Source organism: Paenibacillus shenyangensis (assembly GCF_000346635.1).
GTDB classification, from domain to species: domain Bacteria; phylum Bacillota; class Bacilli; order Paenibacillales; family Paenibacillaceae; genus Saccharibacillus; species Saccharibacillus dauci.
In genome coordinates this window covers 57,672-115,342 of the sequence record NZ_AOIG01000018.1, presented here as the reverse complement: position 1 = coordinate 115,342, position 57,671 = coordinate 57,672, and the positions used below count along the sequence as shown (strand labels likewise).

At 47.7% G+C, this 57,671-nt stretch carries 49 protein-coding genes (2 of these 49 cut by a window edge); 12 read left to right on the top strand and 37 right to left on the bottom strand.

Annotated elements, in window-relative coordinates:
• From H065_RS0115570 to H065_RS0115560, 3 genes are all read right to left on the bottom strand, one after another.
• Positions 1-66, bottom strand: partial view of a hypothetical protein gene (locus H065_RS0115570; RefSeq protein WP_017814011.1) — the 5' end (the start) only. 2,328 nt of this gene lie to the left of the window's left edge; 66 of the gene's 2,394 nt are visible here — the first part of the coding sequence; the start codon lies at positions 64-66; its stop codon lies beyond the left edge, outside the window.
• A 1-nt stretch (position 67) separates the two neighbouring features.
• On the bottom strand, positions 68-3,457 hold the full coding sequence (locus H065_RS0115565) for a tubulin-like doman-containing protein (RefSeq protein ID WP_017814010.1): 3,390 nt from the start codon (positions 3,455-3,457) through the stop codon (positions 68-70).
• 199 nt (positions 3,458-3,656) lie between these two features.
• Entirely contained in the window at positions 3,657-5,435 is a 1,779-nt protein-coding gene (locus tag H065_RS0115560; RefSeq protein ID WP_017814009.1) for a vWA domain-containing protein, read from the bottom strand.
• Between the two features lie 396 nt (positions 5,436-5,831).
• Here H065_RS0115560 and H065_RS27940 point away from each other — a divergent pair, with 396 nt between their 5' ends.
• Genes H065_RS27940 through H065_RS0115545 form a run of 3 tightly spaced genes read left to right on the top strand, consistent with a single transcriptional unit; the run spans position 5,832 to position 8,893 of the window.
• Positions 5,832-5,978, top strand: a complete 147-nt coding sequence (locus tag H065_RS27940; protein WP_017814008.1) for a hypothetical protein — start codon at positions 5,832-5,834, stop codon at positions 5,976-5,978.
• Positions 5,979-6,011: 33 nt separating this feature from the next.
• The gene (locus H065_RS0115550; RefSeq protein ID WP_017814007.1) at positions 6,012-6,971 is read left to right on the top strand and encodes a hypothetical protein; all 960 of its coding nucleotides are present in this window, start codon (positions 6,012-6,014) and stop codon (positions 6,969-6,971) included.
• Positions 6,968-8,893, top strand: coding sequence for a hypothetical protein (locus H065_RS0115545; protein WP_017814006.1), 1,926 nt, complete (start codon positions 6,968-6,970; stop codon positions 8,891-8,893). Before H065_RS0115550 ends, H065_RS0115545 begins: the two co-directional genes overlap by 4 nt.
• 173 nt (positions 8,894-9,066) lie before the next feature.
• On the opposite strand, the gene H065_RS0115540 is transcribed toward H065_RS0115545, so the two are convergent.
• The 9 genes from H065_RS0115540 to H065_RS0115500 all read right to left on the bottom strand — a co-directional run bounded on the left by H065_RS0115540 (position 9,067) and on the right by H065_RS0115500 (position 19,915).
• Positions 9,067-10,470 carry a M20 family metallopeptidase gene (locus tag H065_RS0115540; RefSeq protein WP_017814005.1) on the bottom strand — a complete coding sequence of 468 codons (1,404 nt, stop codon included), beginning with the start codon at positions 10,468-10,470 and terminating at the stop codon, positions 9,067-9,069.
• Positions 10,471-10,821, bottom strand: coding sequence for a hypothetical protein (locus H065_RS0115535; RefSeq protein WP_017814004.1), 351 nt, complete (start codon positions 10,819-10,821; stop codon positions 10,471-10,473).
• A 32-nt stretch (positions 10,822-10,853) separates the two neighbouring features.
• A complete protein-coding gene (locus tag H065_RS0115530) occupies positions 10,854-12,167 on the bottom strand; it encodes a GTP cyclohydrolase IIa (RefSeq protein ID WP_017814003.1) in 1,314 nt (437 codons plus the stop codon).
• A 195-nt stretch (positions 12,168-12,362) separates the two neighbouring features.
• Positions 12,363-13,634: an amidohydrolase gene (locus tag H065_RS0115525; RefSeq protein WP_017814002.1), complete on the bottom strand. Its 1,272-nt coding sequence runs from the start codon at positions 13,632-13,634 to the stop codon at positions 12,363-12,365.
• 85 nt (positions 13,635-13,719) lie between these two features.
• Entirely contained in the window at positions 13,720-15,261 is a 1,542-nt protein-coding gene (abgT, locus tag H065_RS0115520; RefSeq protein WP_017814001.1) for a p-aminobenzoyl-glutamate transporter, read from the bottom strand.
• A 383-nt stretch (positions 15,262-15,644) separates the two neighbouring features.
• Positions 15,645-16,391 carry a YcnI family copper-binding membrane protein gene (locus tag H065_RS0115515; RefSeq protein ID WP_017814000.1) on the bottom strand — a complete coding sequence of 249 codons (747 nt, stop codon included), beginning with the start codon at positions 16,389-16,391 and terminating at the stop codon, positions 15,645-15,647.
• Positions 16,392-16,464: 73 nt separating this feature from the next.
• The gene (locus tag H065_RS0115510) at positions 16,465-18,291 is read right to left on the bottom strand and encodes a copper resistance CopC/CopD family protein (protein ID WP_193746784.1); all 1,827 of its coding nucleotides are present in this window, start codon (positions 18,289-18,291) and stop codon (positions 16,465-16,467) included.
• Between the two features lie 135 nt (positions 18,292-18,426).
• Positions 18,427-19,089, bottom strand: a complete 663-nt coding sequence (locus tag H065_RS0115505; RefSeq protein WP_017813998.1) for a response regulator — start codon at positions 19,087-19,089, stop codon at positions 18,427-18,429.
• Positions 19,082-19,915 (bottom strand): sensor histidine kinase, encoded by an 834-nt coding sequence (locus H065_RS0115500; RefSeq protein WP_017813997.1) that lies wholly within the window; start codon positions 19,913-19,915, stop codon positions 19,082-19,084. The genes H065_RS0115505 and H065_RS0115500 overlap by 8 nt, the downstream gene beginning before the upstream one ends.
• Positions 19,916-20,261: 346 nt before the next feature.
• On the opposite strand from H065_RS0115500, the gene H065_RS27935 reads away from it, so the two are divergent.
• Complete coding sequence (locus tag H065_RS27935; RefSeq protein WP_017813996.1) at positions 20,262-20,417, top strand: hypothetical protein; 156 nt, start codon at positions 20,262-20,264, stop codon at positions 20,415-20,417.
• Between the two features lie 185 nt (positions 20,418-20,602).
• Here the strand turns inward: H065_RS27935 and H065_RS0115490 are convergent, their stop codons facing one another.
• Positions 20,603-21,469, bottom strand: coding sequence for a helix-turn-helix transcriptional regulator (locus H065_RS0115490; RefSeq protein ID WP_017813995.1), 867 nt, complete (start codon positions 21,467-21,469; stop codon positions 20,603-20,605).
• A gap of 132 nt (positions 21,470-21,601) precedes the next feature.
• Here H065_RS0115490 and yiaY point away from each other — a divergent pair, with 132 nt between their 5' ends.
• A complete protein-coding gene (gene yiaY / locus H065_RS0115485; protein WP_017813994.1) occupies positions 21,602-22,756 on the top strand; it encodes an L-threonine dehydrogenase in 1,155 nt (384 codons plus the stop codon).
• 174 nt (positions 22,757-22,930) lie between these two features.
• Here yiaY and H065_RS0115480 read toward each other — a convergent pair whose 3' ends face one another.
• Positions 22,931-23,476: a glutathione peroxidase gene (locus tag H065_RS0115480; protein WP_017813993.1), complete on the bottom strand. Its 546-nt coding sequence runs from the start codon at positions 23,474-23,476 to the stop codon at positions 22,931-22,933.
• A gap of 222 nt (positions 23,477-23,698) precedes the next feature.
• On the bottom strand, positions 23,699-24,511 hold the full coding sequence (locus H065_RS0115475) for a formate/nitrite transporter family protein (protein WP_017813992.1): 813 nt from the start codon (positions 24,509-24,511) through the stop codon (positions 23,699-23,701).
• Between the two features lie 512 nt (positions 24,512-25,023).
• Here H065_RS0115475 and H065_RS0115470 point away from each other — a divergent pair.
• Positions 25,024-25,326 (top strand): hypothetical protein, encoded by a 303-nt coding sequence (locus tag H065_RS0115470; protein WP_017813991.1) that lies wholly within the window; start codon positions 25,024-25,026, stop codon positions 25,324-25,326.
• A gap of 143 nt (positions 25,327-25,469) precedes the next feature.
• Here H065_RS0115470 and H065_RS0115465 read toward each other — a convergent pair whose 3' ends face one another.
• Positions 25,470-26,039 (bottom strand): DUF420 domain-containing protein, encoded by a 570-nt coding sequence (locus H065_RS0115465; protein ID WP_017813990.1) that lies wholly within the window; start codon positions 26,037-26,039, stop codon positions 25,470-25,472.
• 131 nt (positions 26,040-26,170) lie between these two features.
• Positions 26,171-26,452, bottom strand: a complete 282-nt coding sequence (locus tag H065_RS0115460) for a GNAT family N-acetyltransferase (RefSeq protein WP_017813989.1) — start codon at positions 26,450-26,452, stop codon at positions 26,171-26,173.
• Positions 26,453-26,705: 253 nt separating this feature from the next.
• Here H065_RS0115460 and H065_RS0115455 point away from each other — a divergent pair, with 253 nt between their 5' ends.
• Positions 26,706-28,301, top strand: a complete 1,596-nt coding sequence (locus H065_RS0115455) for a methyl-accepting chemotaxis protein (protein ID WP_017813988.1) — start codon at positions 26,706-26,708, stop codon at positions 28,299-28,301.
• Positions 28,302-28,452: 151 nt separating this feature from the next.
• Here the strand turns inward: H065_RS0115455 and H065_RS0115450 are convergent, their stop codons facing one another.
• From H065_RS0115450 to H065_RS27055, 7 genes are all read right to left on the bottom strand, one after another.
• Positions 28,453-29,223, bottom strand: a complete 771-nt coding sequence (locus H065_RS0115450; protein ID WP_017813987.1) for an NAD-dependent epimerase/dehydratase family protein — start codon at positions 29,221-29,223, stop codon at positions 28,453-28,455.
• Positions 29,220-32,696, bottom strand: coding sequence for a PAS domain S-box protein (locus tag H065_RS0115445; RefSeq protein ID WP_017813986.1), 3,477 nt, complete (start codon positions 32,694-32,696; stop codon positions 29,220-29,222). The genes H065_RS0115450 and H065_RS0115445 overlap by 4 nt, the downstream gene beginning before the upstream one ends.
• Before the next feature lie 352 nt (positions 32,697-33,048).
• Positions 33,049-33,210 (bottom strand): hypothetical protein, encoded by a 162-nt coding sequence (locus H065_RS27930; protein WP_017813985.1) that lies wholly within the window; start codon positions 33,208-33,210, stop codon positions 33,049-33,051.
• Between the two features lie 154 nt (positions 33,211-33,364).
• The gene (locus H065_RS27065) at positions 33,365-33,826 is read right to left on the bottom strand and encodes an SRPBCC family protein (RefSeq protein ID WP_017813984.1); all 462 of its coding nucleotides are present in this window, start codon (positions 33,824-33,826) and stop codon (positions 33,365-33,367) included.
• Between the two features lie 31 nt (positions 33,827-33,857).
• Positions 33,858-34,358, bottom strand: coding sequence for an SRPBCC family protein (locus tag H065_RS27060; protein WP_017813983.1), 501 nt, complete (start codon positions 34,356-34,358; stop codon positions 33,858-33,860).
• Between the two features lies 1 nt (position 34,359).
• Positions 34,360-35,217 (bottom strand): aldo/keto reductase, encoded by an 858-nt coding sequence (locus H065_RS0115425; protein WP_017813982.1) that lies wholly within the window; start codon positions 35,215-35,217, stop codon positions 34,360-34,362.
• A gap of 287 nt (positions 35,218-35,504) precedes the next feature.
• Positions 35,505-36,839 carry a DUF2207 family protein gene (locus H065_RS27055; RefSeq protein ID WP_017813981.1) on the bottom strand — a complete coding sequence of 445 codons (1,335 nt, stop codon included), beginning with the start codon at positions 36,837-36,839 and terminating at the stop codon, positions 35,505-35,507.
• A gap of 239 nt (positions 36,840-37,078) precedes the next feature.
• Between H065_RS27055 and H065_RS0115415 the strand changes: the two genes are divergently transcribed.
• Genes H065_RS0115415 through H065_RS26060 form a run of 3 tightly spaced genes read left to right on the top strand, consistent with a single transcriptional unit; the run spans position 37,079 to position 39,571 of the window.
• Complete coding sequence (locus tag H065_RS0115415) at positions 37,079-37,306, top strand: FeoA family protein (protein WP_026136270.1); 228 nt, start codon at positions 37,079-37,081, stop codon at positions 37,304-37,306.
• Entirely contained in the window at positions 37,303-39,336 is a 2,034-nt protein-coding gene (gene feoB, locus H065_RS0115410; RefSeq protein WP_017813979.1) for a ferrous iron transport protein B, read from the top strand. The genes H065_RS0115415 and feoB overlap by 4 nt, the downstream gene beginning before the upstream one ends.
• A 55-nt stretch (positions 39,337-39,391) precedes the next feature.
• On the top strand, positions 39,392-39,571 hold the full coding sequence (locus tag H065_RS26060) for a FeoB-associated Cys-rich membrane protein (protein ID WP_017813978.1): 180 nt from the start codon (positions 39,392-39,394) through the stop codon (positions 39,569-39,571).
• A gap of 260 nt (positions 39,572-39,831) precedes the next feature.
• Here the strand turns inward: H065_RS26060 and aguB are convergent, their stop codons facing one another.
• The 5 genes from aguB to H065_RS0115380 all read right to left on the bottom strand — a co-directional run bounded on the left by aguB (position 39,832) and on the right by H065_RS0115380 (position 43,855).
• Complete coding sequence (aguB, locus tag H065_RS0115400; protein WP_017813977.1) at positions 39,832-40,710, bottom strand: N-carbamoylputrescine amidase; 879 nt, start codon at positions 40,708-40,710, stop codon at positions 39,832-39,834.
• A gap of 147 nt (positions 40,711-40,857) precedes the next feature.
• On the bottom strand, positions 40,858-41,886 hold the full coding sequence (locus H065_RS0115395; protein ID WP_017813976.1) for an agmatine deiminase family protein: 1,029 nt from the start codon (positions 41,884-41,886) through the stop codon (positions 40,858-40,860).
• A gap of 246 nt (positions 41,887-42,132) precedes the next feature.
• On the bottom strand, positions 42,133-42,357 hold the full coding sequence (locus H065_RS0115390; protein ID WP_017813975.1) for a cold-shock protein: 225 nt from the start codon (positions 42,355-42,357) through the stop codon (positions 42,133-42,135).
• A 190-nt stretch (positions 42,358-42,547) separates the two neighbouring features.
• The gene (locus H065_RS0115385) at positions 42,548-42,748 is read right to left on the bottom strand and encodes a cold-shock protein (RefSeq protein WP_017813974.1); all 201 of its coding nucleotides are present in this window, start codon (positions 42,746-42,748) and stop codon (positions 42,548-42,550) included.
• Between the two features lie 225 nt (positions 42,749-42,973).
• Positions 42,974-43,855: an alpha/beta fold hydrolase gene (locus tag H065_RS0115380; protein ID WP_017813973.1), complete on the bottom strand. Its 882-nt coding sequence runs from the start codon at positions 43,853-43,855 to the stop codon at positions 42,974-42,976.
• Positions 43,856-44,464: 609 nt separating this feature from the next.
• On the opposite strand from H065_RS0115380, the gene H065_RS0115375 reads away from it, so the two are divergent.
• Positions 44,465-45,316 carry a GGDEF domain-containing protein gene (locus H065_RS0115375; RefSeq protein ID WP_338010878.1) on the top strand — a complete coding sequence of 284 codons (852 nt, stop codon included), beginning with the start codon at positions 44,465-44,467 and terminating at the stop codon, positions 45,314-45,316.
• Positions 45,317-45,500: 184 nt separating this feature from the next.
• Here H065_RS0115375 and H065_RS0115370 read toward each other — a convergent pair whose 3' ends face one another.
• The 3 genes from H065_RS0115370 to H065_RS27050 form a co-directional block, all read right to left on the bottom strand.
• Entirely contained in the window at positions 45,501-46,481 is a 981-nt protein-coding gene (locus tag H065_RS0115370; protein ID WP_026136267.1) for an aldo/keto reductase, read from the bottom strand.
• Between the two features lie 312 nt (positions 46,482-46,793).
• Positions 46,794-49,514, bottom strand: a complete 2,721-nt coding sequence (locus H065_RS26055; protein ID WP_017813969.1) for a copper amine oxidase N-terminal domain-containing protein — start codon at positions 49,512-49,514, stop codon at positions 46,794-46,796.
• 424 nt (positions 49,515-49,938) lie between these two features.
• The gene (locus tag H065_RS27050; protein WP_017813968.1) at positions 49,939-50,892 is read right to left on the bottom strand and encodes a CorA family divalent cation transporter; all 954 of its coding nucleotides are present in this window, start codon (positions 50,890-50,892) and stop codon (positions 49,939-49,941) included.
• 241 nt (positions 50,893-51,133) lie between these two features.
• On the opposite strand from H065_RS27050, the gene H065_RS0115350 reads away from it, so the two are divergent.
• A complete protein-coding gene (locus tag H065_RS0115350) occupies positions 51,134-52,870 on the top strand; it encodes a glycoside hydrolase family 13 protein (protein WP_017813967.1) in 1,737 nt (578 codons plus the stop codon).
• Between the two features lie 275 nt (positions 52,871-53,145).
• On the opposite strand, the gene H065_RS0115345 is transcribed toward H065_RS0115350, so the two are convergent.
• The 5 genes from H065_RS0115345 to H065_RS0115325 form a co-directional block, all read right to left on the bottom strand.
• On the bottom strand, positions 53,146-54,393 hold the full coding sequence (locus H065_RS0115345) for a DUF445 domain-containing protein (RefSeq protein ID WP_017813966.1): 1,248 nt from the start codon (positions 54,391-54,393) through the stop codon (positions 53,146-53,148).
• Positions 54,394-54,535: 142 nt separating this feature from the next.
• Complete coding sequence (locus H065_RS0115340) at positions 54,536-55,942, bottom strand: HAMP domain-containing sensor histidine kinase (protein WP_017813965.1); 1,407 nt, start codon at positions 55,940-55,942, stop codon at positions 54,536-54,538.
• On the bottom strand, positions 55,933-56,595 hold the full coding sequence (locus H065_RS0115335) for a response regulator transcription factor (protein WP_017813964.1): 663 nt from the start codon (positions 56,593-56,595) through the stop codon (positions 55,933-55,935). The genes H065_RS0115340 and H065_RS0115335 overlap by 10 nt, the downstream gene beginning before the upstream one ends.
• Positions 56,596-56,634: 39 nt before the next feature.
• Positions 56,635-57,405 (bottom strand): lantibiotic immunity ABC transporter MutG family permease subunit, encoded by a 771-nt coding sequence (locus tag H065_RS0115330; protein WP_017813963.1) that lies wholly within the window; start codon positions 57,403-57,405, stop codon positions 56,635-56,637.
• A 1-nt stretch (position 57,406) separates the two neighbouring features.
• Positions 57,407-57,671 carry the final stretch of a lantibiotic immunity ABC transporter MutE/EpiE family permease subunit gene (locus H065_RS0115325; protein ID WP_017813962.1) on the bottom strand. It continues 488 nt past the right edge of the window, so only the last 265 of its 753 coding nucleotides appear in the window; its start codon lies off the right edge, out of view; it ends in the stop codon at positions 57,407-57,409.

Below are 57,671 nucleotides of genomic sequence, written 5' to 3'. Positions count from 1 at the left end.
CTGTCCGGCTGTTTTCTCTTCAGCAGCAGCGTATGCCTCTGCGAATTGTCTCAGCCGAACATCCATATTATCTCAGTTTCCGGCGCAGATCGTTTAATTTGGTCACCATCTGCTTGTAGAACTGATAGGCTTCATCGCCATTGACCAGCTCTACACGCTCGTATTCCAGACGATCGCGCGCTTCCAGATAAGTCTCATACAATTCATCCAGCTTGGTCAGCAGCGGTGTAATATCCTCCGATGCTGTCAGCTCGTTATCACGGCGGTCCGCTTTGCGCATCAGTACCGCACGGTTTTTCTCATCCAGCTTGCGGAAGGCTTCGAATACTTCGAACTCTACCACATTTTTGGTCTTCATCAGATTCGCGAACGGCTCCCATGCTTCTTCTTCCGGATCGCGATCATACACATACAGTGCACCTTTTTTGGTGATCGTACCGGTATACAGTGCCTGTACAAACTGATCGATCAGCTTTTCTTCACCTTCAAAGCGTCCCAGCATGCTTTCTAGCTCGGTTATTTTCAGCTGAATCGCATCATATTTGGCCAGCTCTGCGCGTACACGTTCGATCATTTTCGGCGAACGGATCAGGTTCTCTGCAGCCAGTTCTTCATTGTAACTGTTAAAGATATCCTTGGATGATTCAGCCGGTAGGCCTTCGCTCATCAGACGACGCAGTTCGGTTAGCGCACGCTTGATTTCGCCCAGATTCGGACGGGATGCATCCAGACGCAGATCGTATCCGGTTAGTACAGCGTCCAGATCGAACGGCTGACTAAAGTTTATCGCGAACCGGTTGCTTGTATTCTGATCCACATCTTTTTCGGAAATCACTCCGAGTGCACGTGCACGGGCAAAGTCAGCCCGGATACGCGCATTGTATGATTGTACGCGCGGATTGACGTACGTCTCTCCCCATGACTGCTCGGGGATTGGCGACGGCAGATACGTCCAGTTTTCCTTCTCGCTCATTACGAGGTGACGACCTACGCCTTCACGATCCAGGATCGTACGCTCGTAATTCTCCTCGTATACTTTGAGTGGTGTATAGACGAACAGCGGCACGCCGTTACGGGTGTTCAGCCAGAATATCCGGTTTTTCACCTGACTTTCTTTGATCGTGAAATGAGACTTGCCGATCGCATTGGTCTGGTAATTACGGATACCACGCAAAATGCTTGGCGCCTGTACCGGCACAGAGACAAAGCCCCATGAAGGGAAGTGCAGATTGCCTGCGCTGTTGCTCAAATGGAATACCGGCACCGCATCATCATCCAGACGGCTGGCAATCTGACGTTCCACGAATTTCTCGATTGGCTCGTCTTCGCCGTATTTCATCACCAGGAAGTCTTCCATCGAACGGGTGATCAGATCACCGAATTTGTCACTCAGGAAATCGGAGATGGAGCGCACGATATCAACTTCATTTTCTTTGACCCATTGATCGGAATGGTCCAGCAGTTGCGTAGAGAAATCACGAATCAGATCGTCTCCGTCCTTGCTGTCCATAATATCGCTGACCGCTTTGGAGATATCCGGTACGCTGACCAGATTCCAGTAGTACGTTTTGTTGCCACGATGGTCAGCTTGTTCGGTACCGCTGGTCAGCAGCTCGCCGTTTTTCTCGAAAATAGAGCTCAGTGCATTCAGCACTTCGGTGAATACGCCGTAGATCCGGTTATTTTCACGATTCAGCAGCTGATACAGATCTTCATAGAACTCGATCATTTGCTGAGTACGCTCGATATCTGCACGCAACCAGTACTCATCGATTTTGGCTTCGATATATACATTTTTCTTTTTGTCTTTGGAGACAAAAGCACTCTTCGCATCACCCAGACGATCATTCGCATACTCTGACGCTGATTCGATATCACGCGGAATGCGTGTCAGACTCTCACGCAGCGTCTCGATATACGACAGCAGCATTTTCAGCAGGGAGAAGCCGTTTTCTGTATACAGCATCCGGGAGACATAGAATGGTCCCTGTTCCGGGTGCAGGAACATACGGCGGATCTGATCGGAGAATTGACCGACAATCTCGCCCGGCAGCTGCTGTTTGGCTTTGATATATTCTTCACGGGCACGCACGAGGAACGTCTGCTCCAGTTCGGTATCCATGCTGACTGCCTGCATTTTAACTACATTGTTATAGCTCAGACGCTCACTGTTCTCAAAACCTGGCAACGGCTCCGGTACGCGAGACTCAAACGTCTTGGTCATGGTGTCCAGATCGACACCCAGCTTGCGGGCAAAATTCTCTACCGCTTCCTGATCCGGTGCCTGATCGAACATTTTGTCCATCTTCTGGAACAGTCGGTAGGCCAGATACGTCGTCATCTCTTCAATCGGCAGTACAGCGGAAGAAGCACCGATGATGTTGTATTCATAGTTCGCCGGATACGCACGGTTCATCTGCGCGATATTGGTCCGGATATTGCTGATATAGTCATGAATCGCGAACTCTTCGCCGGAGGCTTTTTCCTCACTGGCCATAAAGTTCGTGATATTTTCGGCTGTGACATTCATGCAGTAGTCATATGCATTTTCCAGCAGCTTGCCCTCGGTATTGGTCGCCGAGATCAGATGACACAGGTTAAATGGCGGCAGTGGCGAATTCACATTCAGAATACTGCCGTACTGCTGCTTAAAGCGCTCGCCGCGGCTATCAACATTCATCCAGTAATCCAGTTCCTTGAGCGCGGCATAGCCGTTTTTGCGAATGTATTCACGGGTATGCTCGCTCAGGCTCTTGTTGGACAAATTGACATCCGGGGTAAACAGATAGCCCAGCATGGTCAGACGGTCAATCCCGGCAGAGCCGTAGTCGCGTTCTACAATACCGCGCACGATATAGGAGATATCGAGGAACGAGCCGCTGCCTGTACCGCCGGATAGACCGGTCAGCAGGAAGACCATCAGCTTTTTGTTGGTGCCGACAGACAGTGTTTTGATCTTCTTGTCGATACTCTGTACGACCTGATTGATCTTGGTGAACAGCAGCAGACGACCGGCCTGACGAACACCGGCAGCACCGTTCATACCGTCTGTAATGCTCATCTCCGGAGACAGCCATTCGGTAATATAAGGCTCCAGCAGGCTGCGGTTTTGCAGCAGGCCACCGATTTCCGGATTGGACAGAAGTACAAACTCATTATGCGGGTCCAGGCCGATGCCTTTGTATTTCTTGTTACGATCCTGTTCATTTGTCTCAAAAGCCAGGAATTCCACGTTATCGGGCTTTTCCTGTTTTTTCTTAGTTACCGGATCTTCCGGCAGACGGAAGCGACGGTTAATCTGGTATTTCAGACGCAGCAAGGCATCGATCCCTGTTCCTCCGAGTCCGATAATCAGAATCGGATTGTCGATGGTATCTACTCTTATTTTCTCGCTGACAATACCGCCACCAAGCGATACGTCGAGCTGTTGAATATGTTCTCTAACGATTGGTTTCATGGATGATCCCCCTTGTAACCTTCTAGTTTAACGTTCACTGAATTGATCTGTATTGCGTATTCACATGGAGCAAGTTCGTTGAATAGCACATGCTCTTGTGAATTGTACGATTTGATCATGAATTAAATATGTCTGACCGTTTCTCTTGTCCTGGCTTACTTGTGGCTTCCCGGCAAGTATTACCCTGGAAGCCGTATCATCAGGTCAGATATTCCAGCAGAATAGTCTTGTCTACCTGACGCAGCGCGATCGTCAGACGATCGCCGCTTTTCACTTCATATCCGCGGGAAGCATCGATTGCACGACCGGACTTCTCGATTACACTGTCTCCGTGGTTACGAATCAGGATACGATCATTATTACCCGGTGTGAATGTGATACTCTCGGTTTCTTTGAGTTCCGGCGCCAGCTGCAGCAGCTGATGCAGGTTGAATTTGCCACGGAACGTGGTCAGTTTCTTGTACTGCGGGTAGGATTTCTCTCCGGTATTCTCGTCGCGGATCTCGATAACCATCTGACCTACGAAACCACGATTTTTCTGCTTGAGCATACGCAGCAGGAACCAGAGTCCTGTCAATACCAATACTACACCGATAGCAATCAGAATCCATGCCATGGTACCAAGGCCCGCAGCTTCCTGCGCCCCGGAAGTACCTATGCCGGCTCCGGTTGCATCGACTGTAACCGGCGTCGTCTCGCGGTAGAAACTCTGCTCTTCCGCTCTTACAACCAGCTGGTATTTATGATTGTCCGGCACTTCAAAGGTTCCTTTGAATTCAGTACCATTACCTGTTAATGGCACCTGGCTGGCTGCTCCGGTATCCATATCTTTGACGTTCAATACAGCTTTGAGGTTACCTACCTGAGACGCATCGGTCAGCTTTTGTCCGTTGCTGGTTAAATAGGATAGGATATCGATCTTATCGCCTTTGCCGTAATTTTTACTTGGAATCGGCTCCAGCGCCATTTCCAGACTGTAATTGAAGATCAGGTTGATATCGATTTTGTCCTGATCGACCCCTTTGACCTGCAGTGTCCAGTCTCCCTGCTGCGGCTTAAGCAGTTTGACCAGGGAATAGCTTTTGGAAGTGGAGACGCTGACCTGATCGGAAGGAACAGCGACTTCTTTGCCCGACGGATCTTTCAGCTTCACTTCCACCTTTTGGGCGGACATGATCGAGATATTGGCTTCCTTGACGCTGGCATTCGGGATATTGATCTTCACATCCTGAAATTGTCCGTTACCGGTAATTGAATCGACCGGTACCACATTTACCTGCTGGTGAGCCGCGAAAATTTCACTCAGGATGCCTGGTAGCTCATCCGCTGAGCTGGTTACAAAAGATTTACCACCTGTCTCAGTAGCGATGTTCTTCAGCGCCTGCTGATTCAGCTTGCCATCGGCATTCAGTCCAACGGTGTAGACCGGATAGCCTTTTTGCTTGGCCTGCTGTACGGCTTCGTTCAACTGTTGATCCGCTTCACTGTTGGAGCGACCGGAGTTGCTGTTCAGTTCGTTATTACCATCTGCGAACAGCACGATCATTGGTTCATTACCCTGCTGCGAGCTGTCCTGCAGAATATTAACTGCTTCTTTCATGCCGACCGAGATATCCGTGTACGGTCCGCGATTCAGATCATCGATAAAGTTTTTGAGTTCTGTTTTGTCATCTGCCGAATTCATACCGGTCAATGCTTTCTCACGTTCAATTTGATCGGTATAGGCGACTACCCCTACCCGATCACCCTGGGTGGGCAGCATATCGACAAACAACTTCATCGCTTCATTCCCGAGCTGCTCGGGATCGCTGGATTTCATCGAGTTACTGACGTCCAGCAGCAGCACTGCATCCACCGAAGAGGATGGGCTGTTATTATTGGCTGCTGCCGATGCGGCAAACAGCGTACCTGGCAATTGTGTCAGACACAGGATCACTGCCAGCGTTATATACATAAGATTGAGTTTTCTACGGAACATCATTCTACTCCTTCGCTTAAGGTAAAATGTAGGACAAATATAGGACAGGCGATTCTCTCACATTGTAGCGGATTATAATTAAGAACCAGTTAAATTCACCTTAACATGCCTTAAAAAACATAAAGTGAAAAATTTGATACCATTTTCACCACAATATCCATAATAATCCATCTGCATCCAAAAAGTCTCGTTTACAGTCGAATGATCAAAGGAAGCCGGATATTATTATAACGTATCTGCTTGAATTCTTTCCCCACCCTGAGACGGGGGAGATCACTGGACTACAGGCTAAAAGTTGAATAATCTTCATCGCTCCCTTTATTCTGGAATAGAATTTCGCATAAAATAGAAAATAACCAAACTTCTACTACCTGAACATACAGAAAGGATTATCTTATGGATATACTTGCATACGCATGTGTCGCGATTACGTTTCTTTTTGTCGTGAGCCGCTTGTTAGCTTACGCATTTCGCCGTAAAAAAGCTCCTTCTGAAGAGGAATTGGAAAAGCAGCTGCTGGCCGCCGTTAACGATCGGGAATAACCAAATACGAATTACAGAGAGTGATTGCATACCATGACAACGACCAAAAAAGCGGTTCAGCTGCCTGTACTGGAGCGAAGCCGCCGCAACTATGACCGGCTGCGGGTCTGCCGCCGATGCGGACAGTATACGATCCTGCCCGGTGAACAATGTCCCAAATGCGGCAGAACCCGTCTCGTGCCGGTGATGGAACAGGCACGTTCCAAGGCTCGTCGCAAAATGCTGAACGAAATTTTATTTGCCCTGCTTCTTACTATCATAGCCGTTCTGCTGTCACAGGATATGACGCAGATCGCTATTGCTGCTGTGAGTGGCCTGGTGCTGATAGCTCTGCTGGTGCTCGTACAGCGCCGGATGATGGGACGGGAGACGCTACGGCAGCTCAGCCGCCTTTTCCGTTACAATCGTGCTACGATCTATGAAGGACTGGTACATGACCAATCCATCGGTGTAGAGACGGTACGCAGCGGAGAAGATGTAGAAGGTTATCATATGCTTCGCCAAACATCTGTACTGGTCCATAACGACCGGTTGCGCCTTGCTCTACTGTCACTGCTGCAGAATTTCCGTTTGCGCAGCGATATGGACCTGGATCTGGAATCACTGATCACACGGGATTTTGATCCGCTCGTCGCCGATTATATCGGTGAGATCGCCCGACTCAAGCGGGATATGATCAAAGATCGTTCGATTCGCTATATTATTGCCAACGAACCGAGGATTCTGGAGATGGCAAATGGATGGAATATTCTAATCAGCGTAACCTCGGCTGCTGTACGGATGAAGCGTTATGTCACCATGTATCCAGGCTTTATCCGCCGATACGCCCGCTTCCTGCCGCGGGAACGCTTTGTACGGCTATATCATGTAGTACGCCAGGATCCGGCGCTGCATGGAGAACTGCTAGGTCAGGATATGGAAAGTATCCGGGCAGAGCTGTATGCAGACGATCCTGCTTTTGAACACGATACTGCCGGAGTGGAGCGCTCATGATCGTACTCCGGCTATTTTCGCTACGCAATCTGCTGCTGGCCTGCTGTACTGTCGGTCTGGTGCTGGTCGTTATGAAAAGTGTCGGCATTTACCATACCATCAGCTGGGTCAAACTTGCCGATCAATATTATGCACAGCAGAAATGGGTGCCTGCCCAGGAATGGTACAGCCGGGCGAATAACAATCATTATTTTACGTATCAGGAACAGCATATTGCTACTCGACTGAATGAACTGGCACCGATTACCGCCTGGAAGGAAACCGTCGCTGCCAGTGCCAGTGAGCTACAGGCAGCAACGGATACCCAGCAGTTCGATTCTTTTATGAATGCTTTTCAGCGCTGGGCAAAGCATGTAAAGCAACAGCAACAAGCCGATGCACGGTTCAAAAAAGAATACAATCAGATTCAAGAGCAGTATCAGATGAAGCAGCGGATTCAGACGGGGTTCACGGCTTTCCGCAGCAGCTTTGAGGCTGCTCTGCAGCATAATCTGGCACAGGGGAACTATACGAATGAATCTTATAAATGGAATCTACTGCGAATCCCCACCAATTATTGGGACACCAAGCAGCCGCGGGATGAATACATTCGTACTCTGCTACAAACCTACGATCAGACCAAGCTGAAGCGCCTGGCAGCAGCAGGTGATTTCAATACATTTCTAAGTCAGGCATCTACGACCCTGCAGGCGTATCAGCAGCATAATTATGAAGCGTCCTGGGTCGCCGAGCTCGCAGAAAATGGAGCACGTTCTGTCATTACCAAGGATATTCAGGCCGGACAGGATGCACACTTTATCGCTCATGCTCGCAGCTTTATCGATAATGCCGCGCAGATCGGGCTTGGGTCTTCATCGGTTCTGACCCAGATTAACCGGCAAATTGATGTGCTGCAGAGTCAGGCTGGCGGGCTCTCGGCCCAGGGGCAGTTCCAGCAAGCTCTGACACTGTACCAATCCCTGAGCACGCTCAAAGATATGAGCGAACCAATCGCTCGCACCCAGATTGCCTGGGCTACGGCAGATCCTGCACATCTGCTGCAAAGCTCCAACGCTTCGATAGCGTATCAGCACATTACAGGCGGCGTGAACTGGGAAGATGTACCGGTATACAGTATCGCTACCGACTCGAATAACCGTCTGTTCTTTGGCCAAATGTCAGCGGATGGAGCCGTTAGTGTATGGTCTGGCGAAATAAGTGAATCTGCTGCCGGAATTCAGTCCCTGTCCCTGGAGACGCGTCTTAGCACCCGTTCACAGCCAATCGTGCTGGTACAATCGGACTCCGGCACTACCGGCTATACACAGTATTCCCTGTACGCTTTTACCGGCAGTGAAGTTCGCAAGTTGCTCTCTGTCGCAGCCGTTAGCTACGAGGTATCCGCAGACAGCAGTATCTTGATGCATCAACCGCTTGAAGGCGCTCCTGGTCAGACAGATATCTATACACCTGCACAGGATGGCAGCTATACACTCAGTGATAGACGTACCGATAGCACAAATTATCTGTCTGTGTCTGCCGGAGAAGTATCGTCCCATCTGAATGAACCGCTGCAATTCAGCACAGAGATTGTATCCGTCGATGCCGACGGTGCGCTGGCCAAGCAAGGTAACAACTATGTACGGTTAACCGGCGATCTGGAATTTACAACAGGTACATTTACCATTTATGGACGTTTTACTGGCAGCTTTGCATCGCTGGATTCCAGTTCGGGCGGGATATCCGGCGGCGGTACGCAAGAGTCGCCGAACAGTGACAGTTCCGACACGGATAGTACAGAGCCGGCAGAAACGGATGGTACCAATTCAGGAATGCCGGACGAGAGCTTTGAACCGGAATACGGACTTGGCGATCGCCCCCCATCCGGACCGATCAATAGCGCAGCAGGTATTCCGATCGTCGAAGTGGATCGGATCGAATAACAGCTGGCTAATATGGATAACCCAATCAAATAAATACAACCAAAACAAAAGACCAGGATCTTTTTCCAGTTACGGAAAAGAATCCTGGTCTTTTATTGATTCTATGTGGCAATTATTTCTACCCTATAGTTATTACTATAGAAGTGCTGTCTGCTTCGTGTGGACCGTCCATGCTAGCGCTGCAGCGCAGGCTGGACTTCTGCCGGAATTGGACATTGATAAGGCTGCCCGTCCAACCGCTCATTCAGCTCATTTCTGGCGGACTGCAACAGCTCCGGCTGAAGCAGCAGTTGTACAGCGGTTGCTGCCATAATTTTGCCGGCATACAGCATGCCCTTGTGTCCGATAGAGGTACGTCCCAACGATACCCACTGCCAGCTGTGCGCCGACGTCCCTATCGCAAAACAGGCAGTCGTGCACTGCACCGTTGGCGTGATCCAGCTTACATCCGCTACATCTGTAGAGCCATACAGCATCTGTCCATGCTCATAAGGCAGCACTTCGCTCGCCAGAGATCGATCACGCTGTGACAGCGGCAGCTTCTGCGCCAGACGTTTCTCCGGTTCGGTCAGTGTCTCGCGTACTGCTGCTGCCAGCTCCAGCTCGTCCTGTGTATGTACAGGTACCGGAAACTGCCCGAACTGTTCAAGCATCACCTGCTCCAGTGTCCGATTCGGCACGATCTCCGAGCAGGCTTTGTCAAAAACAATCTCGACTTTGGTTCCGCTCATCATCGCTGCTCCGCGGGCGATATCGTGAACCCGCTCCACCACTTCTGCCGCTTCATGTACATGAGGTGCGCGAATCAGATAGAGTACTTCGGCACTGGCCTGCACCACATTCGGTGAACGCCCTCCTGTATCGGTTACAGCGTAATGGATACGAGCTTCCTGAATAATATGTTCGCGCAGATAATTGACGCCGATATTCATCAGTTCGACCGCATCCAGCGCGCTGCGACCCATATGCGGCGCAGCAGCTGCATGAGCACTGCGACCTTTGAATTTATAATAAAATTGATAATTAGCCAGCGTATTCACCGACATTACACTGTGATAGTCAAAAGGATGCCAGGTGACCGCACTATCCACATCATCAAACACGCCGGCTCGGGCCATAAACGTCTTGCCCGAACCGCCCTCCTCTGCCGGACAGCCGTAATAACGCACGGTTCCTGTCAGCCCATGCTGCTGCATATAGTCCTTGACGGCGATCGCAGCAGCCAGTGAACCGGTTCCCAGCAAATTATGCCCGCAGCCATGACCATTACCGCCCGGCACCAGCGGTTGTTCTGCCGCTACACCTGCCTGTTGGCTAAGTCCGGACAGGGCATCATATTCGCCCAGCAGTGCAATGACCGGGTGGCCGCTGCCATAGCTGCCCATAAAGGCTGTCTCAATACCGCCTGTTCCACGTTCAACAGTGAATCCTTCTTCTTCCAATGCCATACATAAACGTTCGGCAGAATGCTCTTCCTGAAAACGAGTCTCTGCATAATCCCATATCTGATCGCTGACTGCTGTAAGCTTATCCTGTCTGGAGTCTATCGCATGGTGAATCGTTTTCGTATCGAGCATTTATTGGTTGCCTCCCAATCCTATGAATATCATGATAAATACCAGTTCCAGCATATAGCCGATTACCAGCATCATGGGTATCGTAACGATCAGCAGAATTCGCTGCAGCCTGGGTTCGACCTTATAGGTAGTCATCCAGCGGCGCAGCCAGAACCATGCCATGACCAGCGCCGGTACAATAATGAGCACGCCAATTGCTACTACGCCATAATACAGCCACATTGCTGTCTCTGTACCTGCGCCTCCGGCAAGCCATCGTTCTTTGCCGGTTACCAGGGCAATTACAGCTACTACCATAATGAGATAATATATTTTGAATACCGTACTTTTTGCCATTGAACCTTTGTTCACATTCCTCATCCTCTCACTCGTCTGTCTCTATCTTAACGAATCCGTCGCAGCCGGTAAATTTTGCGCGGTCTGCCGCGTACTGATTGTTGTTCCTCACCATCGATCTCGGCAAGGCCAATCTGGCACAGGCTGCTCATTATACGCTGCGCATTGCGGATCGTCATCGACAGATGCTGAGCAAGCTGGGAAGTGGTGAAGCCGTCCCAATTCATATGACGGGTTAGCGCTTCAATTTTGTTATAGGATTTCACACTGACATTTACTTCATTTAAACGGGCGAGCAGATCCTGATCCAGCGAACGCGAAGCATAGCTCCAGGTCGTTTCATCCTTGTCAATTTCGCGGATATCTCCGTTATCCTGCACAATCACAAGCATCTGATCACGCTTGGGCCGGGCATGCTGGAGAGCAAGCATCGCATGGTTCCCTGCGGCAAATGCAGTATCGCCATAGCCAATGCCTACCGACACGGGGATATCCATATCCAGCTCCATCTTCTCGACGACGCGGCGCAGACTAGACAATTCCCGCTCGATTGCTCCGCGCGTGCTGATCAGCTGATAACTGCCTGCGCCATGAGGAACCATCACTCCATCGATGCGCTCGCACAGTTCCAGCAGATGCTGCTGCATTTGCAGTTCGGCATGCTGCACTGCATAACGATCCCCGGAAGCCCGGTCCCGGAGTGTCATCAGATCACCTTCGATCATCTGCATTCCGATCTGCGTATCCTTGAAATACGAGCTGCGTGCCTGCTGAATCAGCAGTTCGGCAGCCTGCCGGATATCCTGGCGGGTAATGGTCAGTCGGTACACCGGCATTTTGTGCTTTTGCAGTTCGCTATAAATAAAGTGCATACAGGTTAATGCAGCGGCGCTCTGACCGCTTTTCCATAATTGCAGATGAAAGTTCACAATCTCATACGGATCGGCAGAACCTTCGAATATATTCAGATACAATTTCTCCGCCGAGATCCCCAGCTCTGCCAGTGATTCATGCAGATCCAGGTCTTCTGACTGCACCATATCGATAGAATACGGCCGATCACCAATATCCTGTGATTGCAGCATCTGTACCATCCCTTTGTACAATCCCGAGCCAGCCGGTTTGCAGTAAACTGCCAATTCGGATTCTCCCAGATAAGGACGCGCTATGGACATCGGCACCGGACCCGAGAAGAACCATCCTTTGAGCCCCGGACGATGCTGCTCCAGAATACCCGGAATTTCCTGCGGGTGATTATAGACCAGTGGAATAAACTGTGCATCTTCCGCCATATGCCGCGTAATTTCCAGAATATGATCGACAGAAGGTTGAGGCCCGATTACACCAAGACGATACGTCATAGAATTCTCCTTCACCACGTCACTTGTTATCAATCCAGCTATAATTATTATAGCAAGTATACCAAGTTCCTTATAGAAAAGAAGCTTGTTCGGATGTAAATCTTGCACCCACGCTTTAAAAAACAGAAAAGGAACATCCCGGCTGCGCTCTCCTGTTTACGGACTACCAGCCCTTATATTCAATCATTGATCGCATTATGAGACTTCATTTCCCAGCACACGCAGTGCAATTCGGCGGAACCATTCGATTCCGATTGGTAGCGACTCCTCTTCAATATCGAAGCGTGGATGATGATGCGGTACCGGGTTACTCGCTCCGATAATCATATAGGTCGCCTGGCCTCCATTTTGCTGAACACGGCGCAGCATATAGCTCGCATCCTCACTGCCGGTAGAGTACGCCATCTGTTCCGGTACCGTATGCACCCCGGGAATACCCTGAGCAGCTTCACGAGCCAGCTGCACCATATCCGGATCGCAGGTGATCGGAATCGCGCCGCCGGCAATCTCGATGCTGTAGGTTAGTCCGTGCATACCTGCGCTGTGTTCAACGATCTGCCGCACACGCTCTACCAGCTGACTATTGGTTTCTTCCGACTCCGATCGGGTCTCTACGACCATTCGGGCATGTTCGGGAATAATATTGGCTGCTGTGCCGCCTTCCAGTACACCTACATTAATACGGGTATCCCCGGTGCTATAGCGCGGAATCGCATGAATATTCAGCAGCGCCGTAGCTGCGCCCAGCAGGGCATTTCTGCCTTTTTCCGGATCGGCTCCCGCATGGGAAGCAACGCCGCCAAAATGTACAGATAGCTTGGTCGTTGCCAGATACCCTTCGGTACCGCCATGTACTTGTCCGGTCGGCACATCACAGCCCAGATGCGCGCAAAAGAAGTAATCCACATCATCCAGTATTCCCTTTTCCACCATGGCATAGGCACCCCGCACACCTTCCTCGGCAGGCTGGAAAATGAATTTGATTGTTCCGCGCAGCTCTTGTCCAGCCAGCGCTTCTGCTACACCAAGTCCAATTGTAGTATGACCATCATGGGCACAGGCATGCATATTGCCCTGGAATTGTGAACGGAAACCGCCAGCCTGCGGAGGATGATCGGTATCGGTACTTTCTACAATCGGCAGTGCATCCATATCAAACCGAAACGCAAGCGTAGGTCCGGGCTGTTGCCCCCGTAAAATGCCAACTACAGCGGTATATCCGCCTTTCATCTTTTGCAGGATCTTTGGATCGGCTCCATGCTGCAGCGCACGCTCATATGCGCTATCCAGCACTTCTTGTGCAGGCAATCCCCTGCGGGAAGGTCCATCGATCGCATCCTGTCCATAGATCACTTCATATCCGAGAGCTTGCAGCATCTGTACGACTTTGCAAGCTGTACGAAATTCGGTAAAACCTAGCTCGGGATGCTGATGCAGATCCCGGCGGAGTTCAAGTATGTCTAACATAAGTTGTTCATCTCCTCTATTAAAATTCAAACCATATTCCAAATAATAAATAGCCTGCCTCTAACCATGCATCTCGCCCTGATGATTATCCCTGAAGCTTCGGATATACTCCCGGCCCGATTGGCAGCCCAAGCCAATACCACACTACCAGCAGCAGCGACCAGACCAGCAGGAAAATAATCGGATAAGGCAGTACCAGCGAATAGTAGGTTCCCAGCTTGGCATCCTTTTGGTACCGCTGGAGAAAGCTGAGGAACAAGGGCAGAAATGGAGACATCGGTGCAAAAGGAATAACCGACGAATCCGCTACCCGAAAAATCATCTGGGCAAAAGCCGGATGGAAACCAAGCAGCATGAACATGGGCACAAACACCGGTGCCAGAATCGACCAGATCGCCGATCCGCTGGCAATAAACATGCAGAGCAGCGCAGACAGGAACATTAATCCGAGAAAAGCCGGAATGCCCGCTGTATTGGTCTTTTCCAGCAGATCGGTAAGACCGAGTGCAATAAACTTGCCCATATTGCTCCAGTTAAAAAAGGCTACAAACTGGGACAGTGGGAATACCATTACGATAAAGCCAGCCATGCCTTTCATCGGATCAATCAGCAGCTGCGGAACATCGTTCTGGCTGCGGATCTGACGAGTTGCGATACCATAGGTTACTGCCGCGACGAAGAATAGCAAGATAATAGTAGGAACAATACCCGACATAAATGGAGACGGCACAATCGTTCCGAGCTCCGGATCGCGCAGAATAGCGTTGGATGGCAGTACCAGCAGAGCAATCACAACCAGCGAGATCAAAGTCGCAATTCCACTCGCCAGCAGCCCCTTATTCTGCAGTGGTGTCAATTCTTCCAGACGATCTTCCTGTCCTTTGCTCTGGTACACAGACAGCCGAGGTTCTACAAATTTGTCCGTAATCAGTCCGCCGGTAATGGTCAGCACGATGACAGAGGCCGCCATAAAGAACCAGTTATCCAGCACACTGACATGAACAGCCGGATTGACAGCTGCGGCAGCTTCGGTGCTGATCCCGGACAGCAGTACATCTGTCGTCACAATCAACAGATTGGCAGTGAAACCCGAACCTACACCAGCAATAGCTGCGAGTAGACCGGCTACCGGGTGGCGTCCAACTGCGAGGAACATCAAAGCACCCAGCGGCGGCATGATCACAAGCGCAGCGTCCGAAGAGACATGGCTGAAAAAGGCGATAAACAGCACCATATAACTGGCGTAGCGAGCACTGACACGAGAAGCCATTTTCAGCATCAGCGCCTGCAGCAGGCCGACTTTCTCGGCCAGACCGGCGCCCAGCACGAGTGCCAGAATGGAGCCAAGCGGAGTAAAGCCGCTGAAGTTCTTGATCACATTGGGCAAAATCCACTGGATGCCTTCTTTGCTCAGCAAATTCTTGACCGTTACGGCTTCACCTGTAGACGGATCGACAGCTGATATATGGAGCCAGGATAACACTGCTGTTGCCAGCATCAGAATAATGATCAGGTACACAAACAGCAGAAACGGATTCGGAATTTTGTTACCGACTCTCTCTACCCAACCAAAAATGCCACTTGAATTCGAATTCGTCTTTACCGGTACTCCGTTTGCTCCACTCACAGACCTTCCCCCTATTTAAAGACTATTTAACGATATTTTCGTTTAAATGATTATAGTGAAAGAATTCATATCGAAGCAATACTTATGTAATGTATTTTTACAAAAAGATAAATAAAAATTAATAAATATGCATTTCCGACCTCATTAAAGCATGTATTTACTCTTAATAAAGTATATATGTACTCTGAATTAAGTAGATCTAACATATATATGACTTTGTGTAAGCCTTATCAATATCATGCTTTTCTTTTTTCTACTTCGAATCTCGCTTGCTGTTGTCGTAATATTTGCGCAAAGTCAAAAAAGCCTGACCCTTTTAAAAAGGAAATCAGGCTTTTTCGGACAATCGTTATACTCTTGCTATTGGTTTTGTAATAAAGCTGTTATTTACTGCGTTTGCGAGCTGCAGTTACCCATGCACCGATCGCTGCGATCAAAGCGACGATCGCTACGACCAGAGTTGCAGTCTGCATGCCCGTGCTAGCTGGAGCCGAAGCTGCCGGAGCAGTCGTACTGCCTGCTGCCGGTGTATCTGTAGAGGTTGCCGCAGTATCCACAGCAGCGCCTGTATCCGTACCGGCTGTACCGCTGCCCGCTGTACCTGCTGTGTCATGACCATGATCAGCTGTGGCTGCTGTATCGGCACCCGCGGCACTCACTACCGTCATGGAATGAGGCGTATCACTGCCTTCATCTCCAGTCCATTCGACGATACTACCATCGCTGTAATACTGATACGCATCCCAGTTCAATTCGCTATCTTTGGCAGGATTTTCTCCTACAAAGACAAACTGTTGGAACTGTCCTGCTTCAATACCGCCGCTCTCTGCTTCCCAGGTTACAGCCGTCACTTCGCCGGCATCATTTTTCTCGGTTGTCGTTTTCCAGCCCGGAACTGGCTGATATTGCTTGAAGACCAGGTTTTCCGGTACTTTCAGCGTTACTTTGGTTGTAGGAATTTCTTTTTCCGAAGGTACTTTGATCGTGTATGTCTCCCATGCGCCAGTCATGGATTCAGCTGGTTTGACGGTAACATGCGCACTGGCAACGCCTGCGAACGTTACGAATCCGGCCAATGCAGCAGCCGAAGTAAGTGTAATGATACGGGTAAATACAGATCTCAATTTCATGAGTGAATAAGCCCCTTTGTCTGAGTAATATAGATTGCCTCGCGCCCTGTATGGTACCGAGCATTCCTGTTTATTAACCTACCTTGATGGTAAACTGCACATCCATGCTATCCAGCTTTTTGGTCAGAATATGCATATCGATCTGCCAGCGTCCGTTCATGCTGATCATGGACTTCTTCTGGTACACACCATTTTGTGCATCTGCACTGTTCATCGTGAATTGAGCAGGTGCCATAGCCATATCCATATGCGTCATGGTCACTTCAATCTGTTCTACATCTACGGGCTGTCCTTTGGCATCCTTGACGGTAACGATAAAGTCATTGCTGCCCATCTCCAGCGGCGTTACCTTGAGACTCACATCGTATCCTTCAATCTGCTGGGTCTGAGCGGTAATCTGTTCAGGTTTGACCTTGACCAGCGAGCCGCCCATTGGCGACAGATGCACCAGAATAGCCGCCAGCACCAGAATAACGAATCCGGTCAGCACTTCCCAGATCAGATCCTTGCCCAGCTCCTCTTCCTGCTTGCGGCCTTTGACATAGTTCATACCGGCAAAGGCTGCCATGATCAGGAAGAGCAGGATTTTGCCCAGCAGCGTCAGTCCATACGCTGTCGTAAACAGCGAATTCAGCTCCGGCAAATACACCAGACTGCCATAGATGCCGGTGACCAGCAGTGCAGCTACCGAGACGATCGCCCACCAGGAGAATCGGCGCACGATACTCCAATATACATTACGGCGTTCCTCTCCATGATAGAGCCCTGCAATCTTCGGCAGGAACAAGGCAAGCGCCAACAGCGCGCCACTCCAGACCAGAGCCGACAGCAGATGAATAAAGTCAGCCGCAATCGCAATACCTGCATAAGGTTCTGCATAGGCATGACCGTCAAATGCTTTGGCCAGCAGCGCCGCGATCAGCAGCCCGAATGAAGCCATCCCGATGATTTTGCGAACCTGTGCAGATAAATTGCGCAGTTGCATGATCAGCAGACCTGCAATTCCGAGCAGCGTGAAAATCATCTGCAGCAGCCATACTTTACCGAATACGGTACCCTGCAGAGTCGTCATCACTTCAGCACCTGTACCGGATAAAGGTACATCCGCATCCCAGGCAATCCGTAGCGGCAGCTGGATTAGCAGCGCTGCCAGAGCAATTACACTGCCTGCGATAACAAACCAGCGATAACGGCCGCTCATCATCCAGCCTGTATTCTCCCCGGTGCGCAGACGCTGTGGCAGCAGGAACAACGTCAGACAGAGTGCCCCGAGCAGCATCGCCTGTCCGGCATATTGCAGCCAGCGCATCACGACCAGCATCGGATTCACCGGTTTGTCGCTGATACGGATATCTGTATCGTTAACATCTTTGCCGGCCCCATCGCCCACCTGGAACACGATTCCTCCCTGCACCGGATGTCCGTCACCAGATACCGCTTTCCAGGAAATATTGTAAATGTCTCCGGCCAGCTTCATCGGTACATCCGCTTTGAGCACCGTACCGTCCTTCTCGTCAATCTGCGCCTGGATCGGCTGAATGACCTTGCCGGACGAATCCATCAGCTGAATGCTGTAATAGGCGCGCTGAATATCTTCATTAAAACGAATCTTGATCTGCTGCGGTGACTGCTCCAGCACCTCATTTTGTGAAGGTGAGGATTCCACAACGGCCGAATGTGCCAGCCCCTGTTGCGGGAACAATACGCACATCAGGAGTGCCAAGAGAGCGAGCAGACTGTGCATCATCGTTCTGCCTTTGTGAACGGCACGCTTATTCGATAGCCTTGCTGTATGCAGGGAATCGCTTTCCACATGGCGATAGTGAACAGCAGCCGATGGTGAATGTCCGGCTGACTGCGTGTTCTGTAATTCATCTAATCGTATACTTCTGTTACTCAATCCTTCACCTGCTTTCCGAACGGGCATGGGACCCCAAGTCCATTGCACCTTTCTCATCATAACGGAACATCCTCCGGGGGAAAATGACTACATAGGGCTATATAACCGTCATTCACCGGTTCAAATTTGAATGAATTATGGACGCGGACGCTGATCCGAAGCTAATCCCTGCTCCAGAGCATACCTGGTCAGTTGCACACGGTTCTCCAATTGCAGCTTTTGCAAAATATTTTTGAGATGATTTTTGACGGTCTGCTCGGAGATGACGAGCTCGGCAGCAATCTCCCGATTGGTCATACCGGAAGATACCCATTGCAGAATCTCCCGTTCCCGGCGAGTAAGTGTATCGGCAGCCGGATCACTCTGTGTTTTGCCAAAGGGAAACTCCTGCAAAATACGATGTGCAATCTCCTGACTCATGCCTTCCCGATCAGATGCTACGCTGCGCAGGTATTCCAGCCAGGTCGAAGGGGGTAGACTTTTGAGCAGATACCCCTGTGCACCCTGCTTGATCGCTTCGAACAGATGAGCCGCATCATCCGATACAGTCATCATAATAATTTTTACATACGGAAATCGCAGCTTGATCAGCCGCGTCGTCTCCAGTCCGTCCATTCCTTTCATGGAAATATCCATCAGAATCAGATCCGGCATCCATTTCTCCGTGAATTCCAGTGCTTCCTGCCCACTCGCTGCCGTACCGATCACTTCAAACATCGGCTCTTCCGACAAAATCACACTGGTTGCCTCCCGGGCATGAGCATGATCATCCACGATCAATACACGTACTCTATCCATGTCTGCTGCCTCCTGTCAGTATAAAACGGGTCCAATTCTCTTCTCGCCGAAGCGCAAAAGTCCAGCCTCTTAGTTCGGCTCGCTCCGCGGTAATACGAAGCCCGAATTTGCCCGGGTCTGCCAAATCCTGTTCGTCATATCCGTGTCCATCATCCTGCACGGTCACCTGCCAATCGCTGTCCTGCTGTATACCGGAAATTGTCGCATGTCTTGCTCCTGCATGCTTGTGAATATTAAGCAGTGCTTCCCGAATACAGGCGAGTAGCTCGGCTTGCTCATCCGGACGCAGCAGTCCTTCATCCAGCTGCCAGTCCAGCTCCACTTTGACCCCGGCCAGCGGAATCATCTCGCAGATCCGGTATTCCAGCGAAGTGGCTCCGGCGTCCTCCTGTCGCGGCGAATATTTGAGATTGGCAATTGACTGGCGTACATCATGATTCGCTTCGCTGACGGTACGACTGATATCGTTCAGCATCTTATGCACTTCGGGATCATCGAATCGGCGGCGCGCCTGATCCAGCTTGACACCGAGCAGGAACAGTGATTGCGCCACTCCATCATGCAGCTCCCCGGCGAGCAGCTGCCGCTCTTCCAGCTTGCCCTTGGCAATCCGTTCCTGGTCCAGAGCTGCCTGCGTATGCTCCATCATTGTAAACATCCGGCGCAGCAGTGTAACACTGACAATATAGACAATAACCGGCGACAGCCAGTTCCCCGCTTCCATGGACAGATACGGCATCAGCAGTTGATGCCTTACATACTCCCATAACCCAATTGTAACGGTCGGTAAAAACAAGATGGTCCATTTCATCCAGCGATAAGACATATCATTCTCCTTTATCCGGCTCTAAGATATACATAAATCGACAGGCTGATTTCGCCACTTCAGTATCACTTTGCTGCATCTACTGTTGTATTATCCCATGACTGAACCGTGTATAACCTGTGAACAGTTGAATATTTTGCAAAAAAATTTAGATAAATGATTTGCAATTCACTAGTTGAATGCTTACAATGAGAATGTAGATATGATAATGATTATCATTCCTGATGAATTGATAATACATTGATAATTCCTGAATAAGGAAATCCTGTTACTGCTGCAATGTGCACTTTGTGCCTCATTATATACGCGCTGCTATCCCTGCGCTTTAAAAGGAGACGGAATCTTGATGAACGCAATGACCCAAAAAACCTCACTACAAATCGACGATTATCTCGATCTTCTCAATCTGGCTGTTCATGTGGGTGACCACAGGTGGCAAAAAGAAATTATCCGCAAGCTGGAATATTTGAAAAAGTGCTCTGTCCCTTCCCGCAGCCGCTAGTAATCTGCTGGCTGGTGTACAGACGCATCCATATATGACAAAACCGACCCGGTAAAAGGAGTCGGTTTTTTTGTGTATTTACAAGCTTACTTCTACCTACAATTATATATTCTTATCTACATGTGCCGTTATCTGGCTTAAGATAGCCTGTGCTCCAAGTCGTCTAGCAAACTCTAATGCTGCAATTATGCTGACGGATGGAGGCCTAGCTGGTACTGCTTTGGAGTGACTCCGTATTTTTTGCGAAACAGTCCGATAAAGTGAGAAATATTATCATACTGAAGGCTCATCGCTACCTCGGTAACTGTGTGATGTCGAAGCATTTGGCGGGCTTCTTCCAACTTGCGGTTGGTAATATATTCTCGTGGTGTCAGTCCAGTCAGCTTTTTGAACCGACTTGTAAAATTGGTATGTGACATCTGGTAATGACTGGCCAGATCGCGAATATGATGAATCGTACTGATATGATCATTAATATCGCGGATCGCTTGATGAACCGGATCACTGCGATCCAGCTTCAGCAGCTGCTCCGCTCCCTGTACGTGAAGCAGATGGTAGGTAAGCTCCTGGGCAGCCAGATCAATCAGAAAGCGACGATCCTCATCATGCAGACTGAGATGACGTCGAATCCGCTGAATCGTATGCTGAAGGTCACGGCTCTGATGATTCACCGCACAGCGCAGTATAGTACCGTTATCGATCGTAATAGATGTACACAGTTCTTCCTCCACGACAGGATGCAGCCGTGCAATCAGCTGATCACTCAGTTCAAATACCAGCGCACGGGTCGGTACGGGAATCTGAATTTCAACGCGGGAATGTGCCGGCAGCAGCAGCATTTCACTCCGGTCATGGGTAAAAAAGTTCTCTTTGATGCCGGCGCGTACATTTTTTTGTCCTTCCAGAACCGTACACAGCTTCGGAGACTCATAAGCGGCATAATTTTCGCTATAATTCTCTGGCAGATCATAATACAAAATACGCAGCAAATCCGTCTGATACCCATACTGAAGTTCGTCATAACGGTCAAAGCCATGCAATGCCTGTTCCATAGACTCTCCCTCTTTGAAACCACGAATATTTTACGGCAATAATTGATATTTTTGTATTCGTTATCGGGCTACACTTAATAAAGTAAGTATAACTCAATTGCTTCTAACATCCAACAAGCGAGGTAGATCAGTATGGCAGGTAAAGCAAAATTCATGATGCCCGGTATGAGTCTGATGGGCTCCGGTTCCCTGCAGGATGCCGGTGAGGAAATCCGCAAACTTCAATATCACAAAGCATTGATCGTTACGGACCAACCACTAGTTGATATTGGTATTGCTGGCACAGTAACCGATATGCTGCAACAGATAGGTATTGCCTCAGCGATTTACAGCAGCACACGCCCCAATCCGACTGTTCGCAATGTAAATGAAGGACTGCAGGCATATACCGATAATAGCTGTGACTGTATTATTTCTCTTGGCGGAGGCTCACCGCATGACTGTGCTAAAGGTATTGCCCTGCTCGCGACCAATGGCGGTAGTATTGAAGATTACGAAGGTGTAGATCGTTCTGCACAACCAGCCGCTCCACTGATCGCGATTAATACAACTGCCGGCACCGCTAGTGAAATGACCAAATTCTGCATTATCACTGATGAAGTTCGTCATGTAAAAATGGCTATTGTGGACAAGCATACAACTCCACTAATCGCTGTTAATGATCCGCAGCTGATGATGGCTATGCCCAAGTCACTGACAGCAGCTACCGGTATGGATGCACTAACTCACTCGATTGAAGCTTATGTATCTACCGATGCAACACCGATCACGGATGCCTGTGCACTCAAAGCTATAGAGCTGGTTCGCGATTATTTAGTTCGTGCTGTAGATAACGGACAGGATGCGGAAGCACGTGAACAGATGGCTTATGCCGAGTTCCTGGCCGGTATGGCTTTTAACAATGCAGGTCTTGGCTATGTTCATGCTATGGCCCATCAGCTGGGCGGGTTCTACGATCTGCCTCATGGCGTATGTAATGCTATTTTGCTACCTCATGTAGAACGCTATAATATGCAGGCTGCTGCAGAGCGCCTCACGACCATCGCCCATACGCTTGGTGAGCAGGTCGACTTGTCACGTCCCGAAGAAGGAGCAGAGTTGGCTATTCAGGCAATTGAAAAGCTGGCCCGGCGAGTTGGTATTCCTGCTGGTCTGCAAGAGCTTGGTGTCAAAGCTGAAGACTTTGATACGCTGGCTGCCAATGCCATGAAAGATGCCTGCGGGGTCACTAACCCGATTCAACCTTCCAAGGAAGATGTAATTCATATGTTCGCGAGTGCGATGTAAGACAGGCAGTTCTCTCATTTTCTCCTCTATCCTTGGATCTGCATAATTCTGCAGTATCCAAAAAGCCCGGTGATATGCACCGGGCTTTTTTTGTACAATTTATTTTAATGTGTAAAATGATGTAGGTTTGTACGAAGCAAAACTTTGCTATGGACCGAATATTTATCGTTGCGATTAGAGCAGCGCTTCAATATCCTCTTCAAGATCGTATGGATCGGTTGTAGGTTCAAAGCGTTTGACCACTTCACCGCTGCGGTCAATCAGGAACTTGGTAAAATTCCATTTGATTGAATCGCCCGGCATATACTCCGGATGACGCTCATGCAGCAGAGGCAGCAGGATTCTGGCTACCGAATGCCTCATATCAAAGCCTTCGAATGGCTTGGAATCGGCCAGATACGTAAACAAAGGATGCGCATACTGATCACGTACATCCACCTTTTGGAACATCGGGAATGTAACACCGTAATTCAGCATACAGAAAGCCTGAATTCGTTCATTACCGTCAGGTTCCTGATCAGCAAACTGGTTGGAAGGAAAACCGAGTACAATGAATCCTCTGTCTTTATAACGATCATATAACTTTTGTAAATCTTCAAATTGAAAAGTAAAACCGCATTGACTCGCTGTATTAACGACCAGAATAACCTGATCACGATATTCCTCCAAAGATACTTCCTTACCAGCCATGTTGGTTGCCGCAAATTGATATACACTCATAATTCGTTTTACGTTCTCCTTTGATTACAATAATTTAGTAGCCTATTATATTGTAAGCAATGTAAAACGCATTTGAAACTATAGTCCTAATATATTTTAAAATATTAGAGGTATTAAGAACTATAAAATCAATTATTTTGTCGAATAAGGAATGGATTTACAGGAATTCGTTTATATTGCAGCTTATATTTCTCAAATCGTTACGTTATTCTGTTCTGAAATCTATTCGTTCTGATCGTCACCATGGTCTTCTACATGCGTTCCCATAAAAGGCTTATTTACATAGTAGTACATCATCGACATAAAGACCGAACCACCAATCAGATTGCCGAGTGTTACCGGGATCAGATTATGAATGACGCCAGCGAAATTAATTGTCGATGGATGATCGACCACAAGCGCAATTGCAAAAGTACACATATTGGCAATACTGTGCTCATACCCCGAAATAAAGAAGCAGAATACAAACAGCATCATACAGAATAGCTTCGCCACTTCATTTTTAAGCCCCATTGGAATAAAAAAGGCCAGACAGACGAGCCAGTTACACAAAATAGCCCTGAAAAACAGCTGCGAAGTGGGTGCCTGCATCTTGTGCTCTACCACATTCAACAAAAACGCATTGACCGAGTGATCCGAATAAAGCCCGGTTAGGAAGATCAATAGCGCAAAAGCACAGGCTCCCATAATATTGCCGATATAACTGGTCACCCACATCTTCACTACCTGCAACCAGCGCAGCTTGCGAATCAGTGCTGCATAGGAGTAATAGAACGTATCCCCTGTAAATAGATCCCCTCCGCCCAGCGAGATCAGAATAATCGCCGCACCAAAGGTAAGTGCTGCCATCGGATAGGCAGCAGGCGATTCCACAGCATAAAAGAAATTGCCTGTCTTAAAAGCAACAATAACGCCGAATCCGATAAACATACTTGCCAGCATTGAGCGCGACAGGTAGCGGAGTATGCTCTGTCTGAAGATCATATTCTTTTCCAGTGCCAGCTTCTCCACCTGTTTTAACGATTGTAGTTCCATTCATTCACCATCCTAGTATGAATTCGATTTGATTGACTCCCTGCTTGCCAGGCTGCATCGATGGCTATTCCTGATTGTTCTACAATACCATATCCGCATAACCGTATGATTATGCAGATCGATTTCATTATAGAATTATCTACACGCAAATGCCCTATTTTAACCCGTTTCTTTTAGCCTATCTCCTACTAGACTATAAGACATAGGAACATATTCCTATTCTTCGACAAAATATGACCAAAGTCACTAAAAGCTATTAACTTAGTAAAACAATCTGCCGAAAAGATATTATAAGCAAAAGCAGTCACAAATTGGACACATCATTTTTCTGTAACCAACGATTATGGTGTTTTAACACCTAATCTTGATGATATATAGATGTTATCAGTAATTAATTCATCTCAACGTCGGTTTTTTTATGAAAAAAGTAACATATTTAAGCTCATTTTAATGAACATTTTGTGAAACTGTGTTAATGTAAATTTACAATCAAAATTACGAGGTGACCGAAAATGACAAACCATAGCAAAGTACAGCAACTTCGGGAATTGCTGCCACAAGAACAACAAGGAATTACACGCTACGTTGAACATGCTCTGCAATCGATTGATGAACTGGTTGAAAAACATCGTCAGTATACTGCTTCTCTGGCAATCTACGGTGATCGTATCAACGGTAACGAAGAACGTGTATACCGTGATACCATTTCCGAAATCAAAGCACAGCTGATCGAGACACTGGAAAGAACAGTCGAAGACTTCTCCCATCTGGGTGACAAGAACTGGAGCAAAAACTACAAAGACGGTATCAAGTAAGAACTCTCTTTCCTGCTTGATGCATCAATTATGGTATACACCGACATTCCATGAGATGATGATTAGATATAGCACCTGTACTCTCTATAGCAGCACAGCAAAAAACCGTGGCCCGGGAAGCCACGGTTTTTCTTTTATGTTCTTTATTTGTAATAAGGCGCCATCATCAGATAGACAATTACCCCGGTAGAACTTACATACAGCCAGATCGGCATCGTCCAGCGGACGATTTTTTTGTGCTTGGCAATCTGCATCGTCCATCCCCATACCAGTGCGAACAGTGCCAGCGGTACGATAATCGCAGCCAGGAAACTGTGCGTGATCAGAATGAAGAAGTAAACGGTACGTATAAATCCTTCACCGCCATATTTGGCTGTCTCCGGAGAGAGGTAGTGAAATGTTAGATACGTAACCAGGAACAGCAGTGTTGACGAAAAGGCAGCCAGAATAAATCCCCGGTGCAGCTTAATATTTTTTTTCAAAATCGAGATCAGTGCAGCGACGAGGAAAATGAAAGTAAAGCTGTTAAAAATCGCATTCATCCGCGGCAGCAGTGTAATATCAAATCCAACCGTTCCTTTGTAACCGATAGCCGGTGAGAAAAACAACAGCAAAATGATGACGTTAGCAATTACAGATACGGTAATAATCAGACCTGTAAAGTTCTTGTTGGTCGTTGGCTTGAGATTGCCGGTTTGTGTATCCTTGTCCATGTGTACTCTCCCATCCTTGCGATTCATACTGGGAATATCGAAATATCCTCATTATATTATATTTTAATAAACCGGATAAGGATAAGCGGATTGGTGACAACAGTTTGAACGTTTTGGAATCACACTGGTTTTTAGCTATCTTTGCGCCAGATATCATGATATTCTTCATTGCGCTTGAACTGTGCGAGCGCATAAGAGCACGCCGGGACAACGGTCTTCCCCTGCTCGCGGGCTACATCCACTACACGCTGTATGAGCTGCTGACCGACCTTTTGCCCCCGCAGTTCTTCCGATACAAAAGTATGGTCGATAATGATCGACTGTTCATCATAAGGACCAAAGCCAATCTCTGCTTTGGGCTCTCCATCTACTTCCATTACGAATCCTTTATCATTCTCTACAATGTTTTGCATAATTTTCGCTCCTTCCGAAATAGACAATATATCTTTTTTATCCCCGCAATTCCTCATGACGAAACAATCCGCTATCTGTAGGTTAACGCGATTCCGTTCTTTTCCATCCATTAAAATTCTATATTCTAGAATATAAATTTATTAATTCTTTATATGTAAAATAAATACATTTAGTACTTAGTGCCTATTACCAGATTTTTACTAATGTCGAAATATATATTGAGTCTTAAGTTAACTAACGGAGGTAACCTTTATGAAATGGTTTCATAATTTAAAAACATCAGCCAAGATTATATCTTCATTCATTTTAATCGTGCTGATCTTGATTGCTTTTGGCGTATATAGTCTCCGCAACCTGGAGCAAAGCAGTGAACGCACCAGTCAGATATCCGGCAACAATCTGGTATCCGTACAAAATCTACTCGGCGTACAAGTCTATTACCAGCGTCTGAGAGTCGCTGTGCGTGATCTGAATACTACAACCGACGCTGACAAACAGCAGACCTATCTGGACAAAATGGCTCAATTCAAAACCGGTATTGATACCAATATCAAAGCGTATACATCACTTGCTTCTACACCTGTCGAACAACAAGGACTCCAACAATTCAATGCCGCTTATGCCAAATATATCGAGCTGTATACTCAGGCAACCCGTATGGCACAGGTTCCGGGTGCTGCAGGAACAGCCGCTTTTATCCAGTTCAAAGACAATACCCTCAAACAGGCTGGCGATGAGCTTGGAACGATTCTCGACGGACTGATTGATTACAATGCCAAGCTTGCACAGCAAGCCAGCACAGATGCAACTAGCGATTATCAAAAGGCCCGCACACTAACTATTACTATTCTTGTATTTGCTGTTATCTTCAGTCTCCTGCTAGGCTATTGGATCGCCCATATGATCTCTACACCGCTTAAGAAACTGTCCGCGCTGATCTCTCAATTTGCTGCTGGCGATCTGAGTGGTACATCGGATATTGATACTCGTGATGAAGTAGGCCAGCTGGCTGCTTCTGTTAATACCATGGCAGACAATCTGCGTGATCTGATCGCACGTATCTCCATGTCGTCCCAGAGCGTAGCTGCCGCTTCCCAGGAAATCTCCGCTACTACGGAGGAAATCGCTCATACAAGCAGCACTCAGGCAGAAGCTTCCGCTTCCATTACTGAATTGTTCAAGGAGTTGTCTGCGGCTATCGATTCTGTCGCCCGCAGTGCTACCGAGACGGCAGAGCTGTCCAACCACACTCTGGATATGGCCCATCAAGGTGGACAGGTGGTTGACCAATCCATGATCAGTATGCAAAACATGAATACTTCCATACAACGCCTGGAAGAAGATTCCCAACGGATCGGTGAAATTATCAGCGTAATCGACGATATCTCCAATCAGACCAATCTGCTTGCACTGAACGCCGCCATTGAAGCTGCACGTGCCGGTGAACAAGGCAAAGGCTTTGCTGTTGTTGCCGATGAAGTACGCAAACTGGCCGAACGCAGTATGGATGCTACCAAGCAGATCTCCAGCATTATCAAAATCATGCAGAAAAATACCCAGGATAGTGTATTATCCGTACGACAAAGTGTAGAACAATCGACGCAGACGGGGGATTCTTTCCAAAAAATCATTCGTATGGTGAATGATTCTGCTATTCGTGTCAATGATATCGCAGCGGCCTGTGAACAAGAATCCGCTCAGGCTAACGAGGTCATGTTCTCTGTCGAATCTATTGCTGCTGCCAGCGAAGAATCTGCAGCGGCGGCTCAGGAAACTGCAGCCTCTTCTCAATCCCTCGCCAAGCTGGCTGAGGATCTGAACGACTCTGTATCTATTTTCAAAGTATAAAATCTGTAGAGTCCCTTATCATTCGTCTTATTAAGGCAATATCAAAAAGCCTGTTCGTCTCTGCTATTTCTGATTAACAGAAATAACGGGAATGAACAGGCTTAATTTTTATTCATAGATAAGCAACTACGCGGGACAGCCAATCCTATTGCTATCCTTCCTGGCCACCCTGGTAAATGGTCTCGTCCTGTGGAAGATCTTCCTGTCGACGCTGCTCTTCTGCGAGCAATTCGGCTGCATCATCCTGCGGCTTGTAGCCGATCTCCTGCTCCAGATAGCTGATATCATAATAATTATCCGTATTGGCTGATGTTCCATACAGATTCATATAGGTATGGCGATCATCCGCCTCGATGCAGCAGCGCATTAGCTGCACCATATCCCGTTCCGATATCCAGATATGCGTAGCACGCTGGGAATGGGGACGGTCGTCACCGGGAAAATTACCAATACGTACGTTAAAGGAAGACAACTGATGCTGATCGGCATACAATCTTCCCAGCAGCTCGATATAACATTTACTCAGTCCGTAAATGCTATCTGGACGATAAGGATCGTTCACATCTACCTCTTCACCGACCTTATAGAATCCGGTCGCATGGTTGGAACTGGCGAAGATCAGACGGCGTACACCTTTTTTGCGTGCAGCTTCATACAGATGATAGGCACCACTCACGTTTACCGGCAGCGCCACACCCAGAAAGTCGTCATCATCTTTTTGCCAGCCGATATGGAGAATGGTATCTACGTCCTGCAGCATCTCTTCAATACGATCCGGATCGGTAATATCCAATCGGCGAATCCCCTGCGTCTCGTTCTCTTGTATATCGGTTGCAATCACATCGTACTCTTCCTTCAATCCCTGGTAGAGCGTACTGCCGATGCGGCCGCCAGCTCCTGTAATGAGTAGTTTGCGCTTCATAGTAATCCTCCCTGATCGAGTTGTTGGAGATGATACGCACATTCTTTGAGAATACGATCGACTTCCTGCAGACGCAGCGGCTTGCTGATAAAGTCCTGCATACCTGCACTCAGGCACATCTGACGATCTTCATTACGGGCAAATGCAGTCGTAGCCACAATCACCGGCTGTTCATGCTGCTGCAGTCGATTGCGAATCTCGCTGGTCGCTTCAATCCCATCCATCTCCGGCATCTGGATATCCATAAATATCAGATCGTACGGATTCGTAAGCGCAGCAACGACTGCTTCCCGCCCATTGTAGGCAATATCCGTCTGGTAGCCGAGTTTGCGCAGCATTTCCTGCATCAGCTTCTGATTGACCGGATGATCCTCGGCAACCAGAAGCCGCAGCGGTCCATATTTGCCTGAAGTACCTGTATAAGCCGGCTGCTCGATAGCAACGGTTTCTACAGATTCCGTAGAATAATCCTCCACCACATACTGCAGCGGCAGTACAAAGCGGAAAGTCGCTCCCATGCCTTCTTCACTATCTACACTGATTGTACCGCCCATCAGTTCAATCAGTTTTTTACAGATCGCCAGTCCCAGACCGGTTCCTCCATATTTACGGTTAATTGCCGGATGCAGCTGGGAGAAAGATTGGAATAGCAGCCCCTGCTTATCACTGGAGATCCCGATACCGGTGTCACTAACTTCAAACTCCAGTACACATTCATTGGCACGACGTTCCAGCTGGCGCACCGACAGATTTACACTGCCTTTGTCGGTGAATTTGATGGCATTACTGATCAGATTCACCAGCACCTGGCGCATACGGGAAGCGTCACTGATAATTGTTGTCGGAATCTGGTCTTCGGTCTGGTAATTCAGCTCTATCTTTTTCTCGGCAGCACGTGCAGAGAACAGATCAAATACACTATCCAGCAGTACATTTAGCTGGATCGGCTCATGATCCAGTACCATTCTCCCTGCTTCGATGCGGCTGAAATCCAGAATTTCATTCAGAATATGCAGCAGGGAATCACTGCTATCGCGGATAATATCGATATAGCTGCGCTGTTCTTCATCGAGCGGAGTATCTGCGAGCAGACCAGTCATCCCAATAATGCCATTCATCGGTGTACGAATCTCATGGCTCATAATCGCCAGGAATTCCGACTTGGCACGATCTGCCCGTTCTGCTAGTTCCTTGGCACGAATGATCTGTTTCTCGTTGGTAATATCGTTAAAGACCACTACAGCTCCCTTGCGCTGTCCGCGATCCCAGATCGGTGTAATCCGGTAAGAGACGAGCACGCTAGAGCCGTCCTTGCGCAGGAATATGGCTTCCTGTTCTTCATAGGATATTCCTTCCCGCAGCGCCTGATCGATCGGATTATCTTCCGGCGTATAGGTTGTACCGTCCGCATGAGTCAACTGGAACATATCCAGCAGCAACTGGCCAGCCAGCTCGCGTGTACTGAATCCCAACATCCGGGTTGCTGCCGGGTTGATAAAGGTAGCCCTTCCCTCATTGTCCAGTCCGAAAATACCTTCCGAGACAGAATTGAGGATCAGTGTATATTCGTTACCGAGCTTCTCGATCTGCTCCATATGAAGCTTCATTTCGGTAATATCCGTCGCAATTCCGTATACGCCCACGATTTGCTGATCTACTACAATCGGTAGATTCACTACACTAATACGCCGATATTCGCCGCCTTTGACTACAACCTCGGACTCATAGGATTGCGGCTTACCGCGCAGTGCCTGTTCAAAATGCTCCGCTGTATCGTAGATACTCTCCGGCGCGATAAAGCATTCAAACGATCTGCCGATCAATTCATCTTCCGTTCGGCCCATGAGTACTTCCATCTGGGCATTAATCGTCGTATATCGCCCCTGCGTATCAAATGAAAAGACACTTGCCGGATTATAATCAAACAGCGATTTGTACCGCTGTTCGCTCTCTTGTATTAGTAAAGAAGCCTGGCGACGCTCGGTAATATCCCGGGCAATCGAGATCATTTCCTTGACCTGGCCTTCTTCATCATAAATATAGCGTCCGGATGCTTCCAGCCAGACATATCCACCGGACTGGTGCCGATGACGGTAAATGACCGTCTTGGGCTGTTCGCCAGCCAGATGCAGATTCGTATACTGCTGTACTGCAGCTATATCGTCCCTGTGCACGTAATCCAGGCTATGCTTTCCTTCCAGTTCTTCCGGCGGATAGCCGAGAATACTGTAACAGGCTGGTGAGCAATACAGATAGATAGCATCCTGCACAGAATGGCGGGAAATAAAGTCCAGCGACTGCTCCGAGATCAGTCGGTACTGCCGCTCACTTTGTTTGAGCCGTTCTTCCATTTCGATGCGATCCGTAATATCCTGCGTCATCCCGATAATCTGCACCGGCTGCGATTGGTGATCTACTGTGACATTCCAGTGCGACTGCAAGTAACGAACCGAACCGTCTGCAAGTATGACACGGAAAATATCTTCACCGTTGCTGCCAGTCTGCATGGATTGCCGAAGTTTGGCCTGCAGAGAAGGCAGGTCTTCCGGATGGACAATCTCTCTGACCTTTTCGATAGGTACTTCGGTATGTTCGAAAAGATAGCTGAATAGCTCCTGTGTCTCACTGCCTACTACCACACGATCTGTGGACATATCCCAGTCCCATGAGCCAATATGGGCGATCCGCTGTGCTTCTCGCAGACTGTCTTCATACTTTTTACGCTCATTGACGTTACGTCCAATCCCGAGTACCTTGGTGATCGCGCCTTCGTTGTCACGAACGACCTGGAATGAAATCTCAAACCACAAATAATAGCCTCTTTTGTGCTTGAGACGACGGGTCATCATACCCTGATCCAAATAACCCTGACCACTGGCGATCATCCCCTGCGAATCATCTGCATGGTAATACTGCATCCGGTTTTGGCCGATCATTTCTTCCGGTGTATAGCCCAGGACAGTATAGAAAGAGTCCGATACATAACGCAGAATGCCATCGGGTGTACTGTAAGACACCAGATCATTCGCATGTTCAGTAATCAGCCGATAGATTTCCTGATCCACACCGGACAGGTACGTATGACGATTAACCGGTTCAATAGTCTGAAATTGTGCAATATAATACAGGTTTTGTCCAGCTGCATCCTGCACAATAGACACTTCCACACCGACCTGCAGCATATGGCCGAGACGATGCTTGTAATATTTGCGGGTACAATATGAATGGTTCGGAGAGACAGCTGCTTCCGACGCAATCGTTGGGTATGGATAGGCGATCGGACTTGCCGGGTGAACAAGATCTTCTTCACGCAGTGCATACAGTTCGCTCTCTTCATAGCCAAGCAGCTGACAAAGTGCAGGGTTAACCTGCCTCCATGTGCCATTTTCAGGCTCAATCACTGCAATCCCTATAGAGGCAGCATGAAAAATATGTTCGTAGATCATTCGGTCATGTCCTGATTGATTAATCACATTAGTCCCCTCCAATAACACCATTTGCCCGGATGCTTCTTTGTCTGATTGCTTGCAAGAATGTATTTGTTGTATTTTCTAATCTATATATCTAGTTTATATGTGTGAGATTATATAATGCAGATTACCCTTTTATGGGTTAACCGAATAGCGCTGTAGCGTCTTTCTTACACGAAATGTAGCTATGCTGAAGATCCGTATAATTTTATTTTCCCACTGGTCAAATAAAGAACATAATGAAAAAGACACCGGCGCTGCCATGTGTGCATCACCAGTGTCTTGCGTATGACCTCACTGCCAGACTGACATGCAGCCCAGGCAGAATAGGTTAGACTTTAACCTTCTTGATTGCCTATTGATTAAGATTCGTTGTTGTCGTTGTACTTTTACCTTGACGCATAGCGCCGGAGATATTACGTACCTGATTCATTACTTTGTCGCGAGCACCTTTGTTACGTATCAGATATACAGCACCCAGTCCAATTGTTGTCCACAGAGCTTTTCTTCCAGTCATGATGTTCTTCCTCCTTAGATGTTCAATTGTTTTGCTTTCTTCTTCGCGTTGTTGCTTAACTACAATTTACCCTTCTCTGTAGAAAGTAAACATGCGCGTTTACATTATTCTATTTCTGTATTCTTTTATTAACGAATAGATACTATCCTGCTCATCATAGCAAAGGGCTTCTCAAATAATCAGATAATCCTCGAATCCCCTCTCCTACTACCCGGTTATGATTCCAGATAAAAAAAGGTCTCATCCATGGCTCGCATAGATTCATCCAGAACTTGCGTGTCTGGGCTTCCCAATAATAGTGCAGCCGTGTACAGTTGCCCACCTGCTCCAAACGAAAGACCCCATACCCTTTTAGATCACCGGAAGCTTGCAGACGGATCAGATAAGGAGCCTGCTTCTCAATAACATGAAAATGAAAAGACAGACTGTACCACAGCTTGGTCTTCATATTCATCAGATACTTGTCTCCAATACCGGCAGGATGATCTTGGTCGTTCAACTTGTCAAAAGATACACCCTGCCAGCAGTTAATCTGCTCAAAATGACTGATCAGATGCCATACATCCGATATGTCTGCCTCCAGCAGCCAACTGTCTGTAAACTGATACTTGCCCATCCTCAACCCTCCATGCGTTCATTGCCAGGAATTAGCGGTATATTGTCGTTTCATGGTGAGTGTCTGTTACTTCCGCTTTCAATTGTCTTGCTACGCCATACACGCCTTCGTCCATCACCTTGTCGTGGCTCCATATATATACCGGACGCATCGCCCGGTTTGCGACTCTCAGCAGACGATGATGGATGCGAACTTTCCATTCACACCGAAGCATCGTTGATTGTCCATCATCTGTTTTGCTCATAAAGCAGGTACCGATTCCAGATAGTGGTCCTTCCACTTCCAGGGTAAATTGATCAGGTTTTTGTTTGTCTGTGACTTTGAGCAAAATCGAAAGACGAAACAGCATTTTCGTCTTAAACGTACAGCGGAACGTATCGCCAATGCCTTCCGGACCGCTTCCCTGTTTCACTTTTTCAAAATTCACGTTATCCCAGAAGTCGATGTTCTCGATATGATCAGCCAGTTCCCATAACTGCTCACGGGGTGTGCCGATCGTCCAGCTGCTGACAAACAGATAATGGTGTGTCATATCAAATCATGTCCAGTGGTACTTTGTGCGACGGTGAAGCAAAAGCTCTATCCAGCAGATCCAACTGCTCGGAAGTCAGTTCAATCGCGGCAGCCGCTGCATTGCTCTCGGCATGTTCGCGGCTGGATGCTTTGGGAATCGCCATAATATTACCACTGCGGATACACCACGCCAGCATAATCTGGAATGGATGCGCTCCCTGCTGCTCGGCCACATCCTGCAGCGCCTGATGGGAAAGCAGCTCCCGGCGCAATGTGCCTGCCTGTGCCAGCGGCGAATAGGCCATAATTGGCATCTGATGCTCCTCTTGCCATGGCAGTAAATCCAGTTCAATCCCGCGCGAACCAAGATGGTATAATACCTGATTGGTTGCACAATTTTTGCCGTCAGGCAGACTAAGCAATGCATTCATATCCTCAACATCCAGATTGGATACACCCCAGCGGCGGATTTTGCCCTGCTGAACCAGCTTCTCCATACCTTCCACCGTATCATGCAAAGGAATCTGACCGCGCCAATGCAGTAAATACAGATCCAGATGATCGGTTCCCAGACGCTTCAGGCTATTCTCGCAACTGCTGACCAGACGCTCACCACCTGCATTATGCGGATATACCTTGGATACGAGGAATACGTTATCCCGTCGCCCCTGAATCGCTTCGCCGACCAGTGACTCAGATCGTCCTTCGCCATACATTTCTGCCGTATCAATGACGTTCATTCCCAGCTCCAATCCATATTGAAGTGCCTCGATCTCCTCTGCTCTGCGAGCAGAATCATCTCCCATATTCCACGTCCCCTGCCCGATTGCAGGCAGCTGCGTTCCGTCTTTTAATGTAATATAACGTGTATTGTTCATCGGTGGAAGCTCCTCTCGAATTGGCGGTTATCCTACAGTCTATCTTTCTGTGCCTAAAGTGTGATATATGGATTTTGGTAATATACATATGGTACTCCTTATTTACCCATTAACCGATATAGCCTGTTGGAGAACCGTAAGTGCTATTGAATCCACCGTATTTACGTAGAAATAGCAAAAAGACAGAGACTTCATCTATAGAAGTATCTGTCTTGGGGAGGGTATATCATTAGAATAGGCTTATCTGCTGTCGTCCAGGATAGCTACCTGAATATATTCCAAATCGGTTAATCACTGGAGCTGCTTGAACTGTCCGATGAGTCCGAACTGCTGCTCGATGAATCGCTGGAGCTATCACTACTGGATGAGTCACTTGAACTGTCGCTGCTGTAGTAATCGCTATCCCCACTCGAAGGATCACTGGCATCGTAATAGTCACTGCTGTAATAGTCGTCATAATAGTATTCGACGTAATCTTCTCCATCCTCGGAATGAACGACTTCGTATCGTCCTCTCCAGCGTGCAACTACAGGATATAAATCAAAAATAGCCTCTTCTGCTTCTACCATTTGCCATGCATGCATTAGAAAAGTATGGTTTTCTTCATGTTCGTCAGTCTGCCATTCGATCCATTCCTTATGCCTATCCATAAAAACTTCACCACATTGAAGTACCATACTAGCCTGAATTAAGTACTCCAGCCTTTGCGGATCATCAACATATTGGTATTTCCCGCGCATCAATTGTGTTTTGAACCAGCGAATCTGTGAACAGCGCAGCTGCTTGCGACTGAACGGCAATACATAGATGGGCAGCAAACAGCTGAATATAGTGATTATCGTCAGTATCACATTCGGGTTGTACATAATACCGTATATGATACAGAGGGAACACATACAACCTGCATGGATCAACAGAACATTCCTGGACCAATCCGCCACATATAAAAATATAAGTAACCATCCGAAACCAATAATAATTATGGGCAACATAATCCATACATCTTCTGAGCCGACAAAAACCAGTAAAATACACAGCATCATAGTCGTCAGGCCCCCAAGCAGGACGAACAGTTTTCGGATCCATGTTTTTTCCAGCAGCTTCTTCAGCTTCCATTTACCCTGCAGCTGTTCTCTCCATCCCGCTAGATCTTCATTCAGCTGCCACAACCGTTCTCGATAGAATTGAAGTCGCTCTATATCCTCGGTCTCATTTGGCAAAGGACCGGAAATGTTATGCAGGCGGAACTGGTATCCCTCTTTATTCTGAAATAACCAGTCTACCAAATATTGCTCATCTTCACTTAACTCTGTGTACTCATATTGCTCTGTCAGTGTAAAGCGAAGCTTCCGTACATCTGTCCAATGCTTGGGATGAAGTGATATTGTAATAAGCTCTTTATTATACAGAGACAGCAATCCAGCAAAGATGGCATTGCGATATACTTTGCCTCGATTATAGATCAGATTAAGCTCTAAAATATCATATTTCTCATAGCTTTGCGGATAAATTCGCCCATACAGATAATAACATCCCTTAATGATCCATATAAACATGCAGATAAGCAAACTCAACATAATCAGACAGACCATAATCGTCTCGAACCAAACGGACAGCTCCATGAACCTATCCCTCGCTTTCTTCTCTTGACCCATTGTATGTATATTTTGCTTAATGACTATACGTACTTTATCGGCACTATTTTCATGATATGAGATGCACATCAAGATTTTTCCGTAAATAATTCCTGCTAAAGAGAAATACATCATAGTGCAGATCATGTAATCTGTGTTATTTTACATTCATCAAAAATGATAATCATTCTCAACGAGGAGATGAAATAGTGTATCTCTGTTCTAATATGCAATTAACTTCTATCCCATCTGGTCACTCGGTACGTATTCATTCCCTGGAGAGTCTCGATCTGCTGCTTCGACGGCGGTTGATGGATCTGGGCATACGCGAAGGTACGACGATTTCGATTACCCGTCGTGGTCTCTGGGGAGGGCCGATCATTATCGAATACAAAGGACAATTTATTGGTATCCGTCAGCGCGAAGCCCGTCTGCTGGAGGTTATCGGTTCATGAATACTATTGCCCTGTTCGGCAATCCCAATACCGGCAAAACTTCTCTCTTCAACAAACTGACTCGTTCGTATGCGAGTGTAGGCAATTGGGCTGGAGTCACGGTAGAGAAAAAGGTAGGTACCCTGCGAGACAGATCCGCTTTGTTGGTCGATCTGCCCGGTGCCTATTCGCTGCATCCACTCTCGCTAGACGAAGGTGTGACTTCGCGCTTCCTGATCGATGAGCCACCTGCAAGCCTGATCAATATCGTGGATGCTTCGCAGCTGGAGCGTAATCTGTACCTCACTGTGCAGCTGTTGGAATACGGCTGTCCAATGGTCATTGGCCTGAATATGATCGATGTAGCACGCGGCCGGGGAATACTCATCAATGAGCAGCTGCTGGCTGCAGAACTGGGTATTCCGGTTCTTCCCATTATTGCACGCTCCGGGCAAGGTACACGTGCCTTACTGCAGCAGCTGAATGATCTTCCTTCCCTCCATGATGGAGCCAAAGCGTCTTTCCGACTGGATTATGGGTCTATCATCGAAGATACGGCGCTGACGCTCGCTGAAGCGATCCAGGCTGCGCTGCCAGAACGTGCACCACAATATTCACGCTGGGTAGCGCTGCAGCTTATAGAAGGTAATCCGGTAGTGGAACAGTACGCCTATTCCCTACTGCCACCCGGATGGATCCGGCAGCAATTGGAGCTGTGTAGTACACGTCTGACTGCAGATCATGAAGAATCTACGCCTGCAGAACATCTGCACCGAATCCGCACACAGTGGATCACTCATCTGTACAATCTGGCAGCAGACCATAGCCGCTCTGGCAACCGGACACTTACCGAGAAGGTCGATGCCGTATTCACCCACCCGCTGTTCGGTATTCCCATCTTTCTGTTGATGATGTTTACCATTTTCAAATTAACCTTTGACTGGGCAGGCAATCTACTGGCTGACCAGATCGATGCGCTGATAGCCGGTCCGGTTAGCAGTGGCGCCACTTCCCTCCTCCAGCTACTCGGTGCTTCGGCATTTACACAAGGGTTGATCGTTGACGGAATTATTGCCGGTGTAGGCGGAGTTCTCGTATTCATGCCGCAGATTGCGATCTTGTTCCTGATGATCTCGCTGGTCGAAGACTCGGGTTATATGGCTCGGATCACCCTGCTGATGGACCGGATGATGGAATATGTCGGCTTGAATGGTAAAGCCTTTATCCCGTTTATTATTGGGTTTGGCTGCAATGTTCCTGCAGTAATGGCTGCGCGTGCAATTGAACAGCGACGGGAGCGTCTATTGACTATTCTGCTCGTACCGCTAATGTCCTGTTCTGCACGGCTGCCAGTCTATACGCTGTTTGCCGGAGTATTTTTCGCACGCCATCAGGCGGTGGTCGTTATGATCCTGTATCTACTTGGTATGGTCGTCGCGCTGGGACTAGCGAGACTTCTATCGAACAGCCCACTATTTGCCAGGGAAAAGTCATTTTTTCTGGTGGAGTTGCCACCTTACCGTGTTCCGCAGCCGCTATCTCTTTTCCGTAATACCTGGGAAAAGGTCAAAGGCTTCCTGCACAAGGCAGGTACGATCATCCTCGCCGGCTCCGTTGCGATCTGGCTGTTGTCCCATCTGGGTATGCAGGGATATGGGGTAGATATGGATCATAGCTTTTTGGCTGCAATTGGCGGGGTATTCGCTCCTCTACTGGACCCGGTCGGATTCGGTACATGGCAGGCCGTTGCTGCACTGCTGACCGGCTTTATGGCCAAGGAAGTCGTTGTCTCTACTATGAATATTATTTATCATGCGCCTACGATGGAGGGTCTGGGCTTACAGCTGGGCAGCGCATTTACAGCCCTGCAGGCATTTAGTTTTATGGTGTTTGTGCTGCTGTATACGCCCTGTCTCGCTACAGTCAGCGTTATTCACAAAGAAACACAATCCTGGAAATGGGCCGGCTTCTCTATCCTGTATGCCGTAATGATCGCTTATGTGCTGGCTCTGCTGATTTATCAATTGGGCCGGCTGATTGGATATGTATGATACTTCTGGCTGCTGTTAACTGCTCATCTATTCAAAATGAAAAGAGGTTCTGTACATGATCAACTGGATTCTGCTGCCCATTATCCTGCTATATGCCGGATGGATGTTTTACCGATTCTGGCAAAAAAGCAAGCAAGGCGCCTGTACCAGCTGCCCTGCAGCACGAACCTGTGCCGGCTACTGTACCACCGAACCCTCTACGATAGCCAAACCGGATTGCACCGGTACCCAGTAAGATGGTTCATAGGTTACGATCCTCGTATCATCCGGATTACAGTGGGAGCAGTTCGTATCTACCTAACCGAATACGTCATAGCAAATAAAACAGGCTGTAGATCACTATGCATCATGATCTACAGCCTGTTTATATATTTTCTGCTTTGTTTGTATATTCGCTCATTCTTGTATCGTATCCGTTATGACAAACAACGCTGATATACCGGACTAATTTGAGAAGGAGAAAACCATTCCTGTCCCTCAAATCGTCCTGCCGGATTACTTGATTCGGCGTTCACCGTCATACGTAGCAATCATCTGATACAGATCCGGACGACGGTCGCGGAAGATTCCCCACTCCAGACGCTGGGTCTCCAGCAGATCCAGATCGAACTCGGCTACCAGCACACCTTCACTGCTGCGATCCGCTTCCTCTACTTTATTGCCCTGCGGTCCGGCGATAAAAGAAGAACCGTAGAAGTTGATCGAAGAATCTTCGTCTTCTTCTTTGCCAATGCGGTTGGAGGCAATCACCGGAATCAGGTTGGCACCTGCATGACCGAGCATGCATGCCTGCCAGTGATCCTTGGAATCAATCGACGTATCCTGCGGCTCTGAACCGATCGCTGTCGGGTAAAATAGCAGCTCTGCACCCATCAGTGCCATGCAGCGTGCAGCTTCCGGATACCATTGATCCCAGCAGATACCTACGCCGATTTTGGCATATTTGGTATCCCAGACCTGGAAACCGGTATCTCCCGGATTAAAGTAAAATTTCTCTTCATAACCCGGACCATCCGGAATATGACTTTTGCGATAGCGTCCCAGAATCTCGCCGTCTGCATCGATCACAGCCAGAGAGTTATAGCGCGCATAGTTTTTCTTTTCATAAAAACTGATTGGCAGTACAACATCCAGTTCTTTGGCTACTGCACGGAAATGATTGATCGCTTTGTTGTGCTCCAGTTCGGTAGCGTACTGGTAATATTCCGCTTTTTCCTTCTGACAGAAGTATGGAGTCTCAAACAGCTCCTGCAGCAGAATAATCTGTGCACCCTGTGCTGCCGCTTCGCGTACGAGGCGATCTGCTTTGCGGATGTTCTCGTCGATATCCCAGGAACAGCTCATTTGTGTAGCTGCTACTTTTACATTTCTCATGATATGGGGTTCATCCTTTCCGGAATGGATTGAGTTCGTAACCTGCTGTCTTTGGCATAACATTCCTACTGACTGCTATTTATACAGCTGTTGCTTCTATATATACCGTTACAATTTGTCTATAGTTAGTAAAGTATCTGCTGGCGCTTACTTGCCCGCAGGAATCTGTTGGGTAGTACAGTGCACATTACCGCCTTCACGGATAACAGCCATTCCGTCAATCGTACGAATCTTGCGATCCGGGAAAGTCTGCTGCAGTACTTCGATGGCTTTGCGATCTGCTTCTTCAGCGGTGCCGCCGAATACCGGCAGAATAATACCGCCATTTACAAAATAGAAATTCAGATAGCTCAGTGTCAGACGCTGCTCACCATACATCACCAGCGGTGGCTGTTCGATCTGGATCACTTCCAGCTTGCGCCCGCGTGCATCGGTCGCTTCTGCCAGAATACGCAGATTCTCCTGAGTAATCTCATAGTTATCATCGGCAGGATCATTGCACACTTGAAGAATAACTTTGCCCGGTGCAGCAAAACAAGCGACATTGTCGACATGACCATCCGTCTCGTCGCCAGCCAGACCACGATTCAGCCAGATGATTTGCTCTACATTGGTGAAATCCTTAACATGCTGTTCAATCTGTTCACGGGACAGCTGCGGATTACGATTCGTATTCAGCAGACATTCCTCGGTAGTCAACATCGTGCCTTCACCATCTACATGGATCGATCCACCTTCGAGCACAAGCGGAGCATCAAATTGACGCAGGCCAAGATGCTTCAGTACTGCCGGTGCGACAGCATCGTCCAGATCCCATGGCTCATATTTGCCGCCCCAGGCGTTGAATCCCCAGTTGATACCGGCACGCTCACCAGCTTCATTCATAACAATGGTCGGTCCGTTATCACGCAGCCATGCATCATTGTGCTCCAATGGCAGGAAATCTACGGCTTGTCCCTGGAACAGAGCTTCCACTTTCTCCAGATCATCGGGATTCACGACCAGCGTCACCGGTTCAAACTCGGCAATAGCGCTGACCAGCTCCTGATAGCCTTTGCATACATTCTCGTAATCCTCCGGATATACCATGGAATCCTGTACAGGCCAGGATAATAGGGTACGTTCATGCGCTGTCCACTCGGCAGGCATCTTATATTGCAAATCAATTGGTTTCATTCGTATTCGTCACCTTATTCATATGGTATAGGTCATGCCTTCCGATCAACTGCTCATCGGCTGTATACGCCAAACAATTGGAACAAACTATATCATACAATACCTGTACACGTTGTAAAGTGATTTGCGTAAATTTTATGTAAAGGATTATACTTTCTGGACACAAACAAAAAACCACCCTACCGGAGCCTGTTCAGATGCTCTCAATAAAGTGGCACGTTCATATAATCCTATGTGCTTGTGCTATTATTTCTTTTTAGCGGCTTTACCCTTACTGGAATATGCATAATCCAGAACAGGCAATTCTTTTTGTCCTCGGGTCATAGGTGACTTGCACTGTGAGCAAACCGGCTCTTCGGCAAGCGCATAATCATTACGCATCCAACCGTTGCACTCCGAATCCGTGCATACCCAGATATCAGTCATTTCTGTAGGAATCTCTTGCAATGGATTTTTCCGTGAATAGTACATGTAGTCCCCTCCCAGAGCGTGATCAATATTTCGCTAGTATTTGCGGCCATCTATTCAATGTTCACTGAGTACTACCGATAAAGAATATAACAACAGTAAAAAATACCGTATCATCCAGCTCATGGAAATACATGGGCTTGCTTAATAAAAAAACACCCTTAACAAACGTTAAGGGCGTCTCTTAGCTGAATTACAGTTTTACAACGTTTTCAGCTTGTGGTCCACGGTTTCCTTCAACTACGTTGAATTCTACGCGTTGGCCTTCGTCCAAAGTTTTGAAGCCGTCACCTTGGATAGCGGAGAAGTGAACGAATACATCGTTGCCACCTTCAACCTCGATAAAACCAAAACCTTTTTCTGCGTTAAACCATTTTACTGTACCTGTTTGCATGTGGAATACCTCCAAAATTAAATTTACATGACCTTCTTTATTCAGAGGAAAATACATCCGATAAAATAGAAAAATCACATATTGTACAAGGTTATAAACCTTCAAAATAATAACCCTCTACAATATGTGAGTTCAGGTCACGATTTCGATATTCTTATTATAACCCATAACCTGAAGAAAAACAATGACTATAAGGTAATTTTTGTAATTTTATTTTTTTTGTCTTTAATCGTACTTCAAATGCTGCAATATCAAGGTATTGACGCGCGTTGGATCTTCATGGTGCAGCCAGTGTGTGCAGTGGTCCAAATGGATCAATTCTCCATTTTCACATTTACGGATACTCAGGTCGGACATTTCTTTGCTCAGTGCCTGATCATTGGAACCCCAGATCATGCGTGTAGGAACAGTAATCATCGCTGTATCCGAAATCTCGGGTCTTTTTTGCATGAGGGCGCGATACCAGTTGAGCATCGCTGTATCTGCTCCCGGCTGTGACCAGGCTTCACGATACAGATCAAGCTCCTCTTCGGAAAAGGCTCCTTCGTTGGCAGACTGCTGCAGCATACCGGTCAGACGCTTCCAATCTTTGGACGCCAGAATTTTCTCGGGCAGATCGGGAATCTGGAAAAAGAATACATAAGCACTCTTCATCATCTGTTTGGCATGACTTTTCAAAAAGTCCATCATTACTGCCGGGTGAGGTACATTCATAATCACCTGTCGACGGATCAGCTCCGGATAACGCTCCGACAATCTCCAAAGTACGATCGCTCCCCAGTCATGACCTACCATATCTACCTGGGCATGTCCGGACGATTGGATCAGACCGGCAATATCATCCACCAGTACATCCAGTGTATAGGATTCGATCCCCTGCGGCTTGTCACTGAGATTATATCCGCGCTGGTCGGGAGCCCATACCCGGTATCCTTCAGCTACCAGTGCTTCAATCTGATTCATCCAGCCATGCCAGAACTCGGGGAATCCATGCAGCAGAATAACAAGCGGTCCATCCATTGGACCTGCCTGCGCTACATGCAGATTGATCCCGTTCGTAGCTATTGTATGATGTTCAATCTCCAGCGGTGTCGTAAAAGTAGTCATGATCTGCGCCTCCTGTAGTGAATATTGGATGTTATGTGCATTAGTGAAAAAGAATCGTCTCTTTATTAACTCGTCTTTCTATATTTAACACGTCTGACCAAAGTGAAACCCGGCCTGCTGAATTTTGATTATTTACGAATCTTTCCTTCTATATAATGCGTTAGCGGAGAGATTCGTCTTTTTAGCGATTTTCTTAGTAGGCTTTTTCTTGGTAGGCTGTTATGAAATATACTTTTTATTTGAGCAATGATTGGTAATGCTTGCCTTTTAATCTGCCTGAGTAATGATCTATAATAATTAGGTTAACGTGCAATCTACATTCGAATCAGGCAGTATGGTGATTTTATGAAATTTCTAGAGCTTCCCCATAATTATCCCGAACAACTGGGCAACCAGTCTAAGTGGATCAGCAAGTTTATCCGTTCCTACTGGCTTGTCGTTTTCGTTCATACTATCGCCCAGTTAGGGTGTTTTTTATTTTTGTATTATCCAATAAGCAAATATGACTTCTATATTAACACTTTGCTGGTTCCTGCCGTATTAATGAGCGGTATGATTATCTGGACGCATTGGATTCACAGGCAGCAGCCGCATTTCATCTTTTATGCCATGTCTATTACAAGCACATTTATTACATGGGTAATTATTTATCTCAATTATGATGTTCGCATTATTCCTGCGCTTTGTCTGATGCCCATATTCTCTTCCGTCATTTTCTTTAGAAAACGACTGCTGTGGTTTTCTTCTATTCTGCAAATGGTGACGTTTGTAACTCTATATCTGAGTGACGCACACTTCCGTGATTTCCTATCCTCTTTTGACGTTGTCGCTACTCCTTCATTTATTCTTGCAGGTACGGTTATTGCCCATATTATTCTTATTAGCGGCCGCGAGCTGATGGTTGATCTGCAGCAGACGATGCAGGCCAAGCAGGAGCTGATCGTTCGCAATGCGATTATGAGCAAGCTCTCCAAGACAGATGGATTGACCAACTTGTACAATCAGATTTCGTTTCGCGATTATTATGATACAGCCTTTAATTACGCCAGCCAGGGTTCCTGCCTGCATCTGGCTCTGCTGGATATTGATAATTTCAAGCAGATTAATGATACGTACGGACATCGTGTCGGGGATATGGTACTCGGCATTATATCCCAGGTCATTCAGCAGTATATCTCTTCCAGCGATATTGCTGCCCGGTATGGCGGTGAAGAATTTGCACTGCTGATTCTGGACAAAAACTTCGATGAAGCCTATGAGCTGGTCGAGAGTATACGCAGTCACCTGTCCGGACTGCGCTGGAAAGAGCTAAATAATCAGACAGTAACCGTCAGTATTGGTCTGCATAGCTGTGAGCCGGGTCTCACCAAAGAAGACCTGTTTGAAAGAGTAGACAGTTATCTGTATCAGGCCAAACGTTCCGGCAAAAACAAAATCGTCACTGCACTTCATATCGCTTGATAGATCCAGATCGTCCGAAGAGTAAGCGTGCATGTGGCTGAGAATTACAACCAAGAACTACAACCAAGAACTACAGAGCCCGTATGGACGATCTGAATAAATAACAAGCACGTAGGCGAATCATCTGCCTACGTGCTTGTTTGAATTAAAGCGTTATGATCAGCGATAGATATTGACCGCTTGGTTACTGGAAACCTACAACCGGATGAGGTACATAAGGTTCTTCCAGCTGGCGAATCTCTTCTTCAGTTAATTGGATATTCAGTGCAGCAACTGCATCTTCCAGATGATTCAATTTGGTTGCGCCAACGATGGGTGCAGAGATCGGTTCTTTTTGCAGTACCCAGGCTAGAGCGATCTGCGCGCGCGGAACTCCCCGCTGCTCGGCAATCTGTGCGACGCGCTCTACTACCTGACGATCGGCATCTGCTGTATTGGCATATAATCCCTGCCCAAATGTATCACTTTCAGAGCGGGCAGTCTCTGCTTCCCAATCGCGGGTCAATCTGCCTCGCGCCAGCGGACTCCATGGGATAACACCTATTCCTTCTGCTTTGCAGAGCGGCAGCATCTCCCTTTCTTCTTCCCGGTACAGCAGATTCACATAATTCTGCATCGATACAAAGGAAGCCCAGCCTTTACTTTTGGAAATATCCAGCGCCTTCATAAACTGCCATGCATACATGGAAGAAGCGCCAATATAACGGGCTTTGCCGGCACGTACAACATCATTGAGCGCTTCCAATGTCTCTTCGATCGGTGTATTCGGGTCCCAGCGGTGAATCTGATACAGATCCACATAGTCTGTTCCGAGCCGCTTGAGACTGTTATCAATCTCCGTCATAATCACTTTACGGGATAATCCGCCGCCATTGGGGCCGGAGCGCATTTTACCATGAACTTTGGTGGCAATTACCACTTCATCACGAGTGGCAAAATCCCGCAGAGCACGACCTACAATCTCTTCACTTGTACCATCCGAGTACACATTGGCTGTATCAAAAAAGTTGATCCCTTCATCCAGCGCCTGCCGGATAAAAGGTCGACTTTCTTCTTCATTCAATGTCCACGGATGAGGTCCACGATCCGGTATTCCATAGCTCATACATCCCAGGCAAATCCGGGATACATCCAGCCCTGTTCGTCCAAGCTTCACATAATCCATTGCACTGCCTCTTTCCGCCATCTTCGGCATAGAATAGGATGGTTCCTCTTTCATCTTACCCCTTTTACCCGGATGTCCGTCAAATTCGTATATCAGATTCGTGTAAAGTTCGCATACATGAACTGTGATGCGCCATCCTCTTCAGCAGCATGATACACCAGCTGATGGAATACAGCAGACCCCAGCGGCAAGAGACAGATCAGCATATCTGAAGTCGTATATCCAAAAAGCAAAAGCCCTTTCCGGTGATCACACCGAAAAGGGCTTTGAGAATAGACAAAATCATGTTCTGCCGAACGGCTATCCAATGAATTATTGGATATTCAGCTGTGCTTCACGGGAAGCAGTGGACAGTGCATTCACAGTCGCATCACGTCCATTGGCTACCGACAGGACAAATGCTTTGTAGGCTACGCCCTGACGAATCGAGGCACCATTTACATCCACATTGGATGTGCTGAATGCCCATTCGCTATACGTAGAGCCGGTTACTGTCTGAGAACGGGAACCGCTCAGACGGTTGGCATCCGCCAGGGTGAAGCTATCCGCATTGGCGGAAGGCACCAGCATGATCGCGTAGGAACCAATAGCCGAGCTGTCAGATGGCCGATTAAAGTTAACACGGATCGCTCCAGCATTATTATCGGCCGTAGCCGTTACATTGGTCGGCGCTGCCACGTTCTTGTTGGTAATTACAAAATCATTGGAAGCGCTGGAAAGTGCATTCACTGAACGAACCGAACCATCTGCTACCGTGAGTACAAACACGCGATAGCTCACATTTTTATCAATTGCATTGCCATTATAATCCTTGGCACCTGCAGGCAATGCCTGGGTGACTTTGGACGCTGTTTTGGCGACACGCGTATAGTTGGCAGAAGATACAGAATTGGCTGCGCTCAGCGTAAATCCGCTGCTCTGATCATTACGCACCACGATCATCCGGTATTCAGAAATGCCGGTATCATTGGCAGGCGTAAAGCTCACTGTGATATCGGACGGATTGCTGTTCGCACTGCTGTTGCTGGTCGTCAGGCTATTCACTACAGAGGCTGCTGTACTGCCGCCCAGTGTAATGGTACTCGAAGCGGAAGACAGGGAATACGTATCCGAAGCATCACCGGAACCTACGCTCAGGACGAATACACGATAAGCTACTCCGTTTTTGACCAGATCGCCATCGACATCACGCGCTCCGGAAGCAAGTACAATAACACGGTTGGAGCCGTTTTTGCTGACCGAGGTGTAATTGGAACTGGATACCTTTTGAGCCTTGGTCTGGGTAAAGTTGCTGGAGTCGCCGGATTTGACGACCAGAATACGATACTGGCTGACCAGATTTTCATCGCCGGATTTATTAAAGGAAACCTGCAGATCGCGTCCATCTCCATAATCGCTCACATCACTGACGCTGACACCGTTGGTGCTGCCTACCGTTTTACTGCTTGATGTAAGTGTGATGGTCGAAGAAGCGGATGATAATGAATTGCTGTATGAACCTGTTCCTCTGGACATTACGAATACGCGGTAGGAGACATCATTTTTAATATTGTCACCATTGTTGTCCTTGAGCGAAGAAGACAGGGTAACTTCACGATCGCTGCCTGTTTTGGATACATCCATATAACGACTGGAATTCAGCGCACTCGCTTTTTCCAGATCAAAGTCGTCGGAGTTCGTACTGCGGACAACGAAGACACGATAGCCGCTGATTCTGGACTCATTGGAGATTTTGTCAAAGGAAACCTGCAGATCGCGCGCATCACCATTATTGCCTACATCGGTAACTTTGGTAATGGATGGTGCATCGACCGCTTTGCCCAGTGTCAGCGAGTTGGAAGCTGCAGACAAGCCAAGGGTATCGCCGCCGCTGCTTACTGCCGTAACAAATACAGTATAGGAGATGCCTTCGGCTATTATTTTGCCAGTGGTATCACGTGTGGAAGACTTGAGACGTAGCGTATGATTGGAACCATCCTTGGTGACGCTGGTATAGTTGTCGCTGTTTACTTTGCCTGCTTCGGACAGGTTGAAGCTGCTTGCATTGCTGGAAGGAACAACAAAGATGCGGTAAGCGGATACTTTGCTCTCGTCCGACACTTTATTGAATGATACAGACAGATCGCGTCCGTCTGCGTTATCCGCTACATCACTTGCTTTCACTTCTCCCGGTGTAGCGGATGCAGATACCGTACTACCCAGATTGGTGATTGTCTGTGCCATAGTCAGTGCACTGGTATAGCCAGGATTGCCGACAGCCAGTACATAGACGCGGTAGCTGACATTTTTCTGGATCAGGGCACCATCCGTATCCCGTGATTGCGGCAGCAGGGTAATGGTGTAATTGCTGCTGCCTTTCGGTACGATCTGGTAATTGGCTGCAGGCACATTCTGTGCAGATGCCAGGTTAAAAGAATTGATATTGCCGGATTTGACGACCAGAATACGATACTGGCTGACGGCCGACGCACTTGCAGATCCCGGGAAAGCGACCTGCAGATCACTGCCATTACCCTGCTGACCGATGACACTGGCATTGACATAGGCTACCGGCGATACCGAACCTGTCGATGGTGTAGTCGTAATTGGAGTCGTTCCTTTGCTTGTTGTAATACTGACGGTCTGTGTGGCCTTGTTCCAGCCAACTTTGCTGCCCATCGCTTCGGTTACAAACCGTAGCGGAACCATTACTCTGCCTTTGATCATTTTGGCCGGCACATCCATGGCGGTTAATTTGTCATTGATTGTGGCACGGGTAGAACCCACAGGCAGTACAACAGTGGTCGTTCCTTTGACGGCTGTAACGGTTTTGGTGCTTTGTTTCCACAGTACTTTGGCGTCCAGTGCTTCAAAAACGCCACGCAGCGGAACCATTGTCCGTGATCCCGACATAACCGGTGCCTGATCGGTAACCAGCGGTACGCCATTCACGGTAATCTGGATCGGTTTTGCCGCTTCTGCAGATGGTGTATGTAACCCTCCACTAACTACTAGTGTTGCTGCCAACAACGCTGAACTGATTTGCTTTTTCACTTTGTCATCCCCTTGTCCCCTGATTAACTGTACTTGTTCCATTATCCCTGTCTATTAGACAGCCCCTATGCGGATAAAGTTACACGCCCGTTTATATTTTTATAGGCACGAGCAGCCGTTTTTGTATGATCCATGATGTCGTATAACTTGAAATTCCCAACATTGGATCACCTGGATTATGGAAATTATTCCTTTTTGTTTATTCCAGACTCTATGTACGTTACCATCTAATAAATGGCTGAACAACTCGATAATTGTTACAAATGGCAACAATTTATTCATTATCGGAACAAGCAATGTATTTGTTTACAGGTTATAACAAGAAGGGGAATTGAGTATGCCAACAAGACGCTTTGGCAAAAAGCGTCTGAGACGGCAGTATCTGAAGAAAATCCAGCTGTGATGCCGGGCGGATATTTGTTCTTTATTTACGCAGATCCTTGTTTTTGTCTCGGCTCATATCCATATTAAGAATATCTCCGGTCAGGCCGGTGCTCCGCAGCCACAGATATGTGACTAGCGTCAGTCCGAAGATCAGACCCAGGGCTCCTGCATAACCCCACTTCCATTCCAGTTCAGGCATATTTTTGAAATTCATTCCCCATATAGCACCCAGGGCTGTCATCGGCGTCAGCAGTACCGTGAATACGGTCAGTGTCTTCATGATCGTATTGGAGCGGTAATTGGCAATATTATCGTCCACTTTGAGCAGGGAATCAATCTCGTGTTCATAATTTTGCTGAAGCATGCGGATTCGTTTGAGATAGATGTTCAGGATGCGGTAGGTCTCCGAATGATCGATAATCTCGGGAAAGGTCTCTTCCACTCCATATTCAATCTCGCGAAGCGCTACAGTATGCAGATTCCAGCGGGTCAACTGATTACGAAGATCGATAATTTCGCGCAGCAGTCGGCTGCCGTTACTCTTTCTCATGCGTTCTTCAATATCCGTCAGATCCACTTCGATTTCATCCATACGTGCAAACAAGACCCTGATAAAAGAATTCATAATAAACAGAAAGCCCTCTACCGGTCTGGACAGACTAGCGATGTGCCGATCCCATTCCTCAGGCTCCACCTGATGCACCAGCCAGCTCATATCGCCTACGGTTACCAGCTTGTCACCGGCAATATAATAATGGAGTAGCCAGCTGTCATGAGGCTCATCTGTTAGCTTGACAGTGAGTGTACCGCTCATCGTATGGATCCCCTCCAGATGAGAGCTTGTAGAGATATGATTATGGCGGCACATCAGACTCTCTGATGCCCATTTCCGGATACGTTCATCGAAATCAGGATGCTCGATCAAATGACTGCTATCCTGCTGACGAAACCATGTCCAGCCATGCTCCGATGGAATAACTTCAGCTTGTATCATGATATCATTTCCCTTCCTGCAACTTCCCTTACTCTCATTACCCTGAACAGACAGCAAGTGATTGATCTTTGGCTGGAACCTTTTTCTACTTATCTTTTCCCAGTTGCCGGATTTCCGTAAGCTGTATGCGGGTATGTATATAGATGGTAGTCCACAATCATATATTGTGCAATTGAGATCATAGAACTCCAAAATAAACTTAAAATAGAAATCACTCTTACGCTGGAATAGGAGAACCGTCATGAAGAAAATTATGAAACCGGAATTCTGGAAAGAAAGTGTCATTTATGAGATTTATCCGCGCAGCTTCAAAGATAGCAATAATGATGGAATCGGTGATATTCCCGGCATCCTGTCCCGCCTGGATTATCTGCAGGATCTGGGAGTCGATATTCTCTGGCTTACGCCTGTCTATCCGACCAGTAACGCCGATTATGGTTATGATATTACTGACTATTACGATATTAATCCCGAGTATGGCACGCTGGAAGAATGGAAACAGCTGCTGCATGAATTACATCAGCGCGATATGAGACTCATTATGGATCTGGTCATCAATCATACTTCGGATGAGCATCCGTGGTTCCAGGAGTCCCGTTCTTCCAGGGATAATCCGTACCGCGACTATTACTTCTGGCGAGACCCGGCACCGGATGGAGGTCCGCCGAATAACTGGACATCGTTTCTCGGAGATTCCATGTGGCAGCTGGACGAGCAGACCGGACAGTATTACCTGCACTCTTATGGAACCAAGCAGCCGGATCTGAATTGGGATAATCCTAGCGTCCGTCAGGATATGCATAAAGCCATGCGATACTGGCTGGATCTGGGCATTGATGGTTACCGGATCGATGCCGTCAACTCTATCTCCAAAGATACCGGTTTTCCGGATGCCAAGGACACAGATAACATGCAGGCCAACTCCTCGGAATTCTACAAAAATGGCCCTCATATTCACGAATATCTGCACGAAATGTACAAGGAAGTATTCTCGCACTATGATATTTTCACAACCGGCGAAGCTTCGGATGTCACGCTGGACGATGTCAAAGCTTACAGCAACCCTGCACGGGAAGAACTGAATATTATTCTGATGATCGAAGCTTCCAAAATATCCGATGATCCGCAGGACATGTGGAAAAGCAAATCGTGGGAGCTACATGAGCTCAAGGAAATTATCGCCAAGTGGCAAAAAGATCTGTACGGCGAAGGCTGGATGGGCATCTACCTGAGCAATCATGATCATCCACGCTTGGTCTCGTACCTGGGTGACGAAGGCGAATACCGGGAAGAATCCGCGAAAATGCTGGGCATTTTCCTGCTGACACTGCGCGGTACACCGCATATTTATCAGGGAGACGAGATTGGAATGACCAATGCTACACATCTGCATACCATCGATGATGTTACCGAGCAGCAAGCGCAGGTATATTACAGAAAAATGGTGGAACAGTACAATGAAGATCCCGAAGTCATTATGGAGCGTATCCGCAACAAGGCAAGGGATAATGCCCGTACCCCGATGCAGTGGGATAACAGTGAACATGCCGGATTCTCCCAGCATACACCATGGATTCCGGCTAATCCGAATGCTGCCGAGATCAATGTACAGGCCAATCAGGATAATCCCGACTCTATTCTGCACCTGTACCGTAAACTGATCCATATTCGCAAGGAAAGCTCTGCTCTTATGTATGGCAAATACGATTGCATCATTTCGGAGCACAAGCAGATTTTTGCTTATACCCGGGAATGGGATGATGAACACTGGATGATTATCCTGAACTTCTCGCGCTCGGAAGCGGAAGTGCAGCTGGATCAGCATCTGGCGGATCGACTGAAAAATGCCGAGCTGATTATCGGCACTCATGGTACTCATTCCGAGCAGATTGCCAAGGATGCAAGAGAGCATCGTACGGTAACATTGCAGCCGTATGAATCCCTGGTCTTCCGCGGCCTGTCCATTCTGGATAGTTAGTCTGCGCAGTTCGGGTATTCCTGCTGATATCCCTTCTGTCCAAAGGGTCCTTATCACAATTGGAATATTCCAATTCAAGAACCTGTCTGCTTCGGCAATAACAGGCTTTTCGGCTCCATCTATCAAGAGTTTTATAATCCATAAAACAAAAAAGGCATTCCATCATCGACATGGAATGCCTTTTGTTATGAAGATTTATTGGAAGTACCCATTGCAACCCGATGAGAAATCATTGTTCTAGGCCATCCGTGTTCTTTAACAAGTAAAGTCTATTATTAAGCAACCAGCAGCTGAATTACAGTCAGGATCAGACCAACGATAAATCCGCAGATTGCGCCGTTTACACGAATCCACTGCAGATCATTACCGACTTTCTCTTCCAGCATATGCACCAGTGTATCGTTGTCCATCTGATCCAGATTTTCTTTGACCAGCTGACCAAGACGATAATGGTTGCGTCCGACTACACCGATAATTCCTTGCAGCAAGCGTTCTTCCCAGGCATTGATTTTCTCCTGGTCCTTGCTCAGGTCACGGATAATCGAGCGGTACATAATGAACAAATGACGTCCACCGCTGTCACGCTCACGCTCCAGCATACCGACGATCAGACCGCGCAGTTCTTCCAGACGCTCCATCATGAACACGTTAGCTGCCTCGCCTTCAAGCGTAGCCCGTGTCCAATCCTTGATCCGGTCCCAATTGTTCTCTTCATCCACGACCTGAAATAGCTGTACCCGCACCTCACGCAAAATGGATTCACGGTACTCGCTATCCTCCTGTTGCAGATTAGATACCGTCGACAGCAGAATATTTTGCAAAATGCCGCCCAGGCTCTCTGCATTCATCATGCCGGCAAACGCCTGGAAAGCAAAACCTTTAAGACCGCCCAGGTTGATATTTTCCAGTTGTTCACTGGCAATTTCACCGAGCTTATCCCGGCTTGCCGGGCGCAGTGCCCATTCATGCACCTGGGTCAGGATATGATCTAGCGCTTTCTCGTCATAACGTTCGTTCAGCGCATGGGCAAGCACCTTGTTGCCTGCTGCCTGAAGATCGGCTTTTTGGGCATAATCAGCCAGTCCGGAAGCGATAAAACGTGATACCGGCTCTAGCGGAATACGGCTGATCGGCGGAATCACCAGATCGATCAGTTCGCGCCGGATGGTCTTTTTGCCCAGCTGACGCGTAATCGCAGATACCGCGAACGGGAATAATTTGAAATGACGAAGCTTCGCCTCGATACTCTCTTTGTTCAATAACTCATTCTCCATCGCCGAGATCAGCGAGCGGATAATCTTGTCCCGGTTACGTGTTAACAGGGATGTATGCGGAATAGGCAGGCCAAGCGGATGACGGAACAGTGCAGTAACCGCGAACCAGTCCGCAATTCCTCCGACAAGTCCCGCTTCAAAGCCTCCCTGAATAATCTTGACCAGCAGGGTATCCGGCAAAAACAGTGTGATGATAAATCCAACTGCCATCACCGCCAGTGATATCCCCGCCAAATATCTGGAATTCATAGACTTCCTCCTTCAACGCTTCATCCAGAACATGGATTCAATAGTAATAATATCTTGTGCTCAGGTTTATTCAGTATAGCATACAAAGCACAGCATATCATTTCACTAAAAGGAGAAAACGAAGCCATTTATTTCCTTGCTATCAACCCATTTTGACGTGATCCCCCTTGGCTACGACCGGCAGGCTTACGGTAACTCTGCCCCCACCAGTGATAAGATCGTTTTGCAGCTGCAGCGTCCCCCGATGCAGCTTGATGACATATTCGGCAAATGTTAATCCCATACCATAATGACCGCTCGTGGTACGGCTCTTATCTCCCCGATAAAATAGCTCAGTGGCTTTCTCCAGCGCTTCTGCAGTAAATCCGGGGCCTCTGTCCGTGATAATAATGGACAACTGCTGGCATTTGCAGTGAATCTCAAGCTCCATGCTGGCTCCCTCGGGCGTATGATCCAGTGCATTGGCTATAATGTTCATCAAGGCTCGATGCAGTAGCTGAGGGTCCAGATAAACGCTCGCTTCGGAGCACTCTATTTGCTGTTGGATGCTGATATCCTTGCAGCCTGCATAGGCCCTAGTATTGCTGAGTACTTCTTCAATCCATTCGCTCAGCGGTACTTCTTCTTTACTCAGGGTCAGCCTGCTTTCTGTTTTGGACATCAGAATCAGCATACGTACATGCTGCTCTATTTTCTCTCCTGCACCCAGAATATAATTAGTGTACATCTGCTGCTTTTCATCCTGCTCGGATAAGGAAAGCAGCTCGGCATTCCCTTTAATAATCGTTACTGGAATCTTGATATCATGAGCAAGCGCGGCAATTTGTTCCTGCTTGGTTTTTTCCGTTTTCCACTGGTTCTCCAGCGATTGCTTTAGTGCATCTCTCATCTCGATCAATGATTGAGCGACATCATCAAACTCCTGGATGCCTGATTTCTTTTCTGTAAAGTCCAGATCCTGATTTTGGATATGATGTGTAATCCGGGTTAATGCTTTGAGGCTATTCCTGAAGCGGTTGGCGAATATCGTTGTGATTGCAAAAGAGACAACAATGATCGTCACGATCAGCAGTATGATTCCGGTAAGCTCATAATTCGGCAGATGTGCTCGCAAATAAGGCGAACTAAACTGCGGACGCAAATCGGATTGCAATATACAGTAGTCGTTTTTCCGCTCAATAAGAGTGTATACTTTTTGACCATAATAGGCTGGAGACTGTCCATTAACGATCTGGCTGGCCAGTTTGATCTCCGTATCATCCATATTACCGTATAGGGGTGCTCGATCTTGCTTGCTCAGCACGACGTATTTGGAGCCTGACGGAAGCATATCTTCATTTATCCATGCGGCAACCTGAATCACATGCTTTCCTTGTTTGATTAGCTGCTCGTTATAATTGGCGGGCAGTACCCAACCCGCTTTGATAGCAAGAGACGTTGTTGCCAGATAAAGTCCAAAAATGATAAGACAGCTGACCCCAAGCGAAATCAGATATTTAAACAGTTCACGACGCAGCGTGGTTTTTCTCTTATGTATAGTTATTGCCACCGGTAACCTACACCCCAAACGGTCGTAATCGGCATAACATCATGCTCTTTGCATTTTTTACGGATGGAACGAATAAATTCCGTAATGGTGGAATACAACGCATGACCATCCATACCGTACACTTCGTCGTAGATTTCTTCCCTGGTAAATACCCGGTTGCGATTGCGAGCCAGATATTCGCATATTTTATATTCATTCTTGGTCAGGTAAAGCTGAGCATCCCCGACCCAGATCTGCTTCATGTCAAAATCAAACGTAAAACCGCCGATCTGCTGTCGAGAGGTATTCTTTTCCCGGCGTTCCCGTCGCAAATGGGCACTGACTCTAGCGCTCAATTCCCTTACGCCGAACGGCTTGGTCAGATAGTCGTCTGCTCCAGACATGAGCCCGTCCACAATCGCTTCTTCCTCTGATCGGGCAGTGAGGAAAAGAATAGGGCAATCTACACTGCTGCGAATAGTGCGGCAGAATTCGAAGCCATCCACTTGCGGCATCATCACATCCAGCAGAATCAGATCGTAGCCCTGCACATCCTCTGCTGTCAGCCGATAGGCTTGATTTTCTACACTTACGAGATGCTTATCACGCTGCAAAATGTTACGAATGAGAGCCAGGATATCAAGATCATCATCGATCGCCAATATTTTGAACATGACTGTTCCCCTTTCACTGAATCGAATGCCCTTTGATGTCTACTCTGTGTGTTTACTCCCCTCCCATTGACGAAACCAGATCAGATGGCTAGCCAACAAAAGGAGAGTAACCGAAATCATCCATAACCACCCGGTCTGCATATCGTGTTCGAGATAGGCTCTCATCCTGCTGGTCAGTGTTCCCAATTGAAGTAGAGCCATACTATCCATCATCCGTACTCCCCAACCCCATGGGATATAATACCAGATCAGGTCTCCAACACTGGTAATCATCAGGGCTGCAATAAGCGTACCTGCGCCTCCCAACAAAATGGAGACTCCCATTCCAAATGTAAAACTGACCCATAACTGGATCATGTACAGTATACCACTGCCGATAGACAGATATATCGCTCCCCATACAAAGGTCAGATACGGCACTTGATCCATATTTAATAGAAAAGAGACTCCAGCACCCAGCAGCATAGCTGCGAGCATAATAGCCAAGCTTCCACACGCCCACACAAACAGCAATTTGCTAAAGTAACCAATTTCTTTGATCCGACTGCGAATGAATAGGTTCTGAAATCCTCCCGCTTGCTCTTCCTGCATGGTTACCATCCCACAAATAATACCCGACAGCAGAGGGAGAACTATTCCCAACATTTCCATATAGCCGGAATACAGGCTAAGGATTGTAGCTTGGCGTCCCTGCATATATAGCAGATAAATAATAGACCATCCCAGGGGAAGACAGATATGAAGCCAAAGATAGGGGGTGCGTTTCACTTTATAATAATCCGCATAAAGGAATCTCCATATGCCAATCATCTCAATGCCTCCCCGTTTGAACAGACAGAGTCTGTGCCTGCCTGGCAAAAGCAAATCCTGTCCCAAGCAGCACAATCAGAAAAAGTACAATTGAAAATAACAAACCTGCAGGTATGACCGCAAAATTCCATAACGGATCACCAGCAGTCAAAGGCACTCCATTCGGGTGTACTCCAATGGCAGGACACATCATACGGATCGGCCAGCTCCACGGACTGAGCCACCACCCGCGTAGTGGAGCAGCATAGATACCCAGTACCAATCCG

What these genes read in the sequence shown, in the direction of transcription:
- H065_RS0115330 (WP_017813963.1), bottom strand. Translation starts at nt 57,405, where the DNA reads ATGATTGGCATATGGAGATTCCTTTATGCGGATTATTATAAAGTGAAA.
- H065_RS0115450 (WP_017813987.1), bottom strand. Translation starts at nt 29,223, where the DNA reads ATGAAGCGCAAACTACTCATTACAGGAGCTGGCGGCCGCATCGGCAGT.
- feoB (WP_017813979.1), top strand. Translation starts at nt 37,303, where the DNA reads ATGAATACTATTGCCCTGTTCGGCAATCCCAATACCGGCAAAACTTCT.
- H065_RS0115560 (WP_017814009.1), bottom strand. Translation starts at nt 5,435, where the DNA reads ATGTTCCGTAGAAAACTCAATCTTATGTATATAACGCTGGCAGTGATC.
- H065_RS0115395 (WP_017813976.1), bottom strand. Translation starts at nt 41,886, where the DNA reads ATGAAACCAATTGATTTGCAATATAAGATGCCTGCCGAGTGGACAGCG.
- H065_RS0115460 (WP_017813989.1), bottom strand. Translation starts at nt 26,452, where the DNA reads ATGCAAAACATTGTAGAGAATGATAAAGGATTCGTAATGGAAGTAGAT.
- H065_RS0115465 (WP_017813990.1), bottom strand. Translation starts at nt 26,039, where the DNA reads ATGGACAAGGATACACAAACCGGCAATCTCAAGCCAACGACCAACAAG.
- H065_RS0115475 (WP_017813992.1), bottom strand. Translation starts at nt 24,511, where the DNA reads ATGGAACTACAATCGTTAAAACAGGTGGAGAAGCTGGCACTGGAAAAG.
- H065_RS0115565 (WP_017814010.1), bottom strand. Translation starts at nt 3,457, where the DNA reads ATGAAACCAATCGTTAGAGAACATATTCAACAGCTCGACGTATCGCTT.
- H065_RS0115425 (WP_017813982.1), bottom strand. Translation starts at nt 35,217, where the DNA reads ATGAACAATACACGTTATATTACATTAAAAGACGGAACGCAGCTGCCT.
- H065_RS27930 (WP_017813985.1), bottom strand. Translation starts at nt 33,210, where the DNA reads ATGACTGGAAGAAAAGCTCTGTGGACAACAATTGGACTGGGTGCTGTA.
- H065_RS0115530 (WP_017814003.1), bottom strand. Translation starts at nt 12,167, where the DNA reads ATGACGTATCGTCTTGGTGTAATCGGGCCTCAACCTTCTGTCGATCAT.
- H065_RS27060 (WP_017813983.1), bottom strand. Translation starts at nt 34,358, where the DNA reads ATGACACACCATTATCTGTTTGTCAGCAGCTGGACGATCGGCACACCC.
- H065_RS0115505 (WP_017813998.1), bottom strand. Translation starts at nt 19,089, where the DNA reads ATGGATAGAGTACGTGTATTGATCGTGGATGATCATGCTCATGCCCGG.
- H065_RS0115370 (WP_026136267.1), bottom strand. Translation starts at nt 46,481, where the DNA reads ATGGATTATGTGAAGCTTGGACGAACAGGGCTGGATGTATCCCGGATT.
- H065_RS27940 (WP_017814008.1), top strand. Translation starts at nt 5,832, where the DNA reads ATGGATATACTTGCATACGCATGTGTCGCGATTACGTTTCTTTTTGTC.
- H065_RS0115480 (WP_017813993.1), bottom strand. Translation starts at nt 23,476, where the DNA reads ATGAGTGTATATCAATTTGCGGCAACCAACATGGCTGGTAAGGAAGTA.
- H065_RS0115375 (WP_338010878.1), top strand. Translation starts at nt 44,465, where the DNA reads ATGTCTATTACAAGCACATTTATTACATGGGTAATTATTTATCTCAAT.
- H065_RS0115455 (WP_017813988.1), top strand. Translation starts at nt 26,706, where the DNA reads ATGAAATGGTTTCATAATTTAAAAACATCAGCCAAGATTATATCTTCA.
- H065_RS0115515 (WP_017814000.1), bottom strand. Translation starts at nt 16,391, where the DNA reads ATGAAATTGAGATCTGTATTTACCCGTATCATTACACTTACTTCGGCT.
- yiaY (WP_017813994.1), top strand. Translation starts at nt 21,602, where the DNA reads ATGGCAGGTAAAGCAAAATTCATGATGCCCGGTATGAGTCTGATGGGC.
- H065_RS0115540 (WP_017814005.1), bottom strand. Translation starts at nt 10,470, where the DNA reads ATGCTCGATACGAAAACGATTCACCATGCGATAGACTCCAGACAGGAT.
- H065_RS0115390 (WP_017813975.1), bottom strand. Translation starts at nt 42,357, where the DNA reads ATGTACTATTCACGGAAAAATCCATTGCAAGAGATTCCTACAGAAATG.
- H065_RS0115350 (WP_017813967.1), top strand. Translation starts at nt 51,134, where the DNA reads ATGAAGAAAATTATGAAACCGGAATTCTGGAAAGAAAGTGTCATTTAT.
- aguB (WP_017813977.1), bottom strand. Translation starts at nt 40,710, where the DNA reads ATGAGAAATGTAAAAGTAGCAGCTACACAAATGAGCTGTTCCTGGGAT.
- H065_RS27935 (WP_017813996.1), top strand. Translation starts at nt 20,262, where the DNA reads ATGAACGCAATGACCCAAAAAACCTCACTACAAATCGACGATTATCTC.
- H065_RS0115415 (WP_026136270.1), top strand. Translation starts at nt 37,079, where the DNA reads ATGCAATTAACTTCTATCCCATCTGGTCACTCGGTACGTATTCATTCC.
- H065_RS0115470 (WP_017813991.1), top strand. Translation starts at nt 25,024, where the DNA reads ATGACAAACCATAGCAAAGTACAGCAACTTCGGGAATTGCTGCCACAA.
- H065_RS0115525 (WP_017814002.1), bottom strand. Translation starts at nt 13,634, where the DNA reads ATGTTAGACATACTTGAACTCCGCCGGGATCTGCATCAGCATCCCGAG.
- H065_RS0115335 (WP_017813964.1), bottom strand. Translation starts at nt 56,595, where the DNA reads ATGTTCAAAATATTGGCGATCGATGATGATCTTGATATCCTGGCTCTC.
- H065_RS0115500 (WP_017813997.1), bottom strand. Translation starts at nt 19,915, where the DNA reads ATGTCTTATCGCTGGATGAAATGGACCATCTTGTTTTTACCGACCGTT.
- H065_RS0115385 (WP_017813974.1), bottom strand. Translation starts at nt 42,748, where the DNA reads ATGCAAACAGGTACAGTAAAATGGTTTAACGCAGAAAAAGGTTTTGGT.
- H065_RS27050 (WP_017813968.1), bottom strand. Translation starts at nt 50,892, where the DNA reads ATGATACAAGCTGAAGTTATTCCATCGGAGCATGGCTGGACATGGTTT.
- H065_RS27055 (WP_017813981.1), bottom strand. Translation starts at nt 36,839, where the DNA reads ATGGAGCTGTCCGTTTGGTTCGAGACGATTATGGTCTGTCTGATTATG.
- H065_RS0115345 (WP_017813966.1), bottom strand. Translation starts at nt 54,393, where the DNA reads ATGAATTCCAGATATTTGGCGGGGATATCACTGGCGGTGATGGCAGTT.
- H065_RS26060 (WP_017813978.1), top strand. Translation starts at nt 39,392, where the DNA reads ATGATCAACTGGATTCTGCTGCCCATTATCCTGCTATATGCCGGATGG.
- H065_RS0115550 (WP_017814007.1), top strand. Translation starts at nt 6,012, where the DNA reads ATGACAACGACCAAAAAAGCGGTTCAGCTGCCTGTACTGGAGCGAAGC.
- H065_RS0115380 (WP_017813973.1), bottom strand. Translation starts at nt 43,855, where the DNA reads ATGACTACTTTTACGACACCGCTGGAGATTGAACATCATACAATAGCT.
- H065_RS27065 (WP_017813984.1), bottom strand. Translation starts at nt 33,826, where the DNA reads ATGGGCAAGTATCAGTTTACAGACAGTTGGCTGCTGGAGGCAGACATA.
- H065_RS0115490 (WP_017813995.1), bottom strand. Translation starts at nt 21,469, where the DNA reads ATGGAACAGGCATTGCATGGCTTTGACCGTTATGACGAACTTCAGTAT.
- H065_RS0115545 (WP_017814006.1), top strand. Translation starts at nt 6,968, where the DNA reads ATGATCGTACTCCGGCTATTTTCGCTACGCAATCTGCTGCTGGCCTGC.